General features: G+C 69.1%; 50 protein-coding genes, 2 rRNA genes and 1 riboswitch (2 of these 53 cut by a window edge). Of the genes, 27 read left to right on the top strand and 25 right to left on the bottom strand.

Annotated elements, in window-relative coordinates; genetic code table 11:
* Positions 1–131, bottom strand: partial view of a glycine cleavage system protein GcvH gene (gene gcvH, locus FHX42_RS11880; protein ID WP_182544342.1) — the 5' end (the start) only. 244 nt of this gene lie to the left of the window's left edge; 131 of the gene's 375 nt are visible here — the first part of the coding sequence; the start codon lies at positions 129–131; its stop codon lies beyond the left edge, outside the window.
* A gap of 159 nt (positions 132–290) precedes the next feature.
* Positions 291–402, bottom strand: a riboswitch (glycine riboswitch).
* Between the two features lie 91 nt (positions 403–493).
* On the opposite strand from gcvH, the gene FHX42_RS11875 reads away from it, so the two are divergent.
* The 10 genes from FHX42_RS11875 to FHX42_RS11830 all read left to right on the top strand — a co-directional run bounded on the left by FHX42_RS11875 (position 494) and on the right by FHX42_RS11830 (position 17,479).
* Positions 494–2,068, top strand: coding sequence for a PucR family transcriptional regulator (locus tag FHX42_RS11875; protein WP_182544756.1), 1,575 nt, complete (start codon positions 494–496; stop codon positions 2,066–2,068).
* 125 nt (positions 2,069–2,193) lie between these two features.
* Complete coding sequence (gene ald / locus FHX42_RS11870) at positions 2,194–3,309, top strand: alanine dehydrogenase (protein ID WP_182544754.1); 1,116 nt, start codon at positions 2,194–2,196, stop codon at positions 3,307–3,309.
* 402 nt (positions 3,310–3,711) lie between these two features.
* Positions 3,712–4,719: an ABC transporter ATP-binding protein gene (locus FHX42_RS11865; RefSeq protein WP_182544752.1), complete on the top strand. Its 1,008-nt coding sequence runs from the start codon at positions 3,712–3,714 to the stop codon at positions 4,717–4,719.
* Positions 4,720–5,568: an ABC transporter permease gene (locus FHX42_RS11860; protein WP_182544341.1), complete on the top strand. Its 849-nt coding sequence runs from the start codon at positions 4,720–4,722 to the stop codon at positions 5,566–5,568.
* Positions 5,569–5,772: 204 nt separating this feature from the next.
* Positions 5,773–9,513 (top strand): ABC transporter ATP-binding protein, encoded by a 3,741-nt coding sequence (locus tag FHX42_RS11855; protein ID WP_182544340.1) that lies wholly within the window; start codon positions 5,773–5,775, stop codon positions 9,511–9,513.
* Positions 9,514–9,828: 315 nt separating this feature from the next.
* Positions 9,829–13,548, top strand: a complete 3,720-nt coding sequence (locus tag FHX42_RS11850; RefSeq protein ID WP_182544339.1) for a multifunctional oxoglutarate decarboxylase/oxoglutarate dehydrogenase thiamine pyrophosphate-binding subunit/dihydrolipoyllysine-residue succinyltransferase subunit — start codon at positions 9,829–9,831, stop codon at positions 13,546–13,548.
* A gap of 405 nt (positions 13,549–13,953) precedes the next feature.
* Positions 13,954–14,169 carry a DUF6104 family protein gene (locus FHX42_RS11845; protein ID WP_182544750.1) on the top strand — a complete coding sequence of 72 codons (216 nt, stop codon included), beginning with the start codon at positions 13,954–13,956 and terminating at the stop codon, positions 14,167–14,169.
* Between the two features lie 127 nt (positions 14,170–14,296).
* Positions 14,297–15,328 carry an L-threonine 3-dehydrogenase gene (tdh, locus tag FHX42_RS11840; RefSeq protein ID WP_182544338.1) on the top strand — a complete coding sequence of 344 codons (1,032 nt, stop codon included), beginning with the start codon at positions 14,297–14,299 and terminating at the stop codon, positions 15,326–15,328.
* Positions 15,328–16,509: a glycine C-acetyltransferase gene (locus tag FHX42_RS11835; RefSeq protein ID WP_182544337.1), complete on the top strand. Its 1,182-nt coding sequence runs from the start codon at positions 15,328–15,330 to the stop codon at positions 16,507–16,509. Before tdh ends, FHX42_RS11835 begins: the two co-directional genes overlap by 1 nt.
* A 70-nt stretch (positions 16,510–16,579) precedes the next feature.
* Entirely contained in the window at positions 16,580–17,479 is a 900-nt protein-coding gene (locus FHX42_RS11830) for a LysR family transcriptional regulator (protein WP_182544336.1), read from the top strand.
* A gap of 5 nt (positions 17,480–17,484) precedes the next feature.
* On the opposite strand, the gene hutI is transcribed toward FHX42_RS11830, so the two are convergent.
* From hutI to hutH, 5 genes are all read right to left on the bottom strand, one after another.
* Entirely contained in the window at positions 17,485–18,645 is a 1,161-nt protein-coding gene (gene hutI / locus FHX42_RS11825) for an imidazolonepropionase (RefSeq protein WP_182544335.1), read from the bottom strand.
* Between the two features lie 86 nt (positions 18,646–18,731).
* Positions 18,732–20,048 carry a formimidoylglutamate deiminase gene (locus FHX42_RS11820; protein ID WP_182544334.1) on the bottom strand — a complete coding sequence of 439 codons (1,317 nt, stop codon included), beginning with the start codon at positions 20,046–20,048 and terminating at the stop codon, positions 18,732–18,734.
* Positions 20,045–21,259, bottom strand: a complete 1,215-nt coding sequence (locus FHX42_RS11815) for an allantoate amidohydrolase (protein ID WP_182544333.1) — start codon at positions 21,257–21,259, stop codon at positions 20,045–20,047. The genes FHX42_RS11820 and FHX42_RS11815 overlap by 4 nt, the downstream gene beginning before the upstream one ends.
* A gap of 41 nt (positions 21,260–21,300) precedes the next feature.
* Positions 21,301–22,935, bottom strand: coding sequence for a urocanate hydratase (hutU, locus tag FHX42_RS11810; protein WP_182544332.1), 1,635 nt, complete (start codon positions 22,933–22,935; stop codon positions 21,301–21,303).
* 22 nt (positions 22,936–22,957) lie between these two features.
* Positions 22,958–24,508 (bottom strand): histidine ammonia-lyase, encoded by a 1,551-nt coding sequence (hutH, locus tag FHX42_RS11805; RefSeq protein ID WP_182544331.1) that lies wholly within the window; start codon positions 24,506–24,508, stop codon positions 22,958–22,960.
* 83 nt (positions 24,509–24,591) lie between these two features.
* Between hutH and FHX42_RS11800 the strand changes: the two genes are divergently transcribed.
* Entirely contained in the window at positions 24,592–25,401 is an 810-nt protein-coding gene (locus FHX42_RS11800) for an IclR family transcriptional regulator (protein ID WP_182544330.1), read from the top strand.
* Positions 25,402–25,549: 148 nt separating this feature from the next.
* On the opposite strand, the gene FHX42_RS11795 is transcribed toward FHX42_RS11800, so the two are convergent.
* Genes FHX42_RS11795 through FHX42_RS11780 form a run of 4 tightly spaced genes read right to left on the bottom strand, consistent with a single transcriptional unit; the run spans position 25,550 to position 28,900 of the window.
* Positions 25,550–26,434 carry an ABC transporter substrate-binding protein gene (locus tag FHX42_RS11795; protein ID WP_182544329.1) on the bottom strand — a complete coding sequence of 295 codons (885 nt, stop codon included), beginning with the start codon at positions 26,432–26,434 and terminating at the stop codon, positions 25,550–25,552.
* Between the two features lie 2 nt (positions 26,435–26,436).
* The gene (locus tag FHX42_RS11790; RefSeq protein ID WP_182544328.1) at positions 26,437–27,120 is read right to left on the bottom strand and encodes an ABC transporter permease; all 684 of its coding nucleotides are present in this window, start codon (positions 27,118–27,120) and stop codon (positions 26,437–26,439) included.
* A complete protein-coding gene (locus FHX42_RS11785) occupies positions 27,117–27,743 on the bottom strand; it encodes an ABC transporter permease (RefSeq protein WP_182544748.1) in 627 nt (208 codons plus the stop codon). Before FHX42_RS11785 ends, FHX42_RS11790 begins: the two co-directional genes overlap by 4 nt.
* A gap of 44 nt (positions 27,744–27,787) precedes the next feature.
* The gene (locus FHX42_RS11780) at positions 27,788–28,900 is read right to left on the bottom strand and encodes an ABC transporter ATP-binding protein (protein WP_182544327.1); all 1,113 of its coding nucleotides are present in this window, start codon (positions 28,898–28,900) and stop codon (positions 27,788–27,790) included.
* Between the two features lie 276 nt (positions 28,901–29,176).
* On the opposite strand from FHX42_RS11780, the gene FHX42_RS11775 reads away from it, so the two are divergent.
* Both FHX42_RS11775 and FHX42_RS11770 read left to right on the top strand, forming a co-directional pair.
* Positions 29,177–30,721 carry a bis-aminopropyl spermidine synthase family protein gene (locus tag FHX42_RS11775; RefSeq protein WP_182544326.1) on the top strand — a complete coding sequence of 515 codons (1,545 nt, stop codon included), beginning with the start codon at positions 29,177–29,179 and terminating at the stop codon, positions 30,719–30,721.
* A gap of 186 nt (positions 30,722–30,907) precedes the next feature.
* Positions 30,908–31,801, top strand: a complete 894-nt coding sequence (locus FHX42_RS11770) for a pentapeptide repeat-containing protein (RefSeq protein ID WP_182544325.1) — start codon at positions 30,908–30,910, stop codon at positions 31,799–31,801.
* A gap of 30 nt (positions 31,802–31,831) precedes the next feature.
* Here the strand turns inward: FHX42_RS11770 and FHX42_RS11765 are convergent, their stop codons facing one another.
* Both FHX42_RS11765 and FHX42_RS11760 read right to left on the bottom strand, forming a co-directional pair.
* Positions 31,832–34,249 carry a putative bifunctional diguanylate cyclase/phosphodiesterase gene (locus tag FHX42_RS11765; protein WP_182544746.1) on the bottom strand — a complete coding sequence of 806 codons (2,418 nt, stop codon included), beginning with the start codon at positions 34,247–34,249 and terminating at the stop codon, positions 31,832–31,834.
* A gap of 286 nt (positions 34,250–34,535) precedes the next feature.
* Positions 34,536–35,747, bottom strand: a complete 1,212-nt coding sequence (locus FHX42_RS11760) for an NAD(P)-dependent malic enzyme (protein WP_328796119.1) — start codon at positions 35,745–35,747, stop codon at positions 34,536–34,538.
* A 336-nt stretch (positions 35,748–36,083) separates the two neighbouring features.
* On the opposite strand from FHX42_RS11760, the gene FHX42_RS11755 reads away from it, so the two are divergent.
* Entirely contained in the window at positions 36,084–36,692 is a 609-nt protein-coding gene (locus FHX42_RS11755; RefSeq protein ID WP_182544323.1) for a dTDP-4-dehydrorhamnose 3,5-epimerase family protein, read from the top strand.
* A 107-nt stretch (positions 36,693–36,799) separates the two neighbouring features.
* On the opposite strand, the gene FHX42_RS11750 is transcribed toward FHX42_RS11755, so the two are convergent.
* Positions 36,800–37,114 (bottom strand): S26 family signal peptidase, encoded by a 315-nt coding sequence (locus FHX42_RS11750; RefSeq protein WP_328796067.1) that lies wholly within the window; start codon positions 37,112–37,114, stop codon positions 36,800–36,802.
* 80 nt (positions 37,115–37,194) lie between these two features.
* Here FHX42_RS11750 and sodN point away from each other — a divergent pair, with 80 nt between their 5' ends.
* The 5 genes from sodN (at position 37,195) to FHX42_RS11725 (ending at position 41,621) form a co-directional block, all read left to right on the top strand.
* Positions 37,195–37,602 carry a superoxide dismutase, Ni gene (gene sodN, locus FHX42_RS11745; RefSeq protein ID WP_182544322.1) on the top strand — a complete coding sequence of 136 codons (408 nt, stop codon included), beginning with the start codon at positions 37,195–37,197 and terminating at the stop codon, positions 37,600–37,602.
* A gap of 482 nt (positions 37,603–38,084) precedes the next feature.
* The gene (locus tag FHX42_RS11740; protein ID WP_182544321.1) at positions 38,085–38,570 is read left to right on the top strand and encodes a hypothetical protein; all 486 of its coding nucleotides are present in this window, start codon (positions 38,085–38,087) and stop codon (positions 38,568–38,570) included.
* A 531-nt stretch (positions 38,571–39,101) separates the two neighbouring features.
* Positions 39,102–40,721 (top strand): carboxylesterase/lipase family protein, encoded by a 1,620-nt coding sequence (locus tag FHX42_RS11735; RefSeq protein WP_182544320.1) that lies wholly within the window; start codon positions 39,102–39,104, stop codon positions 40,719–40,721.
* Positions 40,722–40,746: 25 nt separating this feature from the next.
* Positions 40,747–41,229: a GNAT family N-acetyltransferase gene (locus FHX42_RS11730; RefSeq protein ID WP_182544319.1), complete on the top strand. Its 483-nt coding sequence runs from the start codon at positions 40,747–40,749 to the stop codon at positions 41,227–41,229.
* Positions 41,230–41,285: 56 nt separating this feature from the next.
* On the top strand, positions 41,286–41,621 hold the full coding sequence (locus tag FHX42_RS11725) for a hypothetical protein (RefSeq protein WP_182544318.1): 336 nt from the start codon (positions 41,286–41,288) through the stop codon (positions 41,619–41,621).
* A gap of 18 nt (positions 41,622–41,639) precedes the next feature.
* Here the strand turns inward: FHX42_RS11725 and FHX42_RS11720 are convergent, their stop codons facing one another.
* Positions 41,640–42,080, bottom strand: coding sequence for a hypothetical protein (locus FHX42_RS11720; protein WP_328796066.1), 441 nt, complete (start codon positions 42,078–42,080; stop codon positions 41,640–41,642).
* Positions 42,081–42,306: 226 nt separating this feature from the next.
* Here FHX42_RS11720 and FHX42_RS11715 point away from each other — a divergent pair, with 226 nt between their 5' ends.
* Positions 42,307–43,227 (top strand): diacylglycerol/lipid kinase family protein, encoded by a 921-nt coding sequence (locus tag FHX42_RS11715; protein WP_182544317.1) that lies wholly within the window; start codon positions 42,307–42,309, stop codon positions 43,225–43,227.
* A gap of 244 nt (positions 43,228–43,471) precedes the next feature.
* Positions 43,472–43,726: a WhiB family transcriptional regulator gene (locus tag FHX42_RS11710; RefSeq protein WP_182544316.1), complete on the top strand. Its 255-nt coding sequence runs from the start codon at positions 43,472–43,474 to the stop codon at positions 43,724–43,726.
* Positions 43,727–43,974: 248 nt separating this feature from the next.
* On the opposite strand, the gene FHX42_RS11705 is transcribed toward FHX42_RS11710, so the two are convergent.
* Both FHX42_RS11705 and FHX42_RS11700 read right to left on the bottom strand, forming a co-directional pair.
* The gene (locus tag FHX42_RS11705) at positions 43,975–45,465 is read right to left on the bottom strand and encodes a PAS domain-containing sensor histidine kinase (protein ID WP_182544315.1); all 1,491 of its coding nucleotides are present in this window, start codon (positions 45,463–45,465) and stop codon (positions 43,975–43,977) included.
* 38 nt (positions 45,466–45,503) lie between these two features.
* Positions 45,504–45,719: a biotin/lipoyl-binding carrier protein gene (locus tag FHX42_RS11700; protein ID WP_182544314.1), complete on the bottom strand. Its 216-nt coding sequence runs from the start codon at positions 45,717–45,719 to the stop codon at positions 45,504–45,506.
* Between the two features lie 2 nt (positions 45,720–45,721).
* Here FHX42_RS11700 and FHX42_RS11695 point away from each other — a divergent pair, with 2 nt between their 5' ends.
* On the top strand, positions 45,722–45,943 hold the full coding sequence (locus tag FHX42_RS11695) for a 50S ribosomal protein bL37 (protein ID WP_182544865.1): 222 nt from the start codon (positions 45,722–45,724) through the stop codon (positions 45,941–45,943).
* Between the two features lie 139 nt (positions 45,944–46,082).
* Here the strand turns inward: FHX42_RS11695 and rsrA are convergent, their stop codons facing one another.
* Together rsrA and FHX42_RS11685 are read right to left on the bottom strand one after the other, a co-directional pair.
* On the bottom strand, positions 46,083–46,415 hold the full coding sequence (rsrA, locus tag FHX42_RS11690) for a mycothiol system anti-sigma-R factor (RefSeq protein ID WP_182544313.1): 333 nt from the start codon (positions 46,413–46,415) through the stop codon (positions 46,083–46,085).
* Entirely contained in the window at positions 46,412–47,095 is a 684-nt protein-coding gene (locus FHX42_RS11685) for a sigma-70 family RNA polymerase sigma factor (protein ID WP_182544312.1), read from the bottom strand. The genes rsrA and FHX42_RS11685 overlap by 4 nt, the downstream gene beginning before the upstream one ends.
* A 1,014-nt stretch (positions 47,096–48,109) precedes the next feature.
* Here FHX42_RS11685 and ybaK point away from each other — a divergent pair.
* Positions 48,110–48,595: a Cys-tRNA(Pro) deacylase gene (ybaK, locus tag FHX42_RS11680; RefSeq protein ID WP_182544311.1), complete on the top strand. Its 486-nt coding sequence runs from the start codon at positions 48,110–48,112 to the stop codon at positions 48,593–48,595.
* 8 nt (positions 48,596–48,603) lie between these two features.
* Here ybaK and FHX42_RS11675 read toward each other — a convergent pair whose 3' ends face one another.
* Together FHX42_RS11675 and FHX42_RS11670 are read right to left on the bottom strand one after the other, a co-directional pair.
* Complete coding sequence (locus FHX42_RS11675; RefSeq protein WP_182544310.1) at positions 48,604–49,215, bottom strand: alpha/beta hydrolase family protein; 612 nt, start codon at positions 49,213–49,215, stop codon at positions 48,604–48,606.
* A complete protein-coding gene (locus tag FHX42_RS11670) occupies positions 49,212–49,940 on the bottom strand; it encodes an SOS response-associated peptidase (protein WP_182544309.1) in 729 nt (242 codons plus the stop codon). The genes FHX42_RS11675 and FHX42_RS11670 overlap by 4 nt, the downstream gene beginning before the upstream one ends.
* Before the next feature lie 121 nt (positions 49,941–50,061).
* Between FHX42_RS11670 and aroA the strand changes: the two genes are divergently transcribed.
* Both aroA and rsgA read left to right on the top strand, forming a co-directional pair.
* Positions 50,062–51,330: a 3-phosphoshikimate 1-carboxyvinyltransferase gene (aroA, locus tag FHX42_RS11665; RefSeq protein WP_182544308.1), complete on the top strand. Its 1,269-nt coding sequence runs from the start codon at positions 50,062–50,064 to the stop codon at positions 51,328–51,330.
* The gene (gene rsgA, locus FHX42_RS11660; protein ID WP_182544307.1) at positions 51,330–52,343 is read left to right on the top strand and encodes a ribosome small subunit-dependent GTPase A; all 1,014 of its coding nucleotides are present in this window, start codon (positions 51,330–51,332) and stop codon (positions 52,341–52,343) included. The genes aroA and rsgA overlap by 1 nt, the downstream gene beginning before the upstream one ends.
* Before the next feature lie 216 nt (positions 52,344–52,559).
* Here the strand turns inward: rsgA and FHX42_RS11655 are convergent, their stop codons facing one another.
* Positions 52,560–52,895 (bottom strand): hypothetical protein, encoded by a 336-nt coding sequence (locus FHX42_RS11655; RefSeq protein WP_182544306.1) that lies wholly within the window; start codon positions 52,893–52,895, stop codon positions 52,560–52,562.
* 74 nt (positions 52,896–52,969) lie between these two features.
* On the opposite strand from FHX42_RS11655, the gene FHX42_RS11650 reads away from it, so the two are divergent.
* Positions 52,970–53,257, top strand: a complete 288-nt coding sequence (locus FHX42_RS11650; protein WP_182544305.1) for a hypothetical protein — start codon at positions 52,970–52,972, stop codon at positions 53,255–53,257.
* Positions 53,258–53,303: 46 nt separating this feature from the next.
* On the opposite strand, the gene FHX42_RS11645 is transcribed toward FHX42_RS11650, so the two are convergent.
* Both FHX42_RS11645 and FHX42_RS11640 read right to left on the bottom strand, forming a co-directional pair.
* Positions 53,304–53,807, bottom strand: coding sequence for a DUF6912 family protein (locus tag FHX42_RS11645; RefSeq protein ID WP_182544304.1), 504 nt, complete (start codon positions 53,805–53,807; stop codon positions 53,304–53,306).
* Positions 53,807–55,240: a WS/DGAT/MGAT family O-acyltransferase gene (locus FHX42_RS11640; RefSeq protein ID WP_182544303.1), complete on the bottom strand. Its 1,434-nt coding sequence runs from the start codon at positions 55,238–55,240 to the stop codon at positions 53,807–53,809. The genes FHX42_RS11645 and FHX42_RS11640 overlap by 1 nt, the downstream gene beginning before the upstream one ends.
* Before the next feature lie 64 nt (positions 55,241–55,304).
* On the opposite strand from FHX42_RS11640, the gene FHX42_RS11635 reads away from it, so the two are divergent.
* Positions 55,305–56,087, top strand: a complete 783-nt coding sequence (locus tag FHX42_RS11635) for a TrmH family RNA methyltransferase (RefSeq protein ID WP_407926239.1) — start codon at positions 55,305–55,307, stop codon at positions 56,085–56,087.
* Positions 56,088–56,202: 115 nt separating this feature from the next.
* Here the strand turns inward: FHX42_RS11635 and rrf are convergent.
* Both rrf and FHX42_RS11625 read right to left on the bottom strand, forming a co-directional pair.
* Positions 56,203–56,320, bottom strand: a 5S ribosomal RNA gene (rrf, locus tag FHX42_RS11630).
* A gap of 78 nt (positions 56,321–56,398) precedes the next feature.
* Positions 56,399–57,671 (bottom strand): 23S ribosomal RNA (locus FHX42_RS11625) (it continues 1,824 nt past the right edge of the window).

Genomic DNA, 57,671 nt, shown 5'->3' with positions numbered 1-57,671 from the left:
GGCACCTGCACGTAGACGATGTCGCCGAGGGCTTCCGCCGCGTAGGGAGTGACACCCACGCGCACGACGCTGTCACGGTCCTCGAGCCACTCGTGCTCTGCGGTGTAGTTCAGCTGTGCGGGCAAGGACATGGGGAGGCTCCGTCGATATCGGGGGCATGGACATGCCCGGGTACTTTGGGCCTCCCCCTCTGTTGCGGAACCTGAGAGCTTCGCCGCGCTGAGCAGCTTGCACCGTGGGTGCGCGGCGTCCCGGACCGGCCGGGAGAACACACGCTTTCCAGAGTTGCCTAGAGCCGGGCGGTCATGGGTGCCTGAGAGTTTGCGGGGAGTCTTGCTCCTTCGGCGCCCTCACCGGTGAGGACTCGTCCTCGTCGGTCAGGGGCTCTCCCGCCCGGTTTCGATGGCCGGTATGCGATTGTCGCTGTGTCCGGCAACGATAACCCGGCGAACGGCCACACCCAACCCGAGGGCGACCGAAAGGAGTGGCGGGTCTGATCGACGTCCGTGCACTGATCGAACGAGTCGGCCCGACGTTGCTGCGTACCGTGCGGCTGCCGGACACCACCGGCTGCGTCGGCGATGTCGTGATCGCCGAACCCGACGTGCCCGCCAGCGTCGCCGAGGGGGACCTCGTGCTGGGTCTCGCCGTCACCGACAGTGCGCAAGCCGTCTCGCTGGCGCGTGAGTGCGGGCGCCAGGCAGCGGCGGCGGTGCTGCTCAAGCCACCGCTGTCGACCGACGACGAGGTGCTCGCCACCGCCGAGGACCATCGACTCGCGGTGGTCGAAGTGAGTCGGGGCACCGCGTGGGCGCAACTCGTCTGGTTGATCCGGGCCGCGCTGGCGGGTTCCGGTGTCGAGGACGTCGAGGACCGCGATCCCACCCGGATGGGATCGGCCGGGCTCGGCGACCTGTTCCGGCTCGCCGACGCGGTCGCCGAGGTGGTCGACGCCCCCGTCACGATCGAGGACGCCCACTCCCAGGTGCTGGCCTACTCCGCGCGGCAGGACCTCACCGACCCCGCCCGGGTCTCCACCATCATGGGCCGCAAGCAACCCGACGACGTGCTGGCGAAGTTCCGCGCCCACGGGACGTTTCGCAAGCTGACCAAGGGCGGTTCGGCGATCTTCGTGCCGGCCCAGCAGGACGGCACGCTGCCCCGGCTGATCATGCCGATCAGGATGGGCGGGGAACTGCTCGGCTCGATGTGGGCGGTGGTCACCGGGGAGGTCTCCGAGGAACGGGCCACGGCCTTCGCCGACACCGCCCCGCTGGTGGCACTGCAGCTGCTGCGTTGGCGCGCGCTGGCCGACGCCGAGCGGCAGCGTTCCGCCGGACTGGTACGCCTGCTGCTGGAGGGCGGCGAAGGCTGGCGGGCGGCGGCCAACGAGCTCGCCCTGCCCAGCACCACGCACCGGGTGATCGCCATCGACGTGCGTTCCGCGGGAAACTCCGCCGAGGGCCGCAGGTTGGCGATGTGGGAGTGGATCACCCGTGGCATCGGCCCCCGTCCTCTGGTCGCCGAGATCGGCGGAGTGCTCTACATCGTCGTGCCCGACCGAACCGGTACCGGAGGTTGGCCCGCCCTGCGGGAGGCGCTGGAGGGGCACGGCGTCCAGCCGCACCCGCTGATCGCGGCGGGAACCGCCGCCGGGGTGGCGGAACTGGCGCAGTCGCGGACGCAGGCCGACGAGGTGCTCGGGCTGCTGCACACGGGACGGGTCCACGACCGCATCGCGGTCTACGAGGAACTCTGGCACCTGCTGGTGCTCAACCGCATCGCCGGAGCCTCCGCCGATGCCGGGGTGGGCGCGCTCGGCCCCGTCCCCGCGCTGCGCGAGCACGACCGTGCCCAGGGCACCGAGTACCTCGCCACGCTGCACGCGTGGCTGCGCCATCCGGGCGATCCGCGTACCGCGAGCGCGGAACTGCGCGTCCACCCCAACACCTTCCGCTACCGCATGAAGCGACTGACCCGAATCGCACCGGTGGACCTGGACGATCCGGACGTGCGGTCGGCTCTGCTGGTGCAGCTCCTCGCCGAGCGGTGGGCGCACCACGGCTGATCCGGCGCGGCCGGGTTTGTGCTCGCACAACAAACGACCCGAGGTCATCTCATGGTGTGGGAATGATGCGCTCACCCGGCCGGCGGCGGATCGTGGTGCGCAGCAACAAGGAAAGGATTCGCACCGTGAAGATCGCCGTCCCCCGCGAGATCAAGAACAACGAGTACCGGGTCGCGCTCACCCCGGCGGGTGTCCACGAGTTCGTCGACCGGGGCCACGAGGTCTTCGTCGAGGCCGGGGCGGGCACGGGCTCGTCGATCCCCGACGAGGACTACCTCGCCGCGGGCGCGAAGATCCTGCCCAGCGCCGAGGAGGTCTGGGCCGAGGGCCGGTTGGTGCTCAAGGTCAAGGAGCCCGTCGCCGAGGAGTACCCGCGGCTGCGCTCCGACCAGGTGTTGTTCACCTACCTGCACCTGGCCGCCTCCTCGGAGCTGACCACCGCGCTGCTGGACTCCGGAGTCACCAGCATCGCCTACGAGACCGTGCAGACCCCCGGTGGAGGGCTGCCGCTGCTCGCGCCGATGAGCGAGGTCGCCGGTCGGATCGCCCCGCAGATGGGGGCCTACGCGCTGATGCGCCCCAGCGGTGGCCGTGGAGTGCTGCCCGGAGGCGTTCCCGGAGTGCACCCCGCCCGCGTCGCCGTGATCGGTGGCGGTGTCGCCGGTCTCAACGCCGCGAGCATCGCGCTGGGCATGGGCGCCGACGTGGAGCTGCTCGACACAGACGTCGACAAGCTTCGCGAGATCGACCGCGACTACCGTGGCCAGCTGCGCACGATCACCTCGAACCGCTACACGGTCGAGCAGTCCGTGCGGGCCGCGGACCTGGTCATCGGTGCCGTGCTGATCCCGGGGGCCAAGGCGCCGAAGCTGGTGTCCAACCAGCTGGTGTCCCGGATGAAGCCGGGCAGCGTGCTCGTCGACATCGCCATCGACCAGGGGGGTTGCTTCGCCGACTCCCACCCCACCACGCACGACGACCCCACCTACCAGGTGCACGATTCGGTGTTCTACTGCGTGGCCAACATGCCGGGCGCGGTGCCGAACACCTCCACCCACGCGCTGACCAACGTCACGCTGCCCTACGCGCTGCGCATCGCGGACCAGGGTTGGCAGCAGGCGTGCCGCGAGGACACCGCGCTGGCCCAGGGGCTCAACACCCACGGCGGCACCCTGCTCAACGAGCCGGTCGCCCGGGCGCACGGTCTGTCCGGCGGCTCCGTCGAGGATGCGCTCGCCTGACGATTCGCGGGCCACGTGCTCGATCAGCACCGCACATCCGCAGAATCAGTGCCCGAGGGGGCGGTCGGGGGAACCCGACCGCCCCCTCGGGCAAGAAGGGGCGGCCTGCTCAACCAGCCTGGGGGTCACCGGGAGCGGGCCGCCGCTTCCCAGTGTAGGACATGACGACGCTTTTGCCGACGTCCCACACGCCGATGCACCGAAGAAATTTGTCACGCTCCGCAGCGGCGAACCGGTGAAGTATTGACCGACTTCGCCGGACGAGGTACTCCGATCTTTTTCACGTCCGCGCCCCGCCCCGGCTCGTAGTAAGGCAGGATGGTGTCACCCGACGACGTTTCCCGGGCCGGTGCACGCCGTCCGGACGACGTCGTGCGACATCCCGTAAGCCTGGAGGAACGCGTGCACGACGGCAGCGGCCGGATCGCGGTGGGGGGACTGAGCAAGAGCTTCGGGCCGATCAACGCGGTCACCGACCTCAGCTTCACGGTCGAGCCGGGTTCGGTGACCGGCTTTCTCGGCCCCAACGGATCGGGCAAGACCACGACGCTGCGGATGCTGCTGGGGTTGATCACCCCGAGCTCCGGTGCGGCCGTGATCAACGGGGTTCCGTTCGCGCAGCTGTCGAACCCGGCCACCGTGGTCGGAGCGGTCCTGGAGTCCCAGGGCTTCCATCCCGGCCGGACGGCCCGCAACCACCTGCGCAGCTATGGTGCGGCGATGAACGTGCCCGACGAGCGGGCCGACCAGGTGTTGGAACTGGTCGGGCTCAGCGGCGCGGCCACCCGCAGGACGGGCGGGTTCTCGCTCGGGATGCACCAACGACTGGCCCTGGCCACGGCCCTGCTCGGCGACCCCCAGGTGCTGATCCTGGACGAACCGTCCAACGGGCTCGATCCGGAGGGCATCGCCTGGCTGCGCGGGTTCCTCAGGTCCTTCGCCGCCACCGGGCGCACCGTGCTGATCTCCAGCCACCTGCTGCGCGAGATGGAGCACACCGTGGACCGCGTCGTGATCATCAGTCGCGGGCGGTGCGTCTACGACGGCGACCTCGAACAGTTGCGCTCGGCCCAGCGCTCCCGCGTGCTGGTGGAGGCGTCGGATCCGGGCAAGCTGGTGGAATCGCTGCGACAGGCGGGGATGGACGCGCATTACCTCCAGGACGGCAGGTTGGCCGTGCCGGACACGGACTCGCGCACCGTGGCCGACCTCGCCCTGCAGGCCGGGATCGCGCTCTACGGCATGCAGGACGAGCGGATCGATCTCGAGCAACTCTTCTTCCAGCTCACCAGCGGGCAGTACACCGGCGGCCAGTACGCCCAGGGCGGTGCCGACCCCCGATGGGCCGCTCCCGGAGCCGGACGACAGGATCAGCAGGGCGGCAACAGCGGTTTCGGAGGCGGCTTCTAAATGGGTGCGCTGGTCAAGGCGGAGTTCCGCAAGATCTTCACCATCAACCTGTGGTGGGCGCTGCTCGTGCCGGTGGTGGTGCTGAGCTTCGGCGCGGGCTGGTTCGGCACCTACTTCGGTTCGCTCGACCAGCTCCGGGCGGATCTGGGCACGACGCTGCCCGTGGGACTGCTCACCGTGTCGATGTCGACGAACTTCAGCACGCTGTTCGCCGCGCTGTTCGGGGCGATGGCCGTCGCGGCCGAACACCGCAACAGGAGCATCACCACGACCTTCCTCACCGGTAGCCCGCGGGGCGCCGTGATCGGCGCCAAGCTCATCGCCTACGCCAGCGTGGGACTGGGCTACGGGGTGGCCAACTTCCTGTTCGGCAGCCTCGGCGGACTGCTGGGATCCGGGATCGACGGTTTCGGCGACCCGCTGGACTGGCTGGCCGTCGGCGGAGCGGGCCTGCTGGCGATGGTGCTGTGGACAGTGCTGGGGGTCGGCTTCGGAGCCCTGGTGGTCAACTCGGTCGCGGCCATCACCTCGCTGCTGGTCTACAGGTTCGTGATCGAGTCCATCCTGGCGTCCGTGTTCGTCAGGGCCGGGCTCACTTCCGCGGGGGCGTACCTGCCCGCGGCAGCGGGCGGCGGGATCGTGGGCAACGTGGCGGTACCGATCTTCATCCAGGACCTGAAGCAGAGCACCGGCCGCTACGTCCCCCCGGAGGCGTCCGATGCGCTGAACGTCTTCACCGGCGGTTCCGTCGTTCACACGTGGTGGGTCAGTCTGCTGATCTTCACCGGTTACGCCGCCGTGTTCGCGGCCGGAGGGTGGCTACTCAGCCGCCAGCGCGACATCACGTGACGGGTCCACGGGCCGGCTCGCACAGGGGCCGGTAGGAGAACCGCGGACGTCGACCGCCCGCGACCCGAGCACCGTGCACCTGTCCCACCGGGTCCCTGCGTTCCGCAGAACTCGACGTTCTCCCCTCGGCCGAAGCCAGGGATCTGCGCGCTACGTCTCGCACATCAGCCGGAACGTCACCGCGCGGCGACATAGCCTGAGAGGGTGCCCGAAACCAGCGACACCACCCGCCCGCCGGAAGGCTGGGTCCGCCGGCTCGCCGCCACGTGCTGGCAGCACCCCCTGCCCGTCGTGCTCTCCCTGACGGCCTCGGCCACGGCTGTCGGCGTCGAAGCGCTCGTGCCACTGCTGACCAGGACCGCCATGGACGACGCGGTCGCGCACAGCACCGAGCGGCTGGGCTGGATCGTTGCCGCGATGGTGGGTCTGGGGGTGTTCCGCTTCGGCGCGTCCTTCGTACGCCGCTACTCGGCGGGCAAACTGGCCGTCAACGTGCAGCACGACCTGCGCCGAGCGGTCTTCTCCTCGGTACAGCGCCTGGACGGCGGCAAGCAGGACACGCTGCGCACCGGCCAGGTCGTCTCCCGGTCGATCACCGATCTGCAGCTGGTGTACTCGCTGCTGGCGATGCTGCCGATGGGCGTCGGCATGGTGATCCTGGCGGTGTTCGCGTTCGTAGCGATGTTCGTGCTCTCACCCCTGCTCACGGTGATCTCGCTGACCGTGGGGCCGTTGATCGCCGTGGTTTCGGTACGCAGCAGGAAAAGACTGTTCCCCGCCACCTGGGCCGCCCAGCAAAGCGCGGCCGACATCGCCCAGCAGGTCGAGGAGACCGTCACCGGCGTTCGTGTCGTGAAGGGCTTCGGCCAGGAGTCCCGGGAGGTGGACCGGCTCGGCTCGAGAGCGCGCACCCTGTTCGCCAACCGGCTCCGATCGGCGCGTATGAGCGCGCAGCCCTCGGCGAGCCTGCAAGCGCTGCCCGCTGCGGGCCAGGTCGGCGTGCTGGGCCTGGGCGGCTGGTTGGTGCTGCGAGGTCAGATCAGTCTGGGCACCTTCGTGGCTTTCGTCAGCTACGTGACGATGCTGACCGGGCCGGCGCGGATGCTGTCCAGCCTGCTCGTGCAGGGACAGCTCGCGCGAGCGGGCGCGGAGCGGATCCACGACCTGATCGACTCCCGTCCCGAGGTGGGGGACGCACCGGACGCGGTGGACCTGCCGAGCGGACCCCTGCGGGTCGAACTGGACGACGTCGAGTTCGGATACACCCGCGACCAGCCCGTGCTCCAAGGGGCCGAGCTGCGGGTTCGACCGGGTGAGACGGTCGCGCTCGTCGGCCCGGCCGGATCGGGCAAGTCGACCGTGTCCCTGCTGCTGCCGCGTTTCTACGACGTGCACGGGGGAAGCATCCGGATCGGTACCGACGGCGACGCTCCCGCACCCGACATCCGCGAGGTGCGGATGGAGTCCCTGCGGGCGGCCGTGGGGGTCGTGTTCGAGGAAGCCTTCCTGTTCTCCGACACCGTCCGCGGCAACATCGCCTACGGTCGCCCCGACGCTTCCGAGGAGGAGGTGGTGGCCGCGGCCAAGGCCGCCGAGGCCCACGAGTTCGCCAGCGCCCTTCCGGAGGGCTACGACACCCTGGTCGGCGAGCGCGGCCTCACCCTCTCGGGAGGTCAGCGCCAGCGAATCGCGCTGGCCAGGGCGCTGCTGTCCGATCCGAGGGTCCTGATTCTGGACGACGCGACCTCGGCGGTGGACCCGAACACCGAGGCCTCCATCCACGACACCCTGCGTTCGGTGACGGCGCAGCGCACGACGCTGCTGGTGGCGCACCGCCGTTCCACGCTGGCGCTGGCCGACCGGATCGCGGTCCTCGACGAGGGTCGCGTCGTCGACATCGGCACGCAACGGGAACTGGAACAGCGGTGCGAACTGTTCGGCAAGCTGCTGGCCACCACGGGGTCGACGATCGACGCGCCGGTACGGCGCGGGGTGTCGCGGGAAGAGGGCGTCACCGCGCGCTTGTGGCCGCATCCGGGGTCCCGACGTACCGACGGTGGCGATCAGGCCGCCGCGGCGTCTCCGGGATCGGCCCCCGAACTCGCCGAGGGGCTGAGCAGGCTCCCGAAGGCCACGGACTCCCCCGACCCGGGTGACGAGGACGTCACGGCCACCGATACCGGGTTCCGGCTGAGACGGCTGTTCCGGCCGATCCGCTGGGGACTGGTGGCGACGATCCTGCTGGTGGCGGGCAGCGCCCTGAGCTCCGTCGCACTGCCGTCGCTGGTGCGGTGGGGCGTGGACGGCGGCGTCGGCACCGGCGACACCACGGTGCTGTGGACGGTCACGGCTCTCGGTGCGCTGGTCGTGCTGGCGAGCTGGGTACTGGTGCGGCTCCAGACGGTGGTCACCGCGCGGACCGGGGAGACGCTGCTCTACATGCTGCGGTTGCGCAGCTTCGCGCACCTGCAGCGGCTCGGGTTGGACTACTACGAGCGGGAGCTGTCCGGACGGATCATGACCCGGATGACCACCGATGTCGACGCGCTGTCGTCGTTCCTGCAAACGGGGCTGGCCACGGCGGTGGTCAGCGTGCTCACCCTCGTCGGCATCGCCGTGTCCCTGCTGGTCACCGATCCGTCGCTGGCGCTGGTGGCGATGTCGGTGCTGCCGCCTCTGGTGGTGGCCACGGTGATCTTCCGGAGGGTCTCGTCGACGGCCTACGCCGAGGCGCGCGAACGGGTCAGCGCCGTCAATGCCGACATGCAGGAGAACGTCTCCGGGCTGCGGGTGGCGCAGGCCCACCAGCGTGAGCGGCACTCGGCGAGGATGTTCGCGCGGCGCAGCGACGCCTACCGGCGCTCGCGGCTGCGCGCGCAGCGCTACATCGCCACCTACTTCCCCTTCATCTCCCTGCTGTCCGAGATCGCCACGGCGGCCGTGCTGGGAGTCGGTGCCTTCCGAGTGGCGGCCGGGCAGCTCACGCCCGGTGTGCTGATCGCCTTCCTGCTCTACCTGGGGCTGTTCTTCAGCCCGGTGCAGCAGCTTTCCAGCGTCTTCGACGCCTACCAGCAGGCCAAGGTGGGACTGCGCCGCATCGGCGGGCTGCTGCGCACACCGACGTCGGTGCCCGAGCCCGCCGATCCGATCGCGATGCCCGAGCGACTCGGCGGCGCCGTCGAGCTGCGCGACGTGTCGTTCCACTATCCCGGAGCCGAGCGCCCCGCGCTCCGCGACATCAACCTGCGGGTGCGGCCGGGCGAGACGGTGGCGCTGGTGGGCGCCACGGGTGCGGGGAAATCGACGCTGGTCAAACTGCTCTCACGGTTCTACGACGTGTCCGAGGGAGCCGTGCTGGTGGACGGGGCGGACGTGCGAGACTTCGAGATCTCGGCCTACCACCACCGGCTGGCCGTCGTGCCGCAGGAAGGCCACCTGTTCGCTCGCGACATCGCCGAGAACATCGCCTACGGGCGTCCCGACGCCACCCCGGCCGAGATCGAGGACGCCGCCCACCGCGTCGGAGCGCTGCCCGGGATCGCGGCACTGCCGAACGGGTTCCGCCAGCAGGCCGGGGAGCGGGGGCACAACCTCTCCGCCGGTCAGCGCCAGCTGGTGGCACTGTCCCGTGCCGAGCTGGTCGACCCCGCCCTGCTGCTGCTGGACGAGGCGACCGCCGCCCTGGATCCGGCCACCGAGTCGGCGGTGGTGGCGGCCGGGGACAGGCTCGCCGCACGTCGCACGACCTTCGTCGTCGCGCACAGGCTGGTCACCGCCGCTCGTGCCGACCGCATCCTGGTGCTGGTCGACGGGCGCATCGTGGAGCAGGGCACGCATTCGGAGCTGGTGAACGCGGGCGGCCACTACGAGCGGCTGTGGAACGCCGGCGGCACCGCGGCCTCCGGGCCGCACGAAGCGGTCGGCGTCTCCCCTCAGTCCCAGTGAACGGGGGACGACGCCCGTAGAATGGGATAACGAGCAAATGAGCGAAACGTCACAAACCGCCCGAGCGGCGGCGTCGCCGCCGACGACCTCGCCGGGCCGTGACAACGCAAAGCCCCCCATGATACCCCCAGCCGGAAAGCCAGGCATCGCCCGAACAGCCGCAACGGTCCACGACAAGGGGTTTCCTGATCGATTTTGTGAGCGACCTCCCCGCCACGGAGCCGCAGGAGTGTGCCAACCCCCCGAAGCGGACCGTTAGCCTGGTAGGCGAGTGTCTGAAAACCACGAGCAGATGGATCGAGGCGAAAGCCAGCCGTGTCCAGCAGCAGCCCTGCGTCACAGTTCGGCCCCAACGAGTGGTTGATCGAGGAGATGTACGAGCAGTACCTCAACGATCCCTCCTCGGTAGACTCGGCGTGGCACGAATTCTTCGCCGACTACGTGCCCCCGGCCCGGGCGACCTCCCAGACCCCGACCGCGGCGGCCGGTGCGACGTCCTCCGCGACCACGACAACCACCCGCGCGGCCGAAAGCAACGGGCAGGTCCGCTCCGCCGACACCGGCAGCGCGGCATCCCCGAGTCCAGCCGGCGGTACTGCCACCGAGAGCACGGCGGCGAAGCCGGCCCAACCGTCGGAGCCCGCGGCGCAACCGGCCAAGTCGAGCAAGACCACCGAGGAAACGTCCGGGGAGCAGACCAAGACGCTGCGCGGAGCTTCGGCGGCGATCGCCAAGAACATGGAGCAGTCGCTGACCGTGCCGACCGCCACGAGCGTGCGCGCGGTTCCGGCCAAGCTCCTGTTCGACAACCGCATCGTGATCAACAATCACCTGAAGCGGAACAAGGGCGGCAAGATCTCCTTCACGCACCTGATCGGCTACGCGCTGATCCGGGCGCTGCGGGAGTTCCCGAACATGAACCGCCACTACGACGTGGACGCCAAGGGCAAGCCCGCCGCGGTCACGCCGGAGCACATCAACCTCGGTCTGGCCATCGACCAGGCGGGCAAGGACGGAACGCGCAACCTCGTGGTGGCCTCCATCAAGGGCTGCGAGGAGATGAACTTCCAGCAGTTCTGGCAGGCCTACGAGGACATCATCCGCAAGGCGCGGAACAACGCGCTGACGACCGAGGACTTCGCGGGCACCACGATCTCGCTGACCAACCCCGGCCCCAGCGGGACGAACCACTCGGTGCCGCGGCTGACCGCGGGCCAGAGCGCGATCATCGGTATCGGGGCGATGGACTACCCCGCCGAGTTCCAGGGCGCCAGTGACAAGGCCCTGACCGAGATGGGGATCAGCAAGATCGTGACGCTGACCTCCACCTACGACCACCGGATCATCCAGGGCGCGGAGTCGGGGGACTTCCTGCGCAGGATGCACGAGCTGCTGCTCGGCGGCGACGGGTTCTTCGACGACATCTTCACGTCGCTGCGCATCCCCTACGAGCCGGTGCGCTGGACGCAGGACATTCCCGAGGGCGCGGTGGACAAGACCGCGCGGGTGCTCGAACTCATCGACGCTTACCGCACCCGCGGCCACCTGATGGCCGACATCGACCCGCTGAACTACCGGCAGCGGCGTCACGAGGACCTCGACGTGCTCTCGCACAGCCTCACGCTGTGGGACCTGGACCGCGAGTTCCCGGTCGGCGGGTTCGCCGGGCAGGAGCGCATGAAGCTGCGCGACGTGCTCGGTGTGCTGCGTGACTCCTACTGCCGCACGATCGGCGTCGAGTACATGCACATTCTCGAGCCCGACGAGCGGGAGTGGCTGCAGAACCGGGTCGAGCAGGAGCACGCCAAGCCGGAGAGCTCCGAGCAGAAGTACATCCTGTCCAAGCTCAACGCCGCCGAGGCGTTCGAGACCTTCCTCCAGACCAAGTACATCGGTCAGAAGCGGTTCTCGCTGGAGGGGGCCGAGACGGTGGTCGCGCTGCTGGACGCGGTGCTGGACGCCTCGGCCGCCTCCGAGCTCGACGAGGTCGTCATCGGCATGCCCCACCGCGGGCGGCTCAACGTGCTGGCCAACATCGTCGGCAAGCCGATCTCGCAGATCTTCCAGGAGTTCGAGGGCAACCTCGACCCGGGCCAGGCCCACGGTTCCGGGGACGTCAAGTACCACCTGGGTGCCGAGGGCAAGTACTTCCGGATGTTCGGCGACGGCGAGACGAAGGTCTCGCTGACCTCCAACCCCTCGCACCTGGAAGCCGTGGACCCGGTGCTGGAGGGCATCACCCGCGCCAAGCAGGACATCCTGGACAAGGGCCAGAAGGGCTTCACCGTGCTGCCGGTGCTGCTGCACGGGGACGCGGCTTTCGCCGGTCAGGGCGTGGTCGCCGAGACGCTGAACCTCTCGCAACTGCGCGGCTACCGCACCGGCGGCACCGTGCACGTGATCGTCAACAACCAGGTCGGCTACACCACCGGCCCGGAGCAGGGGCGTTCCAGCAAGTACTCCACCGACGTGGCCAAGATGACCGGTTCGCCGGTGTTCCACGTCAACGGTGACGACCCCGAGGCCTGCGTGTGGGTGGCCAAGCTGGCGGTGGAGTACCGCCACACCTTCGGCAAGGACGTCGTCATCGACATGGTCTGCTACCGGCGCCGTGGTCACAACGAGGGTGACGACCCCTCGATGACCCAGCCGACCATGTACGACGCGATCGACAAGATGCGCAGCGTCCGCAAGACCTACACCGAGTCGCTGATCGGGCGCGGTGACATCTCCGTGGACGAGGCGGAGAAGGCTCTCAAGGACTACGCCAGCCAGCTCGAGCACGTGTTCAACGAGGTCCGGGAGCTGGAGAAGGGCCGCGCCGTGCCGAGCCCCTCGGTGGAGTCCGAGCAGCAGATCCCGTCCAAGCTGGAAACCAGCGTCACCGCTGAGATGGTCCAGCGGATCGGCGACGCGCACACGAAGCTTCCCGAGGGCTTCACGCCCCACTCGCGGGTCAAGCCCGTGCTGGATCGGCGGTCCAAGATGGCCCGGGAGGGCGACATCGACTGGGCCTTCGGCGAGTTGCTGGCACTGGGGTCGTTGGCCGCGGGTGGGCACCCGATCCGGCTCACCGGCCAGGACACCCGGCGCGGCACGTTCGGCCAGCGGCACTCGGTGCTCATCGACCGCAAGACCGGCACCGAGTACACCCCGCTGCAGAACCTGGCCCCCGAGCAGTCGAAGTTCCTGGCCTACGACTCCGCGCTGTCGGAGTTCGCCGCCATGGGCTTCGAGTACGGCTACTCGGTGGCCAACCCCGATGCGCTGGTGATGTGGGAGGCGCAGTTCGGCGACTTCTTCAACGGTGCGCAGCCGATCATCGACGAGTTCATCTCCTCGGGTGAGGCCAAGTGGGGGCAGCGTTCCGACCTGGTGCTGCTGCTGCCGCACGGGCACGAGGGTCAGGGCCCGGACCACTCCTCGGCGCGCATCGAGCGGTGGTTGCAGCTGTGCGCCGAGGGCTCGATGACGGTGGCCATGCCCTCCACCCCGGCGAACTACTTCCACCTGCTGCGCAGGCACGCCCTCGACGGGATCGACCGGCCGCTGATCGTGTTCACGCCGAAGCAGATGCTGCGGATGAAGGACGCCACCAGCCCGGTGGAGCACTTCACCACCGGCAAGTTCTCCTCGGTCATCGACGATCCGACCGAACCCGATCCCGCGCAGGTGCGCAGGCTGGTGCTGTGTACCGGCAAGCTCTACTACGAGCTGGCCGCGGAACGGGCCAACCAGGGACTGACCGACACCGCTCTGGTGCGCCTGGAGCAGCTCTACCCGCTGCCGCACCGCAAGCTGGGCAGGCTGCTGGAGCACTACCCCAACGCCACCGACGTCCGGTGGGCGCAGGAGGAGCCGGCCAACCAGGGTGCGTGGCCGTTCCTGGGGCTGGCGCTGCCGGAGCTGTTCCCGGAGCGGATGGCGGGAATCAAGCGCGTCTCGCGGCGTCAGATGGCCGCCCCGGCCACCGGCCTGAAGGCCGTCCACGACGTGGAGCAGGAGCAGGTCGTCAAGGGCGCCTTCGAGGACTGATCCGCACTCGCAGGACCCCGCGGGCCGCCGGTTCACCCGAACCGGCGGCCCGTTTCGTTTCGTGCGCCTCGGAGTCCTCGTCTTCCCGCGATGTGCTGACCAGCTAGCATGCCCTGGTACGGACCGGCTGGTAGGACTCCTGGAACAGGCCGGGGTGATCGTGCGTCCCACTCCCCGGGGAAGCTGATGACGTCGTTCGAAGCGGACCATCGAGACTCCGGCGGCAATGACGACCGATCGCCGTTCCACCACGCCGTTCGCGAGCGTGCACGCAGCACCGGCCGGCTGGTGGAGGTGGATCCTCCCTCAGAGGTTCCCACGCTGGACAAGCTGGAACTACGGGTCCGAGGAACCGGCAGTGCCGTCAGCGAGGCGCTGAAAGACGATCGACGTGAAAGGGGCGAGGTGTACTTCACCGATCGCGGACTGGAGGAACTCGAGGAACGGCGCGGGGACGAGGAGGTGCGGATGACCTGGGTCGCCGACCGGATGCGTGCCTTCGTCGACCTCAATCCCGAGTTCGAGAACGCCGTCGACCGGCTGGCGACCTTCCTGGCCCGCGACGAGGGCGACGCCGACAACGAGGACGGGGACGAGGACGGCGCCGATCAGGCACCGTGATCCGCTCCGCTGTGTAGCCGGCCTAACCAGCCAGTGCAGAAACTCGTGATGGACCCGCGGAGACGCACGGGGCCACACTTTCGGTGGCCGTCCGTCGATCCGGACGGTCGTCACGAAGGGAGGTAGCGTGCGAGCACTGGTCAAGACCTCGCCCGCGCCGGGTCTGGAGCTCACCGAGGTGCCCGATCCGGCACCGGGAGCCGACGAGGTCGTCGTCCGAGTCCTGCGAACCGGGATCTGCGGCACCGATCTGCACATCGCGTCCTGGGACGACTGGGCCGCACGGACCGTGCCCACACCGCTGGTGGTCGGCCACGAGTTCGCCGGGGAGGTCGTGGAGGTCGGCAGCGCCGTCGACAAGGTCAGCGTCGGTGACTTCGTCAGCGGTGAGGGCCACCTGGTCTGCGGGAACTGTCGGAACTGCCGCGCGGGCAAGCGTCACCTGTGCGTGAACACCAAGGGGATCGGCGTGCAGTACGACGGCGCCTTCGCCGAGTACGCGAAGCTGCCGGAGCACAACGTCTGGGTGCACCACCAGGAGATCGACCCGGACGTGGCCGCGATCTTCGACCCGTTCGGCAACGCGGTGCACACCGCGCTGAGCTTTCCGGTCCTCGGCGAGGACGTCCTGATCACAGGCGCGGGTCCGATCGGACTGATGGCCGCCGGAGTGGCCAAGCACGCCGGGGCCAGGCACGTCGCGATCACCGACGTCAGCGAGTCCCGGCTGGAGCTGGCCCGCCGCGTCGGCGTGGACACGACCGTCAACGTGGCGGAGAGCACCATCGTCGACGCACAGCATCGCCTCGGCATGGACGAGGGTTTCGACGTCGCCATGGAGCTCTCCGGCAACCCCGCCGCGCTGCGCGAGACGGTCGAGAACATGACTCACGGCGGCCGGATCGCGATGCTCGGCCTCCCCACCGAGGACTTCGGCGTCGACTGGAGCTCGGTGGTGCTCAAGATGCTCACGATCAAGGGCATCTACGGCCGGGAGATGTTCGAGACCTGGTACTCCATGTCGGTGCTGATCCAGGCCGGGCTGGACCTCTCCCCCGTGATCACGCACCGCTTCCCCCACACCCGATACGCCGAGGCGTTCGACACCGCACGCGGCGGACACTGCGGCAAGGTCATCCTGGATTGGACGGTGGACTGATGTTCAGCGCCGCTGAAGACGTACGGTCCCGACTCGACGAGATCCGTTCGGCGGGCCTGTACAAACCCGAGCGGGTCCTGGACTCGCCCCAGAGCGCACGCGTGGACGTCGACGAGTCCACTCTGATCAACTTCTGCGCCAACAACTACCTCGGGCTGGCCGACCACCCGGCGCTGCTGTCAGCGGCCAAGGGGGCCCTGGACACGTGGGGGCTCGGCATGGCGTCGGTGCGCTTCATCTGCGGCACCCAGGCGCCCCACAAGCAGCTTGAGCGGCGGCTCTCGGAGTTTCTGGGCACCGACGACACGATCCTGTACAGCTCGTGCTTCGACGCCAACGGCGGGCTGTTCGAAACGCTGCTCGACGAACGTGACGCGGTGATCTCCGACGAGCTCAACCACGCGAGCATCATCGACGGCATCCGCCTGTGCAAGGCTCGGCGCGCGCGCTACCGCAACCGCGACATGCAGGACCTGGAGCAGCAGCTCAAGGAGACGGCCGACGCACGACACCGGCTGATCGTCACCGACGGCGTGTTCTCGATGGACGGCTACCTCGCTCCGCTGGACGAGATCTGCGAGCTCGCCGAGCGGCACGAGGCGATGGTGATGGTCGACGACTCGCACGCGACCGGGTTCACCGGCGCGAACGGCTCCGGAACGCCGGAGCTGTTCGGAGTGACCGACCGCGTCGACGTGATCACCGGCACCCTGGGCAAGGCGCTGGGCGGCGCCAGCGGCGGCTACGTCGCTGCCAGGGCCGAGATCGTGGAGTTGCTGCGACAGCGCTCCCGGCCCTACCTGTTCTCCAACTCGCTGGCCCCGCCGATCGTGGCGGCCTCGTTGGCCGCGCTGGACCTGGTCGCCTCGCAGCCGGAACTGCGGCAGCGGCTGCGGGACAACAGCGAGCTGTTCCGCCGCCGGATGCACGAGGAGGGTTTCGACCTGCTGCCGGGCGAGCACCCGATCATTCCGGTGATGATCGGGGACGCCGCCGAGGCCGCCCGCATGGCCGAGCTGCTGCTGGAGGAGGGCATCTACGTGATCGGGTTCTCCTATCCCGTCGTCCCGCACGGCAAGGCTCGCATCCGCACCCAGATGTCGGCGGCGCACTCGTCGGAGGACATCGAGCGCGCGGTCGCGGCGTTCGTCAGGACCCGCGACAAGCTCGCGGCCCACTAGGCCCCGCCGCGCGGGTTTTTCGCGGTTTCGCGCGAAACCGCGTTTTTCCTGCGCAGGTAGGATGGGTGGGATGATTGACCCGCGTCGCCTACAGGTGCTGCGCGCGCTCGCCGACCACGGCACCGTGCGCGCGGCGGCCGAGACGCTGTACCTCACTCCCTCGGCCGTGTCCCAGCAACTCACCGCGCTGGAAAGCGAGGTCGGCCAGTCCCTGCTGACCCGGCGGGGCCGCCGGGTGCGGCTGACGGCCGCCGGGGAGCTGCTGGCCCAGCACGCCAAGGCCGTGCTGGCCGAACTGGAACGCGCCGAGGCGAGCCTGGCCGCCTGCTCGGCCGGTACCGTCGGCCGGGTCGAGGTGGCCTCGTTCGCCTCGGCCATCACGCAGGTCGTGGCACCGACGATAGCCGGCTTGGCCGCCACCGAGCCGGACGTGACGGTGCTGGTCCGCGACGCCGAGGCCCACAACAGTCTGATGATGCTGCTGACCGGCGACATCGACATCGCGGTGTCCATGGAGTACAGCTCCACGCTGCAACCGGACCACCGCAGGCTGACCCGCTACCCGCTCTACGTCGAACCCTTCGACGTCGTGCTGCCACCCGGCCATCGGCTCGGCGACCGGTCGACGGTGTCGCTCGACGATCTGCGCGAGTCGGACTGGATCGTGCCGCTACCGGACAACCCCTGCCGCTCGGTCACCCAGACCTGTTGCGAGAACGCCGGGTTCGCTCCGCGCATCACCCACACTTCGGACGACTTCCACGCCGTGGTGGCCCTGGTGGCCGCGGGCACCGGTGTCGCGCTGGTGCCGCGTACGGCCGTGGGAGGCGACCACGGTGCTCTGGTGCGTCCCGTGGCGGAACAGCCGCCGACGCGCCGCGTCTTCGCCGCCGTCCAGAGCGGCCGGGAGGAGCACCCGTTGCTGCGGGTGGTCCTCGATGGACTGCTGCACACCGCGAAGGGCCTGTAAGGGCGTCACCGCACTCGCACGCCACGGCTCCACACCGAGTGCGTGAGCGGAACTCCTGGGCGGTAAGCCAGCCACGTGGTGCTCGGTGCGTCGAGAACGTGCACGTCGGCGCGTGCTCCCGCGCGCAGCACGCCGACCGCGCCGTCGCCCTGCTCGCGACGCAGTGCCCTGGCACCACCCCACGTCGCCGCGCGCACCGCTTCGTCGACGCTCATGCGCATCTGGAGAACGGCCGTGGTCACGCAGAAAGCCATCGAGGACGTGTAGGACGAACCGGGATTGCAGTTCGACGCCAGTGCCACGGTCGCTCCGGCGTCCAGCAGGGCACGCGCCTCCGGCAACGGCTGGCGGGTGGACAGGTCGCAGGCGGGCAGCAGGGTGGCCACCGTGTCCGATTCCGCCAGCGCCGCCACGTCCGGTTCCTCCAGGTGGGTGCAGTGGTCGACGCTGGCCGCACCGAGCTTCGTGGCGAGCCGCACTCCCGGTCCGGGCGCGAGCTGGTTGCCGTGGACCCGGAGTCCCAGACCGTGCCGCAGCGCCGTCCGCAGCACCCGCTCGGACTGCTCGGCGTCGAAGGCACCCTGCTCGCAGAAGACGTCGCACCAGCTCACGTGCGGGGCCAGCTCCTCCAGCATTCGCCCGCGCACCAGGTCGACGTAGGAGCCGGCGTCCGTGTCCCCCGGGACCACGTGGGCTCCGAGGAACGTCACCTCGTCGACCTCGGCGGCGGCGATCTCCGCCGCGCGCAGCTCGTCGGCGACGGTGAGCCCGTACCCGGTCTTGGTCTCCAGGCAGGTGGTCCCCTGCGCGCGGGCTTCGTTCACGTGACGCCGCAGGTTCGCGGCGAGCTCCTCGTCGGTCGCGGCCCTGGTCGCCCCCACCGTGACCGCGATGCCGCCCGCACCGTAGGGCTCACCCGCCATGCGCGAGGCGAATTCGGCGGTACGGTCCCCGGCGAAGAGCAGGTGGGTGTGACTGTCCACCCAGCCGGGCAGCACCGCACGTCCCTCGACGTCGATGCGGTTGTCGGCTTCCGGCGCCTGCCCGGCGGGCCCGGCCCACGCCACGCGGTCGTCGTCGAGCACAAGCGCGGCATCGGAGAGTTTTCCCAGTTCTTCGTCCTGAGTGGTGAGCTCACCGATACCGGTGATCACAGTGCTTGTCATGATCGGACCTTACTTCTCTCGCACGAACGTTCACCTGTTCGAGATGTGCGGGTTCCGGTTTCGCCCGAAACCGGGAAACCGTCGCCTCAGAGGACCTCGCCGATCGCATCTCGCAGCCGCGAGGCGCTGTCGGGCACCGCCCGGTGGACGCCCTCGTGGACGATCCACCGTCCGTCGCAGATCACCTCGCGGACGTCGGAGGCGGTCGCCACGGTCGCCGCGGCCGAGACGGGAACCCCGGCCATTCTCGGGGTGGTGAGGTCGAGGGTCACCAGATCACCGCGGGCTCCGACGTCGATCCCGCCCGCGTCCGGCCAGCCCAACGCCCGGTGTCCCGCACTCGTGGCCATGCCGAGCAGCTCCGCACCAGAGAAGTGACCACGGAGCTGAGTGGCCAGGCGCATCGACGACTCCACCGCCCGCGCCTCCGCGAACGGGTCGATCACCGACTGCCCGTCGCTTCCCAGCGACAACGGGCTGCCCGCGACGGAGAGCGCGTCGGCGGGACCGATGCCGTCGGCCAGGTCCGCCTCGGTCGTGGGACACAGGCAGACACCGGTCCGGCTGCCACCGAGCCGCGCCACGTCCTCCGCCGCCGGATGCGTGGCGTGAACCGCCGTCGTCCCCTCCCCGAGGGCGCCGTGCTCGTCCAGCAGCTGAGTCGGTGTGCGTCCGTGAGCGGCCAGGCACGCCTCGTTCTCACCACGCTGCTCGGACAGGTGCACGTGCAACGGGACCTCGTTGTCCCCGGCGAAATCGGCCACCCGGCCGATGGCCTCCACCGGAACGGCACGCACCGAGTGCAGGGCCGCCGCCGACCGCACCCTGCTCGAGTCCACTGCGTACCCGTCCACCCGACTCAGCCAGTCGTCGACGTCGGCATCCGCGAAACGCCGCTGGACCCCTTCGACGGGCTTTCCGAAACCTCCGTCGAGATAGCAGGCGTCCAACAACGTCAGCCGAATTCCCACCTCCGAGGCCGCTCGTACCAGGGCCGCGCTCATGGCGTTCGGTTCGTCGTAGCGCGCCCCGTCCGAAGCGTGGTGCAGGTAGTGGAACTCGCCGACGCACGTGATCCCCGCCAGCGCCATCTCCGCGTACGTCCCGAGTGCCAGGCGGTAGTAGCTGTCCGGGTCGAGGCGCGCGGCGACGTCGTACATCTGCTCGCGCCAGGTCCAGAACGTGCCGCGTCCACCACCGGTGCGCCCGCGCAGCGCGCGGTGAAAGGCGTGCGAGTGAACGTTGGCCATTCCGGGCAGCGTCAGCCCGTACAACCGGCGAGCCCGTTCGGGCGGATCCTGGTCACCGGCCACACCGGTGATGACGCCGTCGTCGACGTCGATCAGAACGCGCCGGGCGGGGCCCTCGGGCAGCCACGCGTACTCGCACCAGTAGCTCGTCAACTCCGCTCACCTTCCGTCAGATGTTCGAGGACGCGGGCGAGCGCGACAGCACCCTCCGCGCAGTCGTCGGGCTCGGCGTGTTCCTCCGGCGCGTGGCTGATGCCGGTGGGGTTGCGCACGAACAGCATCGCCGAGGGGGTCCGCGCCGCCAGGACTCCGGCGTCGTGCCCGGCGCCCGTGGGCAGCGCGGGAGCACCGTCGAGCACCTCGGTGAGGTTGTCGCGCAGGGCCGCGTCGAAGGACACGGTGTCGGCCCAGGACTCTTCGGTGATCTCCACGCGGCATCCTTCGTCGGCGGCGCGGGCGCGTGCGGTCTCCGACAGGGCAAGCACCAGCTCGCGGGTGCGCTCCTCGAACGGGGACCGCACGTCGAGCCAGACGTCCACAGTGGATGCGACGACGTTGGTGCCACCCGGTGTCGGCACCATCCGACCCGCGGTAGCCCTGGCTCCCTCGACTCCGGCCGCGGCCTGCCGCGCGGCCAGGACCAGGTGCGACGCGGGCAGCATCGGATCCCTGCGATCGTCCATCGGGGTCGTTCCCGCGTGGTCGCCCTGTCCCTCGAACCGGAACCGCCACCTGCCGTGGGCCAGGATCGACGAGGCCACCGCGACCGGGCGCTGCCGGTCTACCAGGCCGCGCCCCTGCTCCACGTGCAGCTCCACGAAGCGACCGATCCGGCTCAGCGCCTCGTCGTCCCGACCGAGCCCCTCCGGGGAGAGTCCCGCCGAGCGCATCGCCTCGGCGAAGCCGACTCCCGTGGGATCACGCAGCTCACGCACCCGGTCCGGGTCGATCGTGCCGGCCAGCAGCCGCGAGCCCAGGCACGGGACACCGAACCTGCCGCCCTCCTCCTCCGCGAAGACGGTCACCGCCAACGGCCGTCGAGGTCGGACGCCCTCGGCGCGCAGCCGGTCCAGCGCCGCCAACGAACTCGCGACGCCGAGTGGACCGTCGAGGGCACCACCACCGGGTACGGAGTCGAGGTGACTACCGGTGACCACCGCGTCCGGGCCGGGTTCGCCCCACCACGCCCACAGGTTCGCGTTGGCGTCGGTGTTCACCTCCATGCCCCGCGCCCGCGCCTGCTCGGTGAACCAGTCCCGCAGCTCGTGCTCGGCGCGGTCGAAGACGTGGCGCGAGTAACCGCCTCGCTTTCCGTCCACACCGACGTCGGCGATCTGCGCCAGTAGCTCGTTCGGTGTCGCCACCTTCACTCCTTCGGGTGGTCACAACTTTAGGGAAAATCGCATCACAGGCCGGGGATTCGTACGCCTCGCTCGGTGGCCACTTCGCGGGCTCGGTCGTAGCCCGCGTCGACGTGGCGCATGACGCCGGTACCCGGGTCGTTGGACAGCACCCGCTCCAGCTTCTGCGCGGCCAGTTGCGTGCCGTCGGCGACCGTGACCTGCCCGGCGTGCAACGACCGCCCCATGCCGACACCGCCGCCGTGGTGGATCGACACCCACGTGGCTCCCGAAGCGGTGTTGGCGAGCGCGTTGAGCAGCGGCCAGTCCGCGATGGCGTCCGAGCCGTCGGCCATGCCCTCGGTCTCCCGGTAGGGCGAGGCCACCGACCCGGTGTCCAGGTGATCCCGCCCGAGCACCACGGGCGCCTTCAGCTCGCCGGAGGCGACCATGTCGTTGAACCGCAGCCCGGCCCGGTGGCGCTGGCCGTAACCGAGCCAGCAGATCCGGGCGGGCAGGCCCTGGAACGAGACCTTCTCCCCCGCCATCCGGATCCAGCGAGACAGGTGCTCGTCGTCGCCGAACAGGTCGAGCACGGCGCGGTCGGTGGCGGCGATGTCCGCGGGGTCACCCGAGAGGGCCGCCCACCGGAACGGTCCCTTGCCCTCGCAGAACAGCGGCCGGATGTAGGCGGGGACGAAACCCGGGTAGTCGAAGGCCCGCCCGTAACCGGCGGTCCGGGCCTCTCCCCGCAGGGAGTTGCCGTAGTCGAAGACCTCCGCCCCCGCGTCGAGGAAACCGACCATGGCCTCGACGTGCCGGGCGATGGATTCCCTGGCTCGGTCGGTGAACTCCGCCGGCTTGTCGGCCGCGTAGTCCCGCCAGTCCCCTGGCTCGACGCCGACCGGCAGGTACGACAGCGGGTCGTGCGCGGAGGTCTGGTCGGTGACGATGTCGGCACGCAAGCCCCTGCGCAACAGCTCCGGCAGCACCTCGGCGGCGTTGCCGATGACCGCCACCGAGTACGGCCTGCGCTGCCACTTGGCCGCCTCGGCCTTCTCGACGGCCTCGTCGAGACCGCTCGCCACCTCGTCGAGGTAGGCGTGCTCGACGCGCCGGTGCGCCCGCGCCTCGTCGCACTCCACGACCAGCGCCACCCCGTCGTTCATGGTCACGGCCAGTGGCTGCGCCCCGCCCATGCCGCCGAGCCCGGCGGTGACCGTCAGCGTGCCCGCCAACGTGCCGCCGAAGCGGCGCTCGGCCACGGCCGCGAAGGTCTCGTAGGTGCCCTGCAGGATGCCCTGGGTACCGATGTAGATCCACGATCCCGCGGTCATCTGCCCGTACATGGTCAGCCCGAGCGACTCCAGGCGGCGGAACTCCGGCCAGGTGGACCAGTCACCGACCAGGTTCGCGTTCGCGATGAGCACCCGTGGCGCCCACTCGTGCGTGGGAAGCACGCCGACCGGCTTGCCGGACTGCACCAGCAGCGTCTCGTCGGTTCCCAGCGTGGTCAGTTCCCGGCTGATCGCCTCGAAACTCGCCCGGTCCCGCGCGGCCTTGCCGGTGCCGCCGTAGACGACGAGGTCCTCCGGCCGCTCGGCCACCTCGGGGTCGAGGTTGTTGTGCAGCATCCGCAGCGGCGCCTCGGTGCTCCAGCTCCGTGCGGTGAGTTCGGTACCGCGCTGCGCGCGAACCATGTTTCCTCCTCGTGGTGGTGGTCTACGCCGACAGCGGTTCGCAGGCGGCGCGCACGTCGCCGGAGCGGATGAGCTCCTCGGCCGCGGCGACCTCCGGTGCCATGTGCCGGTCGGGGCCCGGACCCTCGACGCGGGTGCGCAGCAGGTCCCGCACCGCGGCGGTGGCCGGGGCCGGTCGCAGCGGCGCGCGCAGGTCCAGCGCCCGTGCGGCCGTGAGCAGTTCGACGGCCAGCACGGTGGTCATCCCGTCGACGGCGCGGCGCAGCTTGCGCGCGGCCGACCACCCCATCGAGACGTGGTCCTCCTGCATCGCGCTGGTCGGGATCGAGTCCACCGAGGCGGGAACGGCCAGCCGCTTGAGCTCGGTGACCACGCCCGCCTGGGTGTAGTGGGCGATCATGTGCCCGGAGTCGACACCGGGATCGTCGGCCAGGAAGGCGGGCAGTCCGTGCGAGCGGGCGACGTCGAGCATCCGGTCGGTGCGGCGCTCGGCCATGCTCGCCACGTCGGTCAGCGGGACGGCCAGGAAGTCCAGCACGTGCGCCAGGGGGGCGCCGTGGAAGTTGCCGTTGGACTCGACCCTGCCGTCGCCGAGCACCACGGGGTTGTCGATGGCCGCGGCGAGCTCACGGTCGGCCACGGTCTCGGTGTGGGAGAGGGTGTCCCGCAGCGATCCGTGCACCTGCGGGGCGCATCGCATCGAGTAAGCGTCCTGCACCCGGGTGCAGTCGGGACCTCGGTGGCTGGCCACGATCTCCGAATCCGCCAGCAACGCCCGCATCCTCGCCGCCGAGGAAGCCTGCCCCGGATGCGGGCGCAGCGCCTGGAGGTCGGCCGCGAACGCGCGGTCGGTGCCCAGCAGCGCCTCGACGCTCATCGCCGCCGTCACGTCGGCCACGTCGATCAGCTCCGCCAGGTCGCGCAGGGCCAGCACCAGCATGCCCAGCATCCCGTCGGTGCCGTTGGTCAGCGCCAGCCCCTCCTTCTCGGCCAGCACCACCGGCTCGATCCCGGACTCGGCCAGCGCCTCGGCGGCGGGACGGCGACGACCGGCCGGGTCGAAGACCTCGCCCTCACCGGTCAGGGCCAGCGCGACGGAGGCCAGCGGAGCCAGGTCCCCCGAGCACCCCAGGGACCCGTACTCGTGGACGACCGGCACGATCCCGGTGTTGAGCAGCGCGGCCAGCGCGTGGGCGGTCTCGGGACGGGCGCCGGTGTGGCCGGTGGCGATGGTGCTCAGCCGCAGTGCCATCAACGCGCGGACGACCTCGGTCTCCACCTCGGCGCCCGCGCCCGCCGCGTGCGAGCGCACGAAGGAGTGCTGCAGGGCCACTCGCCGATCGGCCGGGATGTGACGCACGGCCAGAGCACCGAATCCGGTGGAAACCCCGTAGGTGGGTTGCTCGGCGGCCGCCAGGGCCGCGATGTGCTTGCGGGTGGAACCGACCGCCTGCTCGGCGAGCTCGGTCAGCCGCACCTCCGCACGGCCCCGCGCCACGTCGACCACCTGCTGCCGGGTCAACGCTTCGGGACCGACGGCGGAGAACTCGTCGGCGGTTTCGCTGTACTGCATGGGTCCATCCCACCCCGCTCGGCCGCAGTACCCAAGTCCGGTTACCGTGACTCTGTCTGAAATACCAGACAACCGGAGGTCAGATGGGTTCCAGCAGCGACGTACCCGCGTTGCGACGTGGACTGGAGGTGCTGCGCGTCCTGGCTGCCCGCCCCGGTCCCGTGGCCGCCGGAGTGATCGCGCAGGCGCTGGAGCTGCCCCGCTCGACGACGTACCACCTGCTGGCCGAACTCACCGCCGCCGGTTTCGTCACCCACCTGCCGGAGGAGAAGCGCTACGGGCTGGGGGTGGCGGCCTTCGAGCTCGGCTCGGCCTACCTGCGTCACGACCCGCTCGAACGACTGGCCGGCCCGCTGCTGCGGCGGCTGGTGGACCGGGTCGGCCGCAACGCGCACCTCGGCGTGCTGCACGGCAACGAGTCGCTGTACCTGATCAAGGAGCGGCCGTCGCAGCCGCAGACGCTGGTCACCGACGTCGGCGTACGACTACCCGCGCAGCTCACCGCCTCGGGGCGAGCGATGCTGGCGCACCTGCCCGCCGCCCAGGTGCGCGCGCTGTTCCCCTCGGCGGAGAGCTTCGTCCTGCGCACCGATCGAGGACCACGCACCCTTCCCGGACTGCGACGCGCCCTGGCCGCCGAGCGCCGCCTCGGGTGGGCTGTCGAGGACGGCCACGTCACCACCGGTTTCGCCTCGGTGGCCTGCCCGGTGTTCGACCACAACGGGCGTCCCCGCGCCGCGATCAGCGTGACGTTCCGTCACCCGTGCGACGGGGAGACGCCCTGTGGACGGACGTGGCCGGACCTCGCCGAGCAGGTCCGGCACACCGCCGACGAACTGACCCGCCGCATTCGCGGGCGCAGCCACGCCACCGGAGAGGACTGCCAGGCATAGCGTCCCGAGCGCCCGGTGGCCGAGGGATTCGCGGTTTCGCGCGAAACCGCACATGGCTGCGGCTGCTCCTCGGCACGGTGAACGGGAAAAGTAACCTCACCAATCCCAGCGGCGGTTGCCCGGTTTCGCGCGAAACCGGGCACTCGGGTCACAACTTCAGGCCGTCCACGAAGGTCTTGGCGAGATCGGCCGGGTTGGCCTTGTCGACGACCATCCGCTCGTTGAGCTCGGTCAGCTTCTTCGTCGTCAACGCCTGCGAAACCTCGTTCAGCACCTCGCGCTGCTGCTGGTTCAACGATCCCTCGTGCGTCAGCGGCACCACGTTCTGCGCCGGGAACATCTGCTCGGGATCGGCGAGCTCGACCAGGTCGTTGCGCTCGATCGCCGCCGAGGTGGTGAACAGGTTCGCCACCTGGATCTTGTCGTTGAGCAGGGCGTTGACGGTCACGCTGCCCGCCTCCAGCTCACGGATGCTCTTGAACGTGCAGCCGTAGACCTCGGCGATGCGACCGACCCACCGCTGCTTCCACTCGGCGGGGGCACCCAGCACCAGGTCGCCGCAGCGCGGCCCCAGGTCGGCCATCGAGCGAATCCCGGTGGCGGCGGTCTCGGGGGTCACCGTCAGCACGTCGGAGTCCTCGGCGGGCGAGTACTCCAGCACCTCCAGCTCCGGTGGCAGTGCTCGCCTGAGATCGTCGTGGACCTGCCGGGACTTCGTAGCTCCCGCCTTGTCGTCCAGGTACTTCAGCAGGTTGCCGGTGTAGTCGGGGATGACCGACAGCTCGCCCTCGCGCACCGCCTTGACGTAGACCTCGCGTGCCCCGATGCGCCCCTTCGTGCGCACCTCGGCGCCGGTGGTCCGCAGCGCCTCGGCGTAAATCTCCATCAGCAGGGCGCTCTCGGTGAAGTCCGCCGACCCCACCACGATCGGTCCGCCCTGTCCGCCGCCGGAGTCCAACGGGTCACCCGAACCGCACGACGTCAGGGTCAACGCAGTGACCAGCGCGATCCCCAGTATTCGTAACCGCTTCATCCTTAGCTCCCGTCGTGCGTAGCTGTATTGGCCAGAACGAGACCGCGCGGTACCACCCAGCGCGAGAGCGCGGCCAGGACGCCGTCGAGGAAGACGGCCAGCAGCGCGATGAGCAGCGCGGCCACCGCCATCTGGTCGTACTCGCCGACCGCCAACCCACCCAACAGGATGCGACCGAGCCCGCCCAGACCGACGTAGGCCGCAACGGCGGCCGTGGCCACGACCTGCAACATCGCGCTACGTACACCGCCGATCAACAACGGCAGCGCGTTCGGCAGCTCCACCTGCCACAAGCGTTGCCACGGCGTCATCCCCATGCCCCTGGCGGCGTCCACGGCCTCGGTGGGCACGCTGCGAACGCCCGCGTGGGTCCCGGAGAGGACGGCGGGCACGGCCAGAATGACCAGCCCGGCCAGGGCGGGTACCACACCGAGCCCGAGAAACATCACCAGCGCCGTGACCAGGCCGAGCGTCGGCAGGGCACGCATCGCGTTGCTGACACCCACCACGAACACCCCGCCGCGCCCGGTATGTCCGATGTAGAGTCCGAGCGGGACGGCGATCACCACCGCCACCCCCACCGACAGCACGCAGTAGTACAGGTGCAACAGCATCTGCGCCGGAACACCCTCCGGACCGCGCCAGTGCGCGGGATCGGCCAGCCAGGCGATCATGTTGACGATCAACTCGGGAGCACCCTTCCGCCCGCGCGCGTCCACGGCGTGATCAGCCTCCAGAGCCCGACCAGCAGCAGGTCCACCACCAGCGCGAGCAGCACGGTGAGCACGATGCCGATGAGGACTTGGGCCGGGTACCAGCGCTGAAATCCGTCGGTGAACAACTTGCCGAGCCCACCGGTACCGATCAGCGCCCCCAGACTGACGAGGCTGATGCTGCTGACCGAGGCCACCCGGACCCCGGAGGCGATCGCCGGGACCGCCAGCGGCAGCTCCACGGTCAGAAAGCTACGACCGGTGCGGTAGCCCATCGCGGTCGCGGCGGCGGTGACGTGGCCGGGCACCGACTCCAGCGCATCGAGCGTGGGACGCACCAGCAGCGCCGCGGTGTAGATCGTCAGCGCGATCACCACGTTGTTCGACGACAGCAGTGGCCACCCGAACAGACCCGGGATGAGCACGTACAGCGCCAGCGAAGGAATCGTGTAGAAGACGTTCGCCGCCCCCAGCAGCATCCCGCGCAGCCAGTACACCCGTTGCGCGAGTCGTCCGATCGGCAGCGCCACGAGGAAGCCCAGCAACAGCGGCACCAGGGACAGGTAGGTGTGTTCGGCCAGCGCGTCCAGCACCATCTCGCGGTTGCTGGGGCTGCCGAAGAACTTCAGCAGCTCCTCGATCACGGCACCGCACCTTCGGTGGTGACCGATCGTCGGCGCGACTCGATGAGGTCGAGCACGTGGCGAGCCGTGACCACGCCGACGTAGGCGCCGTCGGCGTCGACCACGACGCCCAACCCGGACGGCGCGGACAGGGCGGCGTCGAGGGCGCCCCGCAGCGACGTGCCCTCGGTGTAGAGCGATCCTCCCGCGAGCAGCTGGTTCTCGGTGAGCTGCCCGTCCACCGTGGCGTCGGGGAGCAGCCATCCGCGCGGACGCCGTTCGTGATCCAGCGCCAGTACCCACCCGGCTCGACTGGGAACGTCCGCGCTGGTGTCACCGATGCGGATGGTGTCGGCCTGTTCCGGGCACACCCCCTGCGAGTCCAGGAAGGACAACCTCCGATACCCCCGGTCGCGTCCCACGAAGGAGGTGACGAAGTCGTCGGCGGGTTCGGCGAGCAGGTCGTCGGGCGCGGCGTACTGGGCGAGGTACCCGCCCTGCCGCAGCACCGCCACGCGATCGCCGAGCTTGATGGCCTCGTCGATGTCGTGGGTGACGAACAGGACGGTCTTGCCCAGCTCGTCCTGCAAGCGCAGCAACTCGTCCTGGAGGTCCGCGCGCACCACCGGGTCGACCGCGCTGAACGGTTCGTCCATCAGCAACACCGGTGGGTCGGCCGCTAGGGCGCGCGCCACGCCGACCCGCTGCTGCTGACCGCCGGAGAGCTGCACCGGGTAACGCTTTCCGAGGTCATTCGGCAGCCCCACCCGTTCGAGCAGCTCAGCGGCACGTCTGCGCGCGTCGCGCCTGCTGTTGCCGAACAGCCGGGGCACGGTCGCCACGTTGTCGAGCACCGTGCGGTGCGGGAACAACCCCGCCTGCTGAATCACGTAGCCGATGCCGCGCCGGAGCCGGGCGGGATCGCGCTCCCGGATGTCGGTGCCGTCGAGCAGAACGGACCCGGAGCTCGGATCGATCATCCGGTTGACCATCCGCATCAGCGTCGTCTTGCCGCACCCGGAGGGTCCGACCAGGACCGTGATGGTTCCGGCCTCGACCGTCAGGCTGAGATCCTGAACGGCCACCGTGCCATTGCCGTACTGCTTGTGCACGGACTGGAACTCGATCACCGAGCCCCCTCGCTGATCACCGACGGTCACTCGCCGACCGCCACAAACCGGGACGACTCTAACCCGATCGGGCGTCGCATGCGACGTAACGAGACTTACGTGTAATACCGACCGGCCCTCACACCTGCACTTTTCCGGCGCACGAAACCCCGAAACCGACGGAATTCCCGGTTTAGCGCGAAACCGGGAAACTCACGGTCGCACCGTGCACACGGGTGGTGGTTGTGGACAGTCGGGCGGCACCCGTGAGTGACGCACCGTATGCTGGACATCCCCATGAGCACAGGCCAGTCATCCGAAGAACCCACCGCGCCGATCGACGCCGTTCAGGCCCGCATCCGCGCAGCAGGCGTGCTCGCGCGCCCGCTGCGCCGCGTGCTCGCGCTGCTCGCCGAAGGCCCGCACTCGCTCGACGAGCTCGTGCGCATCCCCGCCGTCCCCCACCGCACCGTCGCGGAGCTCCTCGCCGCGGCGGGAGACGACGTCGACGCCGGAGGTGACGCCTACCGGCTCACGTCCGAGGCCAGCGGGCGCTACCGCGCTCGCTTCGCGCTCGACGCGGCGCGCCCCGAGGGCGAACACCTGGACCGGATCCGCGACTTCGTCGCCTCCGGTCCGACCCCGGCCGGCGCTCTCGACCACGTCACGGCGACGCCGGAGACGGCGCTGCGCCGCGCCGAGTGGCTGCGCGACAACTACGAGCTGCACGAAACCCGACTGCTGTGCCTGGGCGATCACGACCTGACCTCCCTGGCGGTGTGCCTGGTGGAGCCGTCGGTGCACGTGACCGTGCTCGATCTCGACGAGCGCGTCCTCGCCCACATCGACAACGTCGCCGCCGAGCACGGCTTCGACGTCCACACGCTGCACGCCGACCTGCGGTTCGGCGTCCCGCCGATCGCGCGGGAGAACGCCGACCTCGTGTTCACCGATCCGCCCTACACGCCCGAGGGCGTCGGCCTGTTCGCCGCGCGGGCCGTCGAGTGCGTGGCCGACGCGAACAGCCGCGTGCTCATCGCCTACGGGTTCAGCCACCGGACCCCGGCGCTGGGGCACAAGGTGCAGCAGGAACTGCTGCGGCTGGGCATGGTGTTCGAGGCGATCCTGCCGGGATTCCACAGCTACGAGGGTGCCCAGGCCATCGGCAGCGCCAGCGACCTCTACGTCTGCCATCCCACGGGACACACCCGCAGGCTGGCCGGTAAGCAGCCGCCGGGCATCTACACCCACGGCAACCAGGCGGTGGAGTCCTCGCAGGAGGAGCCGAGCGAGGAGTTCCTGGGCAGGCTGGGCGAGCTGACCGGCACGGAGGTGCGCGGACTGCGTCCGGCGGGCTGGGACCGGCCGCTCAAGAACCGCCGCGAGTACTCGGTGTTCGACCTGCGCGCCGATCCGGGGCCGTGGCTGCTGCGGATGCTGCTGGCCTGCAACTCCGAGAGCGCGGCGTTCCTCGTCGGCAACCGGCACCACGACATCATCGGCGAGCACGCCCAACAGGCGCTGGCCGACGTCGTGGCCGCCAAGTACCACCTGCGCTTCCACCGCAGCGGCCCGGACGCCACGCACGCCGTCGTGTTCGCCGAGCCGCCCTCCCGGTCGCGGGGCCTGGCGGCTCACCTGCTGTGGCGGGCGCACGGCAAGGTCGGCAACACCTGGCGCGAGGCGCTGATCAGCGAAGCCACCGCCTCCGGTGCCGAACTCTCCAAGCGGGAGGCCGCCGAGCGCGTCGCCGGACTCGTCCAGCACCCCGGCGACCTCGAAGCCCGCCTCGTCGACCTGCCGCGTCACCGACTGGCCGCCCTGCTGCACACCGAAGCCTGACAGGACAGCTCCCGACCAGGTAGTCCGACTGGGCGGCCCCGCAGGACCGCCGAGCTCGGTGAACGGACCGTTTTGGCGGTGAGAGCGCCAAAACGGTCCGTTCAGCCTCCGAACACCCGTGCTCGCTCCTCGCTCGAGTCCGCTCGTAGCCTCGGGAGGACCACGGAGGTCGACGAAGGGGGTCCGATGTCCGACCGAACCGACGATCCGGCGCGCGCGGGCGACGAGCGTCGCGACCTGAGGGCGGACTGCGGCAACTGCGCGGGGTTGTGCTGCGTCGCTCCGGCTTTCGCGGCCTCGGCCGACTTCGCCGTGGACAAGCCCGCGGAGCAGCCGTGCCACAACCTGCTCGACGACTTCCGCTGCGGCATTCACGCCGACCTTCGCGAGCGGGGCTTTCCCGGCTGCGCGGTGTTCGACTGCTTCGGCGCGGGCCAGCACGTCACCCAGGTGACGTTCGACGGGCGGAGCTGGCGGGACACTCCGGAGATCGCGTCCTCGATGTTCACGACGTTCGCGGTGATGCGGCAGCTCCGGGAGATCCTCTGGTACCTGACCGAGGCCCTGGCACTGCTCCCGGAGTGCCCGCTGCGGGAGGAGCTCGACCACGCCCGGCGGCGAACCGAACGCCTCACCGACGCCGACGCCGAAGAACTCGCGACCGTCGACGCCGCCGCGTACCGGCAGGAGATCAGTCCGCTGCTGACGCGGGTCAGCGAGACGATGCGCGCCGAGGTCGGCGACCGCGCCTCCGACCGCCGAGGCGCCGAACTCATCGAAGCGAAGCTTCGGGGCGCGAAACTTCGCGGTGCGAGCCTGCGCGGGTCCTACCTCCTCGGGGCCGACCTGCGGGGTGCCGACCTGCACAGAACCGATCTCCTCGGAGCCGACCTGCGGGCCGCCGACCTGCGCGGGGCGCTCCTCGAAGGGAGTCTCTTCCTCACCCAGCCCCAGATCGAGGCGGCCAAGGGCGACGCGGCGACGACGATCCCGCCCGCATTGACCCGTCCCGCCCACTGGCCCACCTCGACCGCGCCGGAGCGAACCAGCTCCCGCCCGCACCGGCGCCGCCGTCGGTAGGATCAACGACTTCGTGCGACGGGTACGACTTCAGGGAGAATCGGTCACTGCCACTTCCGGTACGTGCAGGGGCCCCAGGGACAGCAGGGTGCGGAACTCGGGCGCGGGCAGGGGCTTGGAGAACAACCACCCCTGGTAGGTCCCCACCCCCATCTCCTGCAGGACGTTGAACTGGGCCGCGGTCTCGACTCCCTCGGCCACGCACAGCCTGCCCATCGCGCAGGTCATGTCGACCACCGCCCTGGCCACCGCGCAGTCCGAGGCGTCACCGTCGACCCCGGAGACGAACCGGCGGTCCACCTTGATGATCTGCGCGGGAAGGTCCTTGAGCCGGGCCAGCGAGGAGTAGCCGGTACCGAAGTCGTCCACCGCGAAACGGACGCCGCGCCCGGCGAGTTCGCCCATCGCGCACCGCGTCCGCGACGGCAGGTCCACGAAGGCCGTCTCGACCAGCTCCAGGACGACGCGGTCGCAGTCGATGCCGCTGGCGGCGACCGTGTCGGCCACCACGTCGACGAAGTCGTGGTCACCGGGCACCAGGCCGGCCATGTTGATCGCGATCGACACCGGTCGGCCTGCGCTGTCCGGCCAGCTCGCCGCCTCGCTCAGCGCCGTGCGCAGCACCCACTTGTCGAGCTCGCGCAGCATGTCGCCCTGCTCGGCGATCGGCAGGAACGTGCCGGGCGAGAGCAGCCCGCGCTCGGGATGGTGCCAGCGGATCAGCGCCTCGGCGCTGACCACGGAACCGTCCGCGTCCACGACCGGCTGGTAGTGCAGGGTCAACCCGTCGTTGTGCAACGCCTCCCTGAGCTGACCCTCGAGGTGCAACTGGTGATCCGCCGAGGCCATCAGTGCCGGACCGGCCAGTGACATCCTGCCCGGTCCGCGGTGCTTGGCCTCGAACATGGCCGCGTCGGCGAACCGCAGCAGATCCTCACCACTGCCCCCGGAGCTGCTGGGCACCGCGGCACCGACCGAGGCCGAGACCCGGACCAGCTGACCGTGCACCGGCACCGCCGTCCGCAGCAGCCTCGCGACCTGGGTCGACAGCGCGTCCACACCGCCCACCTCCGTGACGTCCGCGCAGATGACCACGAACTCGTCACCCGAGAGCCGGGCGGCGGTGCAGTGCTTCGGCAGACCACCTTCCAGCCGCCGGGCGAGCGCGACCAGCAGCTCGTCACCGGCGTCGTGGCCCAGTGAGTCGTTGACGCGCTTGAAATTGTCGATGTCGCAGAACAGCACGGCCACACCGGCGGCGCCGGCACCGCTGAGCATCGACCCGAGCATCTCCTTGACCGCGGCCCGGTTCGGCAGCCCGGTGAGCTCGTCGTGAGTGGCCTGAAAGCGCAAGGCGTCCGCGGTCCGGCGCCGCTCGGTGACGTCCTGGAACACCACGAGCCAGAACCGCGTCCCGTCGTCCTGAACCGACAGTGCGATGTGGAGTTCGCAGTACACCAGCTCACCGTCGAAGCGCATCAGCCGCCACTGCGGAATCCTCCGCTGAGCGCTCTGGCGGCCCAGCTGCTCGCTCGCCTCGCGCAGGGGCGTTCCGCGGTCCTCCGGATGGGTCATGCGCGTGGCGGTCGTGCCGCGCAGCTGGTCCAGGCGGTACCCGAGCAGGTCGCAGAGCGCGTCGTTGGCATCGACCAGCCGCTCGGCCTGGTCGAACAGTCCGATGCCGACGGGGGTGACGGTCACCAGGTCGGTGAAGCGCTGGCTGGAGCGCTCCATCCTGGTCACGGCGGTACGTTGTTCGGTGACGTCCTGCGCCGTACCGACCAGGGTCACCCAGCCCTCGGAGTCGGTCATCTCCGAACCGTGCATCCGGAACGTGCGCACCGTGCCGTCGGGCCGAACGTAGCGGTGCTCGATCTCCACCGGAGTGTGGTCGTCGAGCAGCGCGCGCCAGGCTTGATCCACCCACGGCCGATCGTCCTGATGCACGTGCTCCAGGTAGTTCTCGTAGGTGCTGAAAGCCGCGGGAGTCTCGCCGATGATCTCGTAGAGCATTTCCGACAGGCGCGTCTCGTTGGTCGTGGGATCCCACTCCCAGGTGCCCAACCGAGCCACCCGCTGGGCGTCGTGCAGTTTGCGTCGCTGCTCGCTCGTGTCCCCGGCCTCGGGCGTCAGATCCGAGATCTCCACGAGCAGGAGCACCGTCAGCCGGGCGTCGGACGAGAAGGGCCAGCTCACCGAGCGGACGGGAATCTCGCCCTTCGGCCCGCGCAGGAACTCGGCATGCCCCCGCGTTCCGAGCAGTGTGGTGATGTGCCGCCCGACCAGTCCGGGAACGGACTCGTCCACGAGTTGCGCGACCTGAACGGTCGCGCGGACGATCGTGCCGTCCGAAGCACACAGCAGCGCGGGAGCTTCGGGTAACGGTTCCTGACGCGAATCACCGTCCTCGCCGTCGCCCCCCTTGGCGTGCACCGGTATCCGCACCATGCCGGAGATTCGGTGGCCCCCCTCGCTCCGCTTAGTCAAGAGCCCCACTCCTCTTGCGTCGCCGCTGTGTTCGCACAGGCACCCCCCAGCACCCGGCCGAGTGACCGGAGCCACAACGAATGCGTAGCGACTTTATCGCCAAGCGGGGGATAGTCGCAGTCGTGGCCCACTATAGATATCCCTCACGGGATGATCGTGCTCCATCGACAGTGACGAACACCGCACGAACGAATGACGCCGTCCGGCGAAACGAATTCACCGAACGGCGTCACAGGTGGAGGTGGGATCAGGCGGTGGCGACACCGTCCTCCCGTGCCGCCTTGACCACCGCCTCGGTGACCTCGGGAGCCACGCGCGGATCCAACGGGCTGGGCACGATGCGGTCGGCGGCGAGTTCGTCGGAGGCGACCTCGGCGATCGCCTCCGCCGCGGCGACCTTCATCCGGTCACTGATCATCCGGGAGCCCGCCTGAAGAGCGCCCTTGAAGATGCCCGGGAACGCCAGCACGTTGTTGATCTGATTGGGGAAGTCGCTGCGCCCGGTGGCGACCACGGAGGCGTGTCTGCCCGCGACCGAGGGATGGATCTCCGGGTCGGGATTGGACAACGCGAACACGATCGCCCCCTCGGCCATCGTGCCGACCAGTTCCTCGGGAATCTGACCCGCGGAGACGCCGATCAGCACGTCCGCACCGCTCAGCGCTTCGGTGAGACCGCCGGTCACCCCGCGCGCGTTGGTCCTTTCGGCCAGTTCGGCCTTGATGGGGGTGAGGTTGTCCCGCTCCGAGTGAATCACTCCGCGCGAGTCCACCACCACGATCTCACCGACACCAGCCGTGTCCAGGATCTCCGCGCAGGCCACTCCGGCCGCACCCGCACCCGAGATCACCACGCGCAGCGAGCTCAGCTCACGGCCGGTGACCTTGCAGGCATTGCGCAGGGCGGCCAGCGTCACCACAGCCGTGCCGTGCTGGTCGTCGTGCATGACCGGGCAGTCCAGCGCCTCGATCAACCGGCGTTCCAGCTCGAAACAACGCGGCGCGGCCACGTCCTCCAAGTTGACCGCCCCGAACGAGGGGCGCAACCGAACCAACGTCTCCACGATCTCGTCGACGTCGGTGGTGTCCAGCACCAACGGCATCGAGTCCAGTCCGGCGAAGGACTTGAACAGGGCCGACTTGCCTTCCATGACCGGAAGGGAGGCGCGGGGACCGATGTCCCCCAACCCGAGCACGGCCGTGCCGTCGCTGACCACGGCCACCAGCTGCCGTGTCCAGGTGTAATGGCCCGTCAGGGTCTCGTCGGTGGCGATGGCGCGGCTGACCTTGGCCACCCCGGGCGTGTAGGCGATCGACAGATCCCGGGGCCGGGTCAGTGGTGTCGTGGGTGCGATCGAGAGCTTGCCGCCCTCGTGAGCACCGAAGATCTCCTCGTCGGTCGGTTCCGTGTTCGGCTCCGCGGATTCGTCGTGGACGGAAGCGGAAGTACGATCATTCACGGTGGTCACGGCGTCCCTCCTGTTGCCTTGACCCAGAGGCCGGAGGATTCACCGCCGGCCCAGGCGAGTGGGCGACGCTGCACGCCTACCCGGACGGTACCGGTGAGGCGGGCGTCTCGAAGTACCGAGACTTCACTGCCCTGGTGCGGGCAGCGGCCCGGCGGACGCTGCGGTTCGCCCAGTGTGGCAGGCATCTCCGCAGCTGTCTGCGATCGGGATCACATCTCACCAGTAGATTCAACAAATTGTCAATGTCGTGCGGTGTCCCCTGTTCCCGCGGCGGCCTCGACCGCCGGGACCGGACCCACGCGCACGGACACCCTTAGAGTTTCGGTCGTGCAGGTACGGCAACTTGAGATCAGCGACGCGTTCGAGTTCTCCCCGAAAAGCTTTCCCGACCACCGCGGCCTGTTCGTCGCACCGTTCCAGGAGGCGGCCTTCGTCGAGGCCACCGGCCACGGCCTCCACCTGGCCCAGACCAACCACAGCGTCTCTGCGCGCGACGTCATCCGCGGGGTGCACTTCGCCGACGTCCCTCCGGGACAGGCCAAGTACGTCTACTGCCCCAGGGGAGCGCTGCTCGACGTGGTCGTCGACGTCCGGGTCGGTTCCCCCACCTTCGCGCGCTGGGAGGCCGTCCGGCTGGACTCGGACGAGTACCGCGCGCTGTACATCGCGGAGGGCCTCGGGCACGCGTTCGTCGCGCTCACCGAGGACACGGTCATGACCTACCTGTGCTCGACGAGCTACAACCCCTCCGCCGAACACGGCGTCGACCCGCTGGACCCCGAGCTCGGGCTCCCCTGGGACGAACTCGGCGGTGAACCGATCATGTCCGCCAAGGACCGCGAAGCGCCGAGCCTGGCCGAAGCGGCCGAGACGGGACTCCTCCCGCGCTACACCGACTGCCTCGCCCGCTACGAGCAACTCCGCGCCGCGGGCTGACCGGCTCCCTGCCAAGACTGACCGGCTTTCCCGAAGAGGTGAACGGAGCGGTTCGGCGCTCACACCGCCGAACCGCTCCGCTCACCGGCCACGGCGACACCCGTGGCTCACCGCACGCGCACGGGGTTCGGCCACAACCGCCAGCCAACGACGCCCAGCACCTCGGCGGGCCCGAGCTCCCGCGAGTCCGTCGACCCGAGGTCGTTGTCCCCCAGGACGTGCCACCCCGCGCCCTCGTGGCGCACGGCACGCTTCACCGACAGCTGCTCGGGTCTGCTCGCCCAGCGCACCATCACCACGGCTCCGGGCCACGGTTGCTTCCCCGCTCGCAGCAGGACCACGTCACCGTCGCGCAACGTCGGGGCCATCGACGGCCCCCGCACCAGCAACCGTCGCCACGGCAACCGACCAAGTGTGTTCACCCGACACCTCCGATAAGACAACGGCGATCTTAGGCGAGTAGGGTCAGGCCCGTCGGAGCATTCACTGTCAGGGAGGGATCATGCGACTCCTGTCTCGTATCCTCAGCCCACGCCTGGAGGCAACCGCGCACTGCGACCTCCCCTGCGGCGTGTACGACCCGGCGCAGGCCCGGATCGAGGCTGAGTCCGTCAAGATGATTCAGCAGAAGTACCAGGACAACGAGGACACCGAGTTCCGCACTCGCGCGATCAACATCGCCGAGCAGCGCTCGGAGCTGGTCAAGCACCACCTGTGGGTGCTGTGGACGGACTACTTCAAGCCGCCGCACTTCGAGAAGTACCCGCAGCTGCACGAGCTGGTCAACAAGGCCACCAAGGCCGCGGGGGCGAGCGGGACCAAGGGTTCCATGGACCCGTCCACGGGCCAGCAGCTGCTGGACTACATCGCCGAGATCGACAAGATCTTCTGGGAGACCAAGAAGGGCTGATGTAGTCGGCTACCCAGCGGCGCTGACCAGCGAATCCTTTCGTCGGTCAGCGCCGTTTTCGCGTCTCCGGACGAGATCGTACGACCTGTGGACGACCTGGGGGGCTGACAGCTCGGAAGACAGCCCGGAACAATCCCTGAGCACCGGTGGTTTCGGGCTTGGTCGCGTGGTGCGCGGCGGACTGCGCGGTGTGGTGGAGGGCAGTGAGGTCCACGACGAGAGCACCGGCACTGTGGGCGGGAGTGTTTTTCAGGCTGGTGCTGTGCACGGGGATTCCGTGGTGGTGCCGCAGTCGTCCGCGCCGGGTGCGTCGTTGCCGGGGCCTGCTCGGCTTCTGGCCGATGAGGTGCGGGGGCTCAGCGCCGAATCCGTGCGGCAGTGGGGATCAGTGGGTCGGGGGCGTTGTCGGTGCGGTGGCGCACCGCTGCCGAGGACCTGATCGATCACTGGGAGAACGTCCACGACAGCAGTGATCCGGTCTCGTGGACGGGGCACTTCACGGCCATCGGGAGACCTACCGGGGCCGTTCGGTCGAAGCGGCTGGTGATCCTGGGGAAGGCCGGTGCGGGCAAGACCGTCTCGCCCACCGCCTCATTCTCGACCTGCTCGACACCGCCCGGGCGGCTGGTCCGGTTGCCGGTGTTGGTCAGCCTCGGCGACTGGGCCCCGGACGGGGTCGCGGTGCCGGTTGGTCGGCCAACTCGTGCACGACTCCCCGTTTTCTGGAGGAGCGGGTTCCGACCACGGGCACGAGGCAGGCTGAGGTTCTCGTCGACCGGGTCCTGGTGCTGCCGGTGCTGGACGGTTTCGACGAGCTCCCCGAGGGGCGTCACCGCGCCGCGATCGGCGAGATCAGCAAGGTGGACCGGCCGCTGGTGGTCACCGGCCGCCCGGAGCAGTACGCCCGGGCCCGCCACTGGCTCGGCCACCTCGCCACCCACCACCGAACCGAATCCGCCAACAGATGACTCACCGCACCCGCACCACGGACCGGCCCCACAAGACCGCAGAGACAGCCACAGACGAGCGATCTCGCCCTGGTGCGGGCCATGGGAGGCACCCGACGAGGAAGCTCGGATCTCGTACGTACGTGTCCGCGTGTGCCCGCCGCGTCGACCAACCGGCCCCGGACGCGCTCGCCGAAGCGTAACGCGGTTGGACCACTGTGGTCAGCTCGCGCACGACTCGCGAGAGTGTTCGAAACAGGCAAATGGTGATCAGCGACCACCAACAGCGTACGACCAGATCGGACTCATGCATGAAATTTCTTCACCGGTCGGATGCTCCCCGGATCTCGGGAACCGGGAGGGGTGAGGTCGCACGGCCTCCGTTCGATGCGCTCTTCGCACGGAAACACCTCGCCGCAGCCCGGGTGTCCCGCTGAGCTCGGCTGGCGATCCGCCCCTGGAGCCACGATCGTGGGATGGCCCGATGCGTTTCGTCGCCGGCGGGCCATTGATCGTTCGCGGGCCACCGCGAGACCCGGAAGGCCGGAGCTGATGACGAGAGCCGACACCGGTGTTCGCCGCCGCAGCCTCGTACCGCGAGCGCTGCTGAGTTCGTTCGCCGCCCTGCTGCTGATGCTGACCACCACCGCAACCGCCGCTCCGCCACGACCGTCCGCCGTGGTGAGCACCGACGAGGGGCTCGTGCGCGGCCAGGTCCACGACGAGTACCGCCTGTTCCAGGGCATCCCCTACGCCGAGCCCCCGGTCGGTGACCTGCGCTGGCGTCCGCCACGACCGGCCGCTGCCTGGAACGGCGTTCGCGACGCGACGTATCCCCGTTCACGGTGTCCGCAGCCGACACGGCCGGGGCAGCAACAGCAGCGACCCGGCTTCGACGAGGACTGCCTGTACCTCAACGTCACCACCCCGGTCTCCGCGAAGCGGACGAACGGCTCGAAGCCGCCGGTCATGGTGTGGGTCCACGGCGGGAACAACGAGACCGGCTCGGGCAGCAGGTACGACGCCCGCGAGCTCGCGGTTCGGGGCAACGTCGTCGTCGTGACCATCAACTACCGCCTCGGGGCGCTCGGTTTCCTCGCCCATCCGGCGTTGGAGGTCGGCGACGACCGGAAGCTGCAGGCGGGCAACTACGGCCTGCTTGACCAGCAGGCCGCGCTGCGGTGGGTCCAGCGCAACGCGAAGGCGTTCGGCGGGAACCCGAACAACGTGACCCTGTTCGGCGAGTCGTCCGGCTCCGCCGACAGCTGCGCCAACCTCGCCTCCCCCGAGGCCGCCGGTCTGTTCCACAAGGTCATCGCCCAGAGCTACAGCTGCACCGCCGCCACGCGCACCGAGCGGGAGGCCCAGCGGTCGGCGAGCGAGTTCGCGGCCCGGGTCGGCTGCGGCCGGGGCGGTGCTCGGCAGGTCGCCACGTGCCTGCGCCGGCTCGACCCCGCCACCCTGGTCGAAACGGGCCTGTCGAATCCCTATCCGGTCGCGGGAGGCGACGACGTGCTTCCGCTGGAGCCCCGGACGGCGTTGCGGCGGGGGCGCTTCAACAAGGTGCCGGTGATGCACGGCAACACCCTGGACGAGATGCGGCTCTTCATCGCCCGCGAGTTCCCGGAACCGATCAGCGCGGCGCAGTACGAGGGCATCGTTCGCGAGCGCTACCCGAAACGGGCCGCGGAGATCCTCGCGCGCTACCCCGCCGCCGAGTACCCGTCACCGAGGATCGCGCTGGCCACCGCCGCGACCGACGGGATCGGCCCGTTGTCGACCTGTCGACACCTGGAGGCGTACCGGCTCTTCGCCGGGAGCGGTGTACCGACCTACGCCTACCAGTTCGCCGACCGCGACGCTCCTTCGCCGGTCGACGTCCCGGACTTCGACGAGGGAGCCGCGCACACCACGGAACTGGAGTACCTGTTTCCCGGCCCGCTCGGTGCCGAACCGACACCACCACAACAGCGACTCTCCGAGAGCATGATGAGTTACTGGACGTCGTTCGCACGCCGGGGACGCCCCTCGGCTCCCCGTGCTCCGGAGTGGCCGCGGTTCCACACGTCCGACGACGTACTGTCCCTGGCACCGGGGCCCGGTGGTGTTCACACCACGAACGTCGCGTCCAACAGCGACTGCGCATACTGGAAGAAGCATTTCCGGGAGTAGTCGGCAGAGATCGGCCGGAGGAAGCGTGTCCGAGCAGCACATCCGTGAAGTGACCGAGTCCGACGTCGCCACCGTGGTCGGGCTGGTGCACGAACTCGCCGACTACGAGCAGGCGGCCGACGAGTGTCACCTCACCACCGAACAGCTGCGCACCGCCCTGTTCGGCCGGTCACCGGCGCTGTTCGGACACGTCGCCGAGGTCGGGGGCGAGGTCGTCGGTTTCGCGCTGTGGTTTCTGAACTTCTCCACCTGGCGCGGCACGCACGGCATCTACCTCGAGGACCTGTTCGTGCGTCCGGCGCACCGGGGTTCCGGACTCGGCAGGGCGCTGCTGAACAGCTTGGCTCGGGAGTGCGACGCGCGCGGGTACGCGCGGCTGGAGTGGTCGGTGCTGGACTGGAACGCTCCGGCGATCAACTTCTACAAGTCGATCGGGGCGCTGCCGATGGACGAGTGGACCGTGTTCCGACTCACCGGCGACGCGCTCGAGGAGTCGGCACGCTCCTGACAGGTACTCACGGTAGCCTGCCGAACACCCCGAACCCGCCCAGCGAAGGTAGCCCCATGCCACCCCGTCCCGTCAGCAGGTACTTCAACTACGGACTCACGTTCCGGTGGGTCCAGGGCGATCGCGAGATCGCGGTCAAACGCGGGTACGTCATCGAGGGGAGCCCCTTCATCGAGGTGACCCGCCCCAAGCACTTCTCGATCGTGGACCGTCCCGGGGAGGACCCGGCCCACGACAGGGAGAACTGGGTCACCGCGATCCCGGCCAACCCCACGGACTGGGACAAACCCGGGGCACTGGCCAAGGTGGCCGACGCGTGGGCGGCGGCCAACCCCCGCAGCGCCGACCTCGGCAACCGCACCGACCGGCGCGGCAAGGGCCAGCGTCAGTGAGCCCGCCCGAGCGGGCCCCTATCTCGGTTCGGCGTCGGCGTCCGGTGCCTCGCTCATGCGCATGGTCCACACACGTGCGCCACGGTTGAACAAGCTCCACAGGATCACCACGGGCAACGCGGCGATCCCCACTCCGATCAACGGGCGCCCCGAGGGCCCCAGCGCGTACCAGGCCACTCCCAGCAGCAACAACTGCAACAACAGCGAGGGCGTACGCGCCCAGTGCTTGCCCTTCCACAGACCGATCCCAGCGGCCAGCACACCCGCCGACAGCACCCCGAAGTAACCGGCCTCACCGTAAGTCTGACCACGGTCGAAAGTGCCCACGCCGCCGAGATCACCGGCGCCGGCGCGGATCAGCAGTGCGGCGACGAAGACGAGACCGACGATCGCCTCCACCGTGGTCAGGGCTCCCGCGAGACGCACGGTCCGGGGAGGCGAGATCGCTCCTGCCGACACGGTCGGCCCCTTTCCTGGAGTAAAGCACGACTGAGGGCGCTACGTGCGCTTCCCCGATGGTAATGCCGCCCGATCGACGAACCGGACCGACAGGCGGTTACCTCGCTCACTCGGCCGCCGCGGTGCGGCATCGTGAAAAAGCTCTTTCCGGAGAGTGGGCGACCGATAAGCGCTCTCACCCGAGACGGTGAAAAACGTCGCCGACCGTTGCCTTAGGCTGCCCGGTGTGCGTGCAGTACTCGTGGTCAACCCCCGGGCGACCTCCACCACCACCGCAGGCCGGGACGTACTGGCACATGCGTTGGCCAGCGAGGTGAAGCTGGAGTGCGTCGGGACCCGCTATCAGGGCCATGCTCGCGAGGCCGCCAGGCAAGCCGCGCTCGACGGCGTCGACCTGGTCATCGCCCACGGCGGCGACGGAACCGTCAACGAGGTGGTCAACGGGATGCTGTCCGGCGAAGGCGTGGGCACGGCCCCGCTGCTGGGCGTGGTCCCCGGCGGCTCGGCGAACGTCTTCGCCCGTTCGCTGGGGCTCCCCCGGGATCCCGTGGAGGCGACCCATCGACTGCTGCGGGCGCTCGCCTCGAACAGTTACCGGACGGTCGGCCTGGGCAAGGCCGACGGTCGGTGGTTCACCTTCAACGCCGGGATCGGCTGGGACGCCGACGTGGTGGCCGAGATCGAACGACTCCGCACGGAGGGCCACACCGTCACCCCGGGCCTTTACGCGCGCACGGCGCTGGCCTGCTACTTCCGAACGTGTCGGCGTGCTCCGCTCATCACGGCCTTCCCGGAGGGCAGTCCACCGGTGGACGGGCTGCACACGATGTTCGTGTCGAACACCGACCCCTGGACCTACCTCGGCTCCCACCCGGTCCGCAGCAACCCGGAGACCGGGTTCGACACGGGGCTCGGACTGCTCGCCTTGCGCACCATGAACACTTACACAGTGTTACGACATGTAGTTCAGCTGCTCCGCAGTAGAGCGAAACCACACGGAAAAAGCGTGTTTCGTAGTGCGGACATGGGGTATCTCCACGTAGCCTGTCAGCAGCCGTTGCGTCTCCAGGTGGACGGCGACAACCTCGGGAAGCGTTCGGCGGTCGACTTCGAGTCGGTCCCCGACGCCTTGCATGTCGTCGTATAACCGTTGAACAACGGTGGGCCACCACCGACCGTTCCCAGTGATCGCGCCCGGTGGCCAACCGGAACCCCAGGTCAAGTTCCGTCGATCTTTCGAGTGAGTTCACTCACTGGCTTTGATCGGGCCCTTGACATTACGGCTGTTCGTGAAAGTATTCACAAGCGCACGGACTCCGTGAAAGCATTCACAAACACCCCGAACGAACAAACCGGCACGCGTTGGCGTGCCTAGCGAGGAGCAAGGAACGATGGACTGGCGCCACCGCGCGGTATGCCGTGACGAGGACCCGGAACTGTTCTTCCCGGTGGGGAACAGCGGTCCCGCGCTGTTGCAAATCGCCGAGGCGAAAGCTGTGTGCCGCCGTTGCCCGGTTGCTTCGGAGTGCCTGGCCTGGGCGCTGGAGAGCGGGCAGGACGCCGGCGTGTGGGGCGGTATGAGCGAGGACGAGCGACGTGCACTCAAGCGTCGCAACTCGCGCACCCGCGCCCGTACGAACGCCTGAACCTCTGGGTTCGGACGAGGACGCTCGGGAGCGTTTCGGACTACGAGGGCATCCCGGTGATTCTCGGACTTCGGCGGACACGACGGCATTCGCGCACGAGGACACAAAAACCCACGACAGTCGGATCGATCAGCGTCGATGTCGGTGCGGAACGCGGCAGCACGTTCCACGGGGGCCGACTCGGTCGATTCAGGGCACGCCGACGGGGAAACGGCGTGCACCCATCGACGCACGACCGTGGTAGCCGATCAACGACGGTATTTCAGAGGCACGCGCAGCACCGCCTCGGTCCCGCGTTGACCGCGACCACGCAAACTCAACGAACCCCGTAGTTCAGACTCCACGAGGGTTCGCACAATCTGCAGGCCGAGGTGTTCGGCGCGCTCGAGGGAGAAATCCTCCGGCAGACCGCGACCGTCATCAGAAATTACCGCGTCCAGCCAGCGCGCCGAACGCTCCGCCTGCACCACGACTTCGCCGCCCTCCCCCGGAGGGAAGGCATGTTCCAGCGCGTTCTGGACCAGCTCGGTCAGCACCATCACCAACGGAGTCGCCAGCTCGGCCGCCACGACGCCGAAGCGGCCCTCGCGGCGGACCTTGACCCCCGTCTCCGCCGTGGCCAGATCGCTCATCATCGGAATGACCCGGTCGACCACGTCGTCCAGATCGACCCGTTCGTCGACCGACATCGACAACGTCTCGTGCACCAGTGCGATCGACGTCACCCGCCGCACCGACTCGTCCAGCGCCTGCCGCGCCGTGCCGTTACCCGTGCGGCGGGACTGCAAGCGCAACAGGGCCGCCACCGTCTGCAAGTTGTTCTTGACCCGATGGTGGATCTCCCGGATCGTGGCGTCCTTCGACATCAGGGCACGATCCCTGCGCTTGACCTCGGTCACGTCGCGCACCAGCAGCAGAGCACCCGCCTGCTGGCCACGTGGCTGCAGGGGCAGCGCCCGGAACAGCACCGTCGCCCCTCGTGCCTCGGCCTCCATCCGCATGCTCGGCTGCCCGGAAAGGGCCTGCCAGATCCGCTGAGCGACTTCCTCGCCGTCGAACGGATCGGACAGCAGGGAGCGGGTCAACGGTGCGATCGCGGCTCCCACCAGGTCCGCGGCATGACCCATCCGGTGGTAGGCCGACAGCGCGTTCGGACTGGCGAAAACCACCGCTCCGGAACTGTCCAGGCGAACGAGCCCGTCACCGACCCGGGGGCTGGTGTGCACGTCAGGAGCGGGTTCCGGGGTCGGAAACGTCCCGTCGGCGATCATCTGGCAGAGATCGGCGGCACTACCGAGGTAGGCGATCTCCAGGGGACTGGGCACCCGCGGGACCGCGAGGTTGGTGTCCCTGCTGAGCACCGCCACGGTCTGCTGATCCAGCTTGACGGGAATGGTCTCGCGCCGAACGGGGACGCCGAGATGCCACCGCGGGTCCTCCTCACGGCAGATGCGCCCCTCGACAACGGCACGTCGTAGCTGCGGATGCTCCTGGGGAACGACCTCGGTGCCGACGACGTCGTCGGGGTGAGCGGTCGGTGCCGTGGTCGGTCTGGCCTGTGCCACGCACAGGAACCGGTCCTCGGCGGCATCGCGCGGACCGACCGGCACCCAGAGCAGGAAGTCGGCGAACGACAGGTCCGAGAGCAACTGCCACTCGGCGACGACGAGCTGCAAATGGTCGGCCGCCTGGCCGGACAGACCGGTGTGCTCGGCCAGCAGATCACTGAGCGTGGACAAAGAGCACCTTTCGGATCACCTGACCGGAAGTCATACGCTCACTCCACGACCGCGAGAAGGTCGCCCTCCTGAACCACGTCACCTTCGTTGACCGCGATCCTGCTCACACGGCCGCCCGCCTCGACCAGCACGGGAATCTCCATCTTCATGGACTCCAGCACGAACAGCGACTCCCCGTCATCGACCTGCTGACCGTCGCTGACGTCGACCGTCAGCACGTTGGCGACCATCTCGGCGCGGATCTCCTCGGCCATCCGTGACGCTCCCTCCTGAAGTGCCCCTCCTGTGGGCGAGCTCGCACCACCAGGAAACCACGCGGCGGGCCACCCCCGAACAGCAGGTCACCCCACATGGCAGACTGGACGGCGATTGCAGCCGATCCGACGAGGGAGGGGCCATGGCCAAGCGCGCCCGCAAGAAGAAGGCCGCTCGCAAGAACAACGCCAACCACGGCAAGCGCCCTCTGCGCGGCAAGTAAGAGCGCACCGAAGCGAAAGTGGCCCCGAGCCGGATTCGACTCGGGGCCACTGTGCGTTTTCGGGTCCGACGACCGCGCGAACCGGTGGAGCACCTGGTCGGGTGTACCGACCGCCGGACAAGCCGGTCCACGGACTCTCTTACTCGGCAGCTGAGGCCGGCCTGGTGCGCACCTCGACGGACTTGCCCTCCGGACCGTGCTCGACGGTCACGTCGGCCTGCCGCAGCACGCTGTCGCGGATCGAGGTCCGCAGTCGGTCCCGCAGATCCTCCGGTGCGTGCTCGCCACCGCACTTGCGGTGCAGCAGTTCCTTCAGGTGCTCCTCGATACCGTAGTGCTCCAGGCAACTGCCGCACTCGTCGAGATGACGGCGCAGGATCTCGCGCCGGGACTGGTCACACTCGTTGTCCAAAAACAACCACACCTCGGCGAGTACGTCCTCGCACGTGGTGTCGGGGTCCTCGCAACTCACGACGTGCTCACCTCCTGCTTCTTCTCACGCAGGAAACCACGATCACGGGCGACGTCGGTGAGCATGTCGCGCAGCTGCTTACGACCACGATGCAACCGGGACATTACGGTGCCGATCGGAGTGCCCATAATCTCCGAGATCTCCTTGTAGGCGAAGCCTTCCACATCGGCGAGGTAGACGACCATCCGGAACTCCTCGCCAAGCTGCTGTAAGGCGTGCTTGACGTCGGTGTCCGGGAGTCGGTCCAAGGCCTCGACCTCGGCCGAACGCAGCCCGCTGGAGGTGTGGTTCTCGGCTTGGGCGAGCTGCCAGTCGGCGATCTCGTCCGTCGGCTGCTGCTGCGGTTGACGCTGCCGCTTGCGGTAGCCGTTGATGTAGGTGTTGGTCAGAATCCGGTACAACCAAGCCTTCAGATTCGTTCCCTGGGTGAAGGACTTGAACGCGGAGTAGGCCTTGAGGTAGGTCTCCTGGACCAGATCCTCGGCATCGGCCGCGTTGCGGGTCATACGCAGCGCGGCCCCGTAGAGCTGGTCCAGCAGCGGCATCGCGTCCCGTTCGAAGCGGGCCGCGCGCTGCTCGGGCGTCTCCTCGGCCTGAGTCTCCTCGGCCTGCTGCGACTCCCGAGCGGCCTCCTCCGGCCGTTCGGCGGATGTACCGCGCTGTCCTGAGGTACCGGACACCGGACTCCCTTCCCGCCGCCGAGATGGGGCAACTACCGACGACGACCCCATGCCGTTCTGCGCATGGACCTTCTCCGAGGATACCTCCCGGGTACGCTGCTCACTCGGCGCAGGAGCCGATACGCGACGCACGGCGAAACGGTCCTGCCCAGAACGTTCCTGCCGATCAAGTACGGCCGCATTGCACTGCTCAGTCAACACGTGCGGTACAACATGACCCACCGTCGAGTTATTCCGTTCAGGAAGTGCGTGAAAGCGTGTCCGTCCTGAGCTGTCGTATTGCTACGCGGCGTTGGCCCGGCCCTGGGGCGGGGCCTTCCCGGGCGGTGCCCGGTGCCCGGCGCACCCTCGGGTGTGGTGGTCTTACGGGGGTTTCCGGCGGGCTCGTTTTGCGTCGCCCCGCAATTCGGGGAGGACGTGGTGTCCGTGGTCTTGGCCGGGCTGGCGAGGTTGCGGGCGGCGTTGAGGTCGGGATCAGCGCGGCAGCCGCAGTGATCGCAGGTGACGGGGTTGGCGATGACCTCCCCGGGCGACAGCACCGCCAGCGACTTCACCCCGACCGTGCCGTCCCGGGGTCGGTTCCGACTCGCGTCGTTCGATTTCCACGGACAACGACACCTGCCACCGCCCCCGGCGGAACGAGACCGTGGCCGACCGGATGCGGGCGGTGCCCCGCTGCCCGTGCCGGGCCAGTTCGCGGGGCGACTCGTGGGTGCGCACCGCCCCGTCCCGGTCACCCCCACCCGACACGTCACGTGATCACAACGCTGCCGCACCCGAACACCGGGCATCTGGATGGTGTGGCCCCCAGCAGCGGAGATTCCCGGAATCAGCGTGACACAGCGGTCCCGCACCTCCCACCGACGAGGAATCCATCGCACTCCACACCCGACGCCACGAACGCCCACCCGGACAACGCACGCACTGACACGCTGTGACCCACACGGACACACGACCACGAACAGTCGAAAACCCCTACCACGCCGCCACCGGCCGCTCGCCTACGCTCGTCGCATGGCGGGACGGGGCACTCCGGCAACGGCGCTGCTGGCCCGACGGCGCGTCGCACACCACGTACACGCCTACGAGCACGACCCTCGCAGCACCTCCTACGGGCAGGAGGCCGCCGAGGCGCTCGGGGCCTCGCCCGAACGGGTCTTCAAAACCCTCGTCGCCGAGGTCGACGGCACGCTCACGATCGCGGTGGTCCCGGTGCCGGGCTCACTCGACCTCAAGGCCCTCGCAGCGGCTCGTGCGGGCAAGAAGGCCGGACTCGCCCCGGAACCGGACGCCGAGCGCGTGACCGGCTACGTCAGCGGAGGGATCTCCCCGCTGGGCCAAAAGCGCCGCTCACCGACCGTGCTCGACATCTCGGCCACGAGGTTCGACACCATCTACTGCAGCGCCGGGCGACGCGGGCTGGAAATCGAGCTCGCTCCCGACGAGCTGGTCCGCCTGACCGGGGCCACCGTCGCCACCATCACCGCTCGGCGGGACTGAACGCGACCTCAGTCGAGCAGGCGCAGGATTCTGCCGAGCCACTCGCTGACCGCGCGGGAGACGGCATCGGAATCGGCCTTCAACGAGTGGTCACCGGCGACCAGGACCACCTCGCGGCTGTGGGTGGGGGTCGACTGGCCGAACGAGTCGCGCTCCCCCTGCACCACCAACACGGGGAGGTCCACCCCGTCGAGTTCGGCCTGCCTGCTCTTCTCCGGCCTCCCCGGAGGGTGCAGCGGGAACGCCAGGCACAGCACGGCCGATGCCGTACCCTCCTCGGCCGTGCGGCAGGCGACACGCGCTCCCGAGGAACGTCCACCGAAGATCAGGGGCAGCTCGGCGAACCAGCGCTGCCCCAGGTCCTCGGCGACGGTCAGCCACGCCGTATCGAGCTGCCGTGCCGGGGCGGGCGCCTTGCGGCCCGCCACCCGGTAGGGCTGTTCGACCAGTGCCACGTGCACGCCCGCACTGGTGGCCGCCCGGGTGACGGCCACCAGGTCCGGGGCCTCCGTACCCCCACCTGCACCGTGACCGAGCAACAACGCCGCACGCCCCTCCTCGGCGAAGTGCAGCTCGGCCCGGGCCGGGCCGTGCGGTGTCGGGACCTCGATCCTGGTCATGACGCCTCGACCCGTTCGGTCAGCCCGGCACCGTTGTTGCGCACGTTGTTCACCGCACGCGAGACCGGACGCAGCTCGAGCCCCTCGACCAGTTCCGTCGACGGCGGGCCGAGCAACTCGTCGACGTCCCCGACGTCCGGGTCCAGCCAGTGCGACCACGTCGACGAGGGCAGCACCATCGGCATCCGCTCGTGCACGCCGGCCAGCTCCCCCACCGCCGCCGTGGTCAGCACGGCACAGGTCACCAGCGGAGGGGCCTCCGCGGGCAGCTCGGGGTCCCGCCGTGTCGCCCAGATCCCGGCCATCGCCAGACCGGAACCGTCCCGCGGGGTGATGAAGTACGGCTGCTTCGGCGTCTCGTCGCGCTTCCACTCGTACCACCCGTCGGCGGGCAGCAGGCACCGGTAGTACCTGATCGCCCCGCGGAAGGAGGGTTTCTCGGTCACCGTCTCGGCCCTGGCGTTGATCATCTGGCTTCCGGTGGCGGGGTCCTTCACCCACTTCGGGACCAGACCCCACCGCATCACCCGAACACTGCGTTCGCTCCGGGACGGGTCCCGGTTGCCGTCGGAGTCCATGGGATGCCGCTGCACGACGCTGAGCACCGGCTTCGTCGGAGCGATGTTGTGGTCGGCCCCGGGAGCGTCGTCCCCGGTGGCGTCCACGGCGCCGAAGTCCCCGGCCAGTGTGGCGGGACTCCTGTTCGAGGCATACCGTCCGCACATCCGCCTGTGGCACCTCCTCGCCACCCGACCACTCGGCCGTATGTTCGTATCCTGACAGGTGAACAGGCCGGTGGCGACCCCGTGACCTGTCCCCGCTGCCGCGATGCGCGACGATATGCCCATGAGCCATCCCTGGTCCGCCCCGGTGGCCCGTGACGCAGTACGCGCCACCGTCACGATCCCCGGTTCGAAGTCCCTCACCAACCGCGCGCTGGTCCTGGCCGCGCTCGCCGACGGCCCCTCGACCCTGCACGGTCCGCTGCGCAGCAGGGACACCGAACTGATGGCCGCGGCACTACGAGCGCTGGGGACCCGCATCACCGACGGACCACGGGATGAATGGCTGATCACCCCCGTCTCCCCCCACGGCCCCGCCGAGGTGGACTGCGGACTCGCCGGCACCGTGATGCGCTTCGTTCCTCCCCTCGCCAGCCTGGCCACGGGCCCCGTCACGTTCGACGGCGACCCGCAGGCCCGGAAGCGGCCACTGTCCACGGTTCTCGACGGTCTGCGCGCGCTGGGGGCCGACATCGAGGGCACCGCCCTCCCGTTCGAGGTGCGGGGCCAGGGGGCCCTTCCGGGAGGCAGAGTCACCATCGACGCCTCGGCCTCCTCGCAGTTCGTCTCCGGGCTGCTGCTGTCGGCCGCGCGTTTCGACCACGGCATCACCCTCGTCCACGAGGGCGAATCCGTACCGTCGCTGCCGCACATCGACATGACGGTGACCATGCTGCGAGCCGCCGGAGTCGAGGTCGACGACCGGCAACCCGACGTCTGGCGAGTGAAACCCGGTCCGGTCGATCCGCTCGACCTCGACGTCGAGCCCGACCTGTCCAATGCCACGCCGTTCCTGGCAGCCGCCGCGGTGACCGCGGGCGAGGTCACCGTCCCCGGGTGGCCGGAGCACACCAACCAGGCCGGAGACGCGATCCGCGACATCCTCGAGCGGATGGGTGTCCACGTCCGGCTCGACGGCGCCGGCCTGACCGTGACAGGTCCGGAAAAGCTGGAGGGAGCCGACGTCGACCTTCACGCGGTGGGCGAGCTCACCCCGACAGTGGCCGCGATGGCCGCGTGCGCACACGGCTCCTCCAGGCTGCGCGGCATCGCGCACCTGCGCGGACACGAGACCGACAGGCTCGCCGCCCTGCAGCACGAGCTGAACTCGCTGGGCAGCTCCGTGCAGCAAACCGACGACGGATTGCTGATAGAACCACGCCCGTTGCACGGTGGTACGTGGCACTCCTACGCCGATCACCGAATGGCCACGGCCGGTGCCATCCTCGGCCTGCGCGTTCCGGGGATCACACTCGACGACATCACCACCACGTCGAAGACGTTGCCCGATTTCACGGGCATGTGGTCGACGCTGCTGGATCCGGTGAGCTGATGGGCAAGCGCGGCTGGCAGGACCTCGACGAGTCCGACGTGCGGGTGCGCCCGGGGCGCCGTGGCAGCCGGCCACGCAGCAAGCGCCGTCCCGAACACGCCGATGCCCAGCGGGCGATGGTCGTCGCCGTCGACCGCGGACGGTGGACCTGTGCGCTGGCGGGCGAACCGGAACGGATCGTCGTGGCGATGCGGGCGAAGGAACTGGGCCGCACGCCGATCGCCGTCGGTGACCACGTCGGCCTGGTCGGTGACACCTCCGGCGGTACCGGCACCCTCGCCCGGATCGTGCGGGTCCACGAGCGAAGCAGCGTCCTGCGCCGCACGGCCGACGACACCGACCCGTACGAGCGGATCGTGGTGGCCAACGCCGAACAGCTCGTCATCGTCACGGCCCTGGCCGATCCACCCCCCAGGACGGGGTTCATCGACCGGTGCCTGGTCGCCGCCTACGCAGGAGGGCTGGCACCCGTGCTGTGCCTGACCAAGGCGGACCTGGCCTCGCCGGACGAGTGGATCGAGACGTACTCCGCGCTCGACCTGCCGATCATCACCAGCCGAATGGACACCCCTCCCGAAGAGCTGCGGCAACGACTCGGCGGCCGCGTCTCCGCCCTCGTGGGCCATTCGGGAGTCGGCAAGTCCACGCTGGTCAACCGCCTGGTTCCGGAAGCCGGGCGCACCACCGGCGAAGTCAGTGGTGTCGGCAAGGGGCGCCACGTCTCCACCTCGACAGTGGCCATGGCACTGCCCGCTCCCGCGCGCGGATGGGTGATCGACACTCCCGGTATCCGCTCGTTCGGCCTGGCCCACGTCACCCCCGGAGATGTGATCGCGGCCTTCGAGGGGTTCTCCGCGGCGGCCGAGGAGTGCCCACCGAACTGTGGTCATCTGGGCGGGGCCGAGGACCCGGACTGCCACCTGGACACCTTCGTCGCCTCGGAAGGAGGCAGCAGCGAGCAACTCGCCTCCCTGCGCCACCTGCTGCTTTCCCAGGCCGGGCGCAGTTCGTAGTCACAACGGTTTCGCGAAAAGGCCACGCCGCACCACCGGAGGCCGCTAGCTTCCAGCTGGAACGAGTCGGCGAGGCCCCTCGTGCGTCGTGCGGTCCTCGCAGCGTCGAGCCTCGCGCTCGTGACGACACTGAGTGCCTGCGGTGGCCAGTCCACGGGCACGAACCAGCCCGGGAACGGCGGACAGGAGTCCGTCACTCCCGTCAGCAACATCTCCTCACTGGTGTCCAAGGCCACCGGTTCGATGGACGAGAAGCAGACCGTCGCCATGAACGTCGACGTCGCGGGCGGCATGCCCGGCATGGCGAGAGCGAGCAAGCAGCAGTGTCTGGTCGACTTCGCCGAACCGAAGATGTCCTGCGATGGTATGGCCCCCACGGTCGTGACCGAGAAGGCCATGCACGTCATACCCCCCCAGCACGACCGATCCGAGCAAGCCGTGGGTGAAGATGAGCTTCGACTCCGACGGCCCGATGGGGCAGAGCATGGGCCAGATGGGCCGGATGGGGAAGTTCTCCGACCTCGAGGCCATGCTGCCGCCCGGGTCGACCATCACCGACACCGCCCAGGAAGAAGGTCAACGGCGAGCAGACGACTCGCTACGAGATCAGCACGGACCTGAGCAAGGTGGACTCCCAGCGCAACGAACTCGCCGAGAAGAGCTACCAGATGCTCACCAAGGCGGGCGTCACCGAGTTGAACCAGACGATCTGGATCGGCCCGGAACGACTTCCGGCGAGGGTCGAGTCGGTCACTCCTCCGATGACGGTCATGGGACGCCAGGTACCGGAGACGACCACCACCATCACCTACTCCGACTGGGGCGAGCCGGTGAAGATCACCGTGCCGCCGCCGGAGAAGGTCCGGGAATCGGCGATGCCGAAGGTCCCGGGGATCTCACAGCCCCCGAAGTGATCCGGTGACCCGACGACCCGGTGGGGAGACCGCCGGGCCTCCCGGCTCACATGAGTTCGAGGACGAACGGGACCTCCTGCGGTGCGTACCAAGCCAGCTCGTGGTCCTCGGCATCCCCGAGCGCCAGTTCCGCCTCCTCGTCACCGAGGTCGGCCGCGTCGATCACGGCGGCCGCCACGCGCACCGCGTCCTCGGCGTCCTCCGCGTCCATGTGCACCGCGGCGAGCTGTTCCCACTGCACCGACTCGGACAACCGCACCACGGCATCGTCGAGATCCGGCCGCAGTGTCGCGTCCTCACTGTCCACCGAGATCACGACCCTGCGGTACTCGGCCTTCTCCGCCTCGTCGGTCTCCGAGGCGATCAGCCGCAGCGACGCGCGCGCGGCCTCCCGCATCGCGGCGTACTCCAATTCCTCGGTGTCACCGCTGGCGTAGGACTCGCGGAACACCGGTGTCAAGGCGAAAGCCGTGCCGCCCAACGGCCACAGTTGCCGCTCGTCGACAAGGCTCCTCAGCATTCGCACCGTAGCGGGCACATACACCCTCATCACTCAACCGTCCCGATCATCTCGTCCACCGACTCCTCGATCATTGCCGCGAGCACGTCCACATCCGGCATCGCCGTCCGGTCACCGTTGAGGCCGAAGTACAGACCACCGTCGTAGGAGGTCACACCGATCGACAGCGTCTGGTTCTTGGCCAGCGGCATCACCGGGAACATCTCCATCATCGTCGCCCCCGCCGTGTACAGCGGTACCTGGGGGCCGGGAACGTTGGTGACCAGCACGTTGAACAACCGGTCCGAGAAACCGTTGGCCACTCGGGCACCCAACGCATGCAATGTCGGCGGGGCGAAACCGGAAACACGTACCAGCGTGTCGGCGGCCACCGACTGCCCCGATTCGGCGTGTTCACGCATGGCATGACCGATGTGGTGCAGTCGCACCCGCGGATTCGACTCCCCCACCGGCAGTTCCACCAGGTAGGCCGACACTCGACTGCCCACGAGACCCGCCGGCACACCACCGTCGTGCCCGTAGTCGGGATCCGCCGAGTCGGTACCGGCGCGGATCGACAGGGGGACCATGGCGCGGACCGTCGTTCGTGCCGAAACGACCTCTCCCCGCGACAACAACCAGCTCCGCAGTGCTCCGGACAGCACCGCCAGCACGACGTCGTTGACGCTGCCTCCGTGCACTCGGTGTACCGAGCGGAAGGTATCCAGTCGCGCCCTGGCCACGGCGAAACGGCGCTGTGTCGACGTGGCCGCGTTCAGCGGTCCACCCGAAGCGGGCACGGCAGCCGTGCGCAGTGCCGAAGCCAACCCACCCACGGCTTTGCCCACCTTGCCGACCGTGGCCGTGACATCCGTCGCCGCGGCACGGACGTTCTCCACGATCTCACCCGGACGTTGGACGGCATCGACCACGGCATCGGTGACCAGCCGGGTCGAGTCCGGTTGCGGCCGGGGCATCCAGAGATCGTCGACCTCGGTCGTCACCCCCTTGCGAGAGGTGTCCAGGATCACCTGACCGATGTCGATCGCCCCGATACCGTCCACCATCGCCTGGTGGGTCTTGGTCAGCACGGCCACCCGGTTACCCGAGAGCCCCTCCACCAGGTAGACCTCCCACAGCGGACGAGTGTGATCGAGCTGACGGGCCATGACCCGAGCGGTCAACTCGTGCAGTTGCTCGTCGCTTCCCGGCTTGGGCAGCGCCGACCGGCGGACGTGATAGGTGATGTCGAAATCCTCGTCGTCGACCCACACCGGCCGCGCGAGACGCCCCGGCACCGGCAACACCTTCTGCCGATATCGCGGCACCAGCGCGAGTCGACGTTCGACCAGGGACAGCACGTGGTCGTAGTCGAAACCGGACCGTGGCCGCCGGAACACGGCGACTCCTCCCACGTGCATGGGCGTGGTGGGATCCTCCAGATACAGGAAAGAGGCGTCGAGCGCGGACAGGCGATCGGGCATGGTCATGATATTGACACATGTGGGGGCCGCGATCGGGGAACTTCCGGTCGCGCATGTGACACTTGTGGGCGTGTCCGGCGAAGTATCTCCCCGGGACCGGTTCGTCACCATCTACGGCCGCAAACCGGTACTCGAAGCTCTGAACGACTACGACCTGCGTGTGGACAAGGTCGTCATCGCCGAGGGTCTCGGTGGTGCCCCGATCAACGAGATCGCGGAGGCCGCCGCAGATCGCGCCGTCCGCGTGCAGCGGGCGAGCGCGCACCGCGTCAAAGTCCTGGCGGGCAACGGCCGCCACGATCAGGGAGTGGTGGCCGATGTGGTCGCACCCCGGATGCGTCCACTCACCGACGCGCTGGCGGACCGAGCCACGGCACCGCACAAACTGCTCCTGCTCGACGGGCTCACGACTCCCGCCAATGTCGGCATGATCCTGCGAACCGCCACGGCCGCCGGCATCGACGGTGTCGTGCTTCCTCATCGTGGCGTGGCCACCGTCGATCCGCTCGTGGTCAAAGCCTCGGCCGGGATCGCCTTCCACGCACCGATGCTGCGTACCAGGACCGCCGGTGAAGCCGCCGAGCTGCTCACCGAAGCCGGATACCCGTTGTTCGCGCTCGACGCGGATTCCGAGGAAAGTATCTTCGACATCGATTTCGGCACCCGTGCCGTCTTCGTTCTCGGCGGTGAAACCGCCGGACTCTCCGATGAAGTACGGAAATGCGTCACCGGCACGATCGCGGTGCCCATGCACGGTGGCGTGGAGTCGCTCAACGTCGCAACGGCCGCGGCCGCCGTGTGCTTCGAGGTTCTGCGACGACGGGAAACCGGAAAAGACCGCTCCTGACGTAAGAAGTTCCCCGGCACTGTGGAGTGCCGGGGAACTTCTTCGTGAATGCGGCCGCACACAAGAGTGATCCCCGGCCTCGGGGAGGTCGGGGATCACTCTTTGTGGTGAATGTGGTCGGCGGTGTCCGAGTCTCCCACACCCGTGGGGGTGCAGTACCTTGGGCGCTGGGGGGCTTAGCTTCCGGGTTCGGGATGGGTCCGGGCGTGTCCCGCCCCGCTGTGGCCACCGACCACAAGTCTGTATGGGGTTGGGGGTTGTTGTTTCAGAGCCGGATGGTGGATGCGAGTAGTGGTGCTGTGCGGTGTGGTGTGGGGTAAGTCCTCGGCCGGTTAGTACCCGTCCACTGAACACATTGCTGTGCGTGCATGTCGGGCCTATCAACCCACTGGTCGGGTGGGGGCCTTAACCCACTGGGGGTGGGAGACCTCATCTGGGAACGGGCTTCCCGCTTAGATGCTTTCAGCGGTTATCCGTGCCGAACGTAGCCAACCAGCCGTGCCCCGGGCGGGACAACTGGCACACCAGAGGTTCGTCCGTCCCGGTCCTCTCGTACTGGGGACAGCTTTCCGCAGGTCTCCTGCGCGCGCGGCGGATAGGGACCGAACTGTCTCACGACGTTCTAAACCCAGCTCGCGTGCCGCTTTAATGGGCGAACAGCCCAACCCTTGGGACCCACTCCAGCCCCAGGATGCGACGAGCCGACATCGAGGTGCCAAACCATGCCGTCGATATGGACTCTTGGGCAAGATCAGCCTGTTATCCCCGGGGTACCTTTTATCCGTTGAGCGACACCGCTTCCACCTGCCAGTGCCGGATCACTAGTCCCTGCTTTCGCACCTGCTCGACCCGTCAGTCTCACAGTCAAGCTCCCTTGTGCACTTACACTCGCGGCCTGATTGCCAACCAGGCTGAGGGAACCGTTGGGCGCCTCCGTTACTCTTTAGGAGGCAACCGCCCCAGTTAAACTACCCACCAGGCACTGTCCGTGAACCCGATCAGGGTTCGACGTGAGACGCACGCTGCGACCAGAGTGGTATTTCACCAACGACTCCACCCCCACTGGCGTAGAGGGCTTCGCAGTCTCCCACCTATCCTACACAAGCCGTAGCCCGCGCCAATACCAAGCTATAGTAAAGGTCCCGGGGTCTTTCCGTCCTGCCGCGCGAAACGAGCATCTTTACTCGTCCTGCAATTTCACCGGGCCTGTGGTCGAGACAGCGGAGAAGTCGTTACGCCATTCGTGCAGGTCGGAACTTACCCGACAAGGAATTTCGCTACCTTAGGATGGTTATAGTTACCACCGCCGTTTACTGGCGCTTCCATTCTCCGCTTCCCCACATGGTGGGTAACGAGTCCTGTTAACGTTCCAGCACCGGGCAGGCGTCAGTCCGTATACCTCGTCTTACGACTTCGCACGGACCTGTGTTTTTAGTAAACAGTCGCTTCTCCCTGGCCTCTGCGGCCACCCCGAGCTTCACACGCGCGGTGCTACACCGGGGGTGGCCCCCCTTCTCCCGAAGTTACGGGGGCAATTTGCCGAATTCCTTAACCACAGTTCACCCGATCGCCTTGGTATACTCA

This window comes from Halosaccharopolyspora lacisalsi, assembly GCF_014137975.1.
GTDB classification, from domain to species: Bacteria; Actinomycetota; Actinomycetes; order Mycobacteriales; family Pseudonocardiaceae; genus Halosaccharopolyspora; species Halosaccharopolyspora lacisalsi.
Note: the sequence above shows the minus strand (reverse complement) of the source record. Positions and strands in the feature narration are given on the sequence as shown.

Coding starts and splice junctions, on each gene's coding strand:
- FHX42_RS11860 (WP_182544341.1), top strand. CDS start 4,720: ATGGGTGCGCTGGTCAAGGCGGAGTTCCGCAAGATCTTCACCATCAAC.
- FHX42_RS11835 (WP_182544337.1), top strand. CDS start 15,328: ATGTTCAGCGCCGCTGAAGACGTACGGTCCCGACTCGACGAGATCCGT.
- FHX42_RS11830 (WP_182544336.1), top strand. CDS start 16,580: ATGATTGACCCGCGTCGCCTACAGGTGCTGCGCGCGCTCGCCGACCAC.
- hutI (WP_182544335.1), bottom strand. CDS start 18,645: ATGACAAGCACTGTGATCACCGGTATCGGTGAGCTCACCACTCAGGAC.
- hutU (WP_182544332.1), bottom strand. CDS start 22,935: ATGGTTCGCGCGCAGCGCGGTACCGAACTCACCGCACGGAGCTGGAGC.
- hutH (WP_182544331.1), bottom strand. CDS start 24,508: ATGCAGTACAGCGAAACCGCCGACGAGTTCTCCGCCGTCGGTCCCGAA.
- FHX42_RS11800 (WP_182544330.1), top strand. CDS start 24,592: ATGGGTTCCAGCAGCGACGTACCCGCGTTGCGACGTGGACTGGAGGTG.
- FHX42_RS11795 (WP_182544329.1), bottom strand. CDS start 26,434: ATGAAGCGGTTACGAATACTGGGGATCGCGCTGGTCACTGCGTTGACC.
- FHX42_RS11785 (WP_182544748.1), bottom strand. CDS start 27,743: ATGGTGCTGGACGCGCTGGCCGAACACACCTACCTGTCCCTGGTGCCG.
- FHX42_RS11775 (WP_182544326.1), top strand. CDS start 29,177: ATGAGCACAGGCCAGTCATCCGAAGAACCCACCGCGCCGATCGACGCC.
- FHX42_RS11770 (WP_182544325.1), top strand. CDS start 30,908: ATGTCCGACCGAACCGACGATCCGGCGCGCGCGGGCGACGAGCGTCGC.
- FHX42_RS11765 (WP_182544746.1), bottom strand. CDS start 34,249: ATGGTGCGGATACCGGTGCACGCCAAGGGGGGCGACGGCGAGGACGGT.
- sodN (WP_182544322.1), top strand. CDS start 37,195: ATGCGACTCCTGTCTCGTATCCTCAGCCCACGCCTGGAGGCAACCGCG.
- FHX42_RS11735 (WP_182544320.1), top strand. CDS start 39,102: ATGACGAGAGCCGACACCGGTGTTCGCCGCCGCAGCCTCGTACCGCGA.
- FHX42_RS11725 (WP_182544318.1), top strand. CDS start 41,286: ATGCCACCCCGTCCCGTCAGCAGGTACTTCAACTACGGACTCACGTTC.
- FHX42_RS11710 (WP_182544316.1), top strand. CDS start 43,472: ATGGACTGGCGCCACCGCGCGGTATGCCGTGACGAGGACCCGGAACTG.
- FHX42_RS11700 (WP_182544314.1), bottom strand. CDS start 45,719: ATGGCCGAGGAGATCCGCGCCGAGATGGTCGCCAACGTGCTGACGGTC.
- ybaK (WP_182544311.1), top strand. CDS start 48,110: ATGGCGGGACGGGGCACTCCGGCAACGGCGCTGCTGGCCCGACGGCGC.
- FHX42_RS11675 (WP_182544310.1), bottom strand. CDS start 49,215: ATGACCAGGATCGAGGTCCCGACACCGCACGGCCCGGCCCGGGCCGAG.
- FHX42_RS11670 (WP_182544309.1), bottom strand. CDS start 49,940: ATGTGCGGACGGTATGCCTCGAACAGGAGTCCCGCCACACTGGCCGGG.
- aroA (WP_182544308.1), top strand. CDS start 50,062: ATGAGCCATCCCTGGTCCGCCCCGGTGGCCCGTGACGCAGTACGCGCC.
- rsgA (WP_182544307.1), top strand. CDS start 51,330: ATGGGCAAGCGCGGCTGGCAGGACCTCGACGAGTCCGACGTGCGGGTG.
- FHX42_RS11655 (WP_182544306.1), bottom strand. CDS start 52,895: ATGGTCGACCCGGGCGGCAGCATGGCCTCGAGGTCGGAGAACTTCCCC.
- FHX42_RS11645 (WP_182544304.1), bottom strand. CDS start 53,807: ATGAGGGTGTATGTGCCCGCTACGGTGCGAATGCTGAGGAGCCTTGTC.
- FHX42_RS11640 (WP_182544303.1), bottom strand. CDS start 55,240: ATGCCCGATCGCCTGTCCGCGCTCGACGCCTCTTTCCTGTATCTGGAG.